The 52670-nt window shown below is 54.8% G+C and carries 64 protein-coding genes and 1 tRNA gene; 32 read left to right on the plus strand and 33 right to left on the minus strand.

Annotated elements, in window-relative coordinates; translation table 11 throughout:
• Positions 1–203 precede the first annotated feature (203 nt).
• Positions 204–1007 carry a tRNA pseudouridine(38-40) synthase TruA gene (gene truA / locus CS910_RS06130; protein ID WP_099210305.1) on the plus strand — a complete coding sequence of 268 codons (804 nt, stop codon included), beginning with the start codon at positions 204–206 and terminating at the stop codon, positions 1005–1007.
• On the opposite strand, the gene CS910_RS06135 is transcribed toward truA, so the two are convergent.
• A complete protein-coding gene (locus tag CS910_RS06135; protein WP_099210307.1) occupies positions 954–2342 on the minus strand; it encodes a DEAD/DEAH box helicase in 1389 nt (462 codons plus the stop codon). The genes truA and CS910_RS06135 overlap by 54 nt on opposite strands.
• A 73-nt stretch (positions 2343–2415) precedes the next feature.
• Between CS910_RS06135 and CS910_RS06140 the strand changes: the two genes are divergently transcribed.
• A complete protein-coding gene (locus CS910_RS06140; protein ID WP_099210309.1) occupies positions 2416–3681 on the plus strand; it encodes a UbiD family decarboxylase in 1266 nt (421 codons plus the stop codon).
• 3 nt (positions 3682–3684) lie between these two features.
• On the opposite strand, the gene CS910_RS06145 is transcribed toward CS910_RS06140, so the two are convergent.
• From CS910_RS06145 to CS910_RS06160, 4 genes are all read right to left on the minus strand, one after another.
• Positions 3685–4602, minus strand: a complete 918-nt coding sequence (locus CS910_RS06145; protein ID WP_099210311.1) for an ABC transporter ATP-binding protein — start codon at positions 4600–4602, stop codon at positions 3685–3687.
• 6 nt (positions 4603–4608) lie between these two features.
• Positions 4609–5469: an ABC transporter permease gene (locus CS910_RS06150; RefSeq protein ID WP_099210313.1), complete on the minus strand. Its 861-nt coding sequence runs from the start codon at positions 5467–5469 to the stop codon at positions 4609–4611.
• Positions 5470–5534: 65 nt separating this feature from the next.
• Entirely contained in the window at positions 5535–6323 is a 789-nt protein-coding gene (locus CS910_RS06155; protein ID WP_099210315.1) for an N-glycosylase/DNA lyase, read from the minus strand.
• Positions 6320–7288 carry a beta-ribofuranosylaminobenzene 5'-phosphate synthase family protein gene (locus CS910_RS06160; RefSeq protein ID WP_099210317.1) on the minus strand — a complete coding sequence of 323 codons (969 nt, stop codon included), beginning with the start codon at positions 7286–7288 and terminating at the stop codon, positions 6320–6322. Before CS910_RS06160 ends, CS910_RS06155 begins: the two co-directional genes overlap by 4 nt.
• 48 nt (positions 7289–7336) lie before the next feature.
• Between CS910_RS06160 and folP the strand changes: the two genes are divergently transcribed.
• Positions 7337–8155 carry a dihydropteroate synthase gene (gene folP, locus CS910_RS06165; RefSeq protein ID WP_099210319.1) on the plus strand — a complete coding sequence of 273 codons (819 nt, stop codon included), beginning with the start codon at positions 7337–7339 and terminating at the stop codon, positions 8153–8155.
• Here folP and CS910_RS06170 read toward each other — a convergent pair.
• The 3 genes from CS910_RS06170 to sppA are packed head-to-tail and all read right to left on the minus strand — an operon-like array spanning position 8133 to position 10597.
• Positions 8133–9137, minus strand: a complete 1005-nt coding sequence (locus CS910_RS06170) for an AI-2E family transporter (protein WP_099210321.1) — start codon at positions 9135–9137, stop codon at positions 8133–8135. The two genes, folP and CS910_RS06170, sit on opposite strands and share 23 nt — an antisense overlap.
• The gene (locus CS910_RS06175; protein ID WP_099210323.1) at positions 9127–9606 is read right to left on the minus strand and encodes a PH1570 family protein; all 480 of its coding nucleotides are present in this window, start codon (positions 9604–9606) and stop codon (positions 9127–9129) included. The genes CS910_RS06170 and CS910_RS06175 overlap by 11 nt, the downstream gene beginning before the upstream one ends.
• Before the next feature lie 4 nt (positions 9607–9610).
• On the minus strand, positions 9611–10597 hold the full coding sequence (gene sppA / locus CS910_RS06180; RefSeq protein WP_099210325.1) for a signal peptide peptidase SppA: 987 nt from the start codon (positions 10595–10597) through the stop codon (positions 9611–9613).
• A 93-nt stretch (positions 10598–10690) separates the two neighbouring features.
• Between sppA and CS910_RS06185 the strand changes: the two genes are divergently transcribed.
• The gene (locus CS910_RS06185; protein WP_099210327.1) at positions 10691–11497 is read left to right on the plus strand and encodes a sugar phosphate isomerase/epimerase family protein; all 807 of its coding nucleotides are present in this window, start codon (positions 10691–10693) and stop codon (positions 11495–11497) included.
• Here CS910_RS06185 and CS910_RS06190 read toward each other — a convergent pair.
• The 4 genes from CS910_RS06190 to CS910_RS06205 are packed head-to-tail and all read right to left on the minus strand — an operon-like array spanning position 11483 to position 13389.
• Positions 11483–11887, minus strand: a complete 405-nt coding sequence (locus tag CS910_RS06190; protein ID WP_099210329.1) for a ribonuclease III family protein — start codon at positions 11885–11887, stop codon at positions 11483–11485. The two genes, CS910_RS06185 and CS910_RS06190, sit on opposite strands and share 15 nt — an antisense overlap.
• A 5-nt stretch (positions 11888–11892) precedes the next feature.
• Positions 11893–12180: a DNA-directed RNA polymerase subunit L gene (locus tag CS910_RS06195; protein WP_099210331.1), complete on the minus strand. Its 288-nt coding sequence runs from the start codon at positions 12178–12180 to the stop codon at positions 11893–11895.
• Complete coding sequence (locus tag CS910_RS06200) at positions 12170–12799, minus strand: DUF2067 family protein (protein WP_099210333.1); 630 nt, start codon at positions 12797–12799, stop codon at positions 12170–12172. Before CS910_RS06200 ends, CS910_RS06195 begins: the two co-directional genes overlap by 11 nt.
• Positions 12796–13389 (minus strand): exosome complex RNA-binding protein Csl4, encoded by a 594-nt coding sequence (locus CS910_RS06205; RefSeq protein ID WP_099210335.1) that lies wholly within the window; start codon positions 13387–13389, stop codon positions 12796–12798. The genes CS910_RS06200 and CS910_RS06205 overlap by 4 nt, the downstream gene beginning before the upstream one ends.
• Positions 13390–13500: 111 nt before the next feature.
• Here CS910_RS06205 and CS910_RS06210 point away from each other — a divergent pair, with 111 nt between their 5' ends.
• Positions 13501–15381, plus strand: a complete 1881-nt coding sequence (locus CS910_RS06210; protein ID WP_099210337.1) for a threonine--tRNA ligase — start codon at positions 13501–13503, stop codon at positions 15379–15381.
• On the opposite strand, the gene CS910_RS06215 is transcribed toward CS910_RS06210, so the two are convergent.
• From CS910_RS06215 to CS910_RS06230, 4 genes are read right to left on the minus strand one after another with little or no spacing between them, the layout of a single operon-like run.
• Positions 15340–16104, minus strand: coding sequence for a hypothetical protein (locus CS910_RS06215; RefSeq protein ID WP_099210339.1), 765 nt, complete (start codon positions 16102–16104; stop codon positions 15340–15342). The genes CS910_RS06210 and CS910_RS06215 overlap by 42 nt on opposite strands.
• Before the next feature lie 3 nt (positions 16105–16107).
• Complete coding sequence (locus tag CS910_RS06220; protein WP_099210341.1) at positions 16108–16782, minus strand: TBP-interacting protein; 675 nt, start codon at positions 16780–16782, stop codon at positions 16108–16110.
• A 60-nt stretch (positions 16783–16842) separates the two neighbouring features.
• Entirely contained in the window at positions 16843–17637 is a 795-nt protein-coding gene (uppS, locus tag CS910_RS06225; protein ID WP_099210343.1) for a polyprenyl diphosphate synthase, read from the minus strand.
• Between the two features lie 5 nt (positions 17638–17642).
• On the minus strand, positions 17643–18167 hold the full coding sequence (locus tag CS910_RS06230) for a gamma carbonic anhydrase family protein (RefSeq protein ID WP_099210345.1): 525 nt from the start codon (positions 18165–18167) through the stop codon (positions 17643–17645).
• A gap of 71 nt (positions 18168–18238) precedes the next feature.
• On the opposite strand from CS910_RS06230, the gene hjc reads away from it, so the two are divergent.
• From hjc to CS910_RS06260, 6 genes are all read left to right on the plus strand, one after another.
• Positions 18239–18637, plus strand: coding sequence for a Holliday junction resolvase Hjc (gene hjc / locus CS910_RS06235; RefSeq protein WP_099210347.1), 399 nt, complete (start codon positions 18239–18241; stop codon positions 18635–18637).
• Positions 18627–20186, plus strand: coding sequence for an Ig-like domain-containing protein (locus tag CS910_RS06240; protein WP_099210349.1), 1560 nt, complete (start codon positions 18627–18629; stop codon positions 20184–20186). The genes hjc and CS910_RS06240 overlap by 11 nt, the downstream gene beginning before the upstream one ends.
• 76 nt (positions 20187–20262) lie before the next feature.
• On the plus strand, positions 20263–21303 hold the full coding sequence (locus tag CS910_RS06245; protein WP_099210351.1) for a lysyl aminopeptidase: 1041 nt from the start codon (positions 20263–20265) through the stop codon (positions 21301–21303).
• Between the two features lie 60 nt (positions 21304–21363).
• Positions 21364–21927 (plus strand): archaemetzincin family Zn-dependent metalloprotease, encoded by a 564-nt coding sequence (locus CS910_RS06250; RefSeq protein ID WP_099210353.1) that lies wholly within the window; start codon positions 21364–21366, stop codon positions 21925–21927.
• Positions 21924–22460, plus strand: a complete 537-nt coding sequence (gene cyaB, locus CS910_RS06255; protein WP_099210355.1) for a class IV adenylate cyclase — start codon at positions 21924–21926, stop codon at positions 22458–22460. Before CS910_RS06250 ends, cyaB begins: the two co-directional genes overlap by 4 nt.
• Positions 22461–23309, plus strand: a complete 849-nt coding sequence (locus tag CS910_RS06260) for a hypothetical protein (protein ID WP_099210357.1) — start codon at positions 22461–22463, stop codon at positions 23307–23309.
• On the opposite strand, the gene CS910_RS06265 is transcribed toward CS910_RS06260, so the two are convergent.
• Both CS910_RS06265 and CS910_RS06270 read right to left on the minus strand, forming a co-directional pair.
• Complete coding sequence (locus tag CS910_RS06265) at positions 23212–24045, minus strand: energy-coupling factor ABC transporter ATP-binding protein (RefSeq protein WP_099210359.1); 834 nt, start codon at positions 24043–24045, stop codon at positions 23212–23214. The two genes, CS910_RS06260 and CS910_RS06265, sit on opposite strands and share 98 nt — an antisense overlap.
• Complete coding sequence (locus tag CS910_RS06270) at positions 24042–25520, minus strand: TrkH family potassium uptake protein (RefSeq protein WP_099210361.1); 1479 nt, start codon at positions 25518–25520, stop codon at positions 24042–24044. The genes CS910_RS06265 and CS910_RS06270 overlap by 4 nt, the downstream gene beginning before the upstream one ends.
• 90 nt (positions 25521–25610) lie before the next feature.
• Between CS910_RS06270 and map the strand changes: the two genes are divergently transcribed.
• The 3 genes from map to CS910_RS06285 all read left to right on the plus strand — a co-directional run bounded on the left by map (position 25611) and on the right by CS910_RS06285 (position 27396).
• On the plus strand, positions 25611–26498 hold the full coding sequence (map, locus tag CS910_RS06275) for a type II methionyl aminopeptidase (RefSeq protein WP_099210363.1): 888 nt from the start codon (positions 25611–25613) through the stop codon (positions 26496–26498).
• Positions 26499–26623: 125 nt separating this feature from the next.
• The gene (locus CS910_RS06280) at positions 26624–26926 is read left to right on the plus strand and encodes a hypothetical protein (protein ID WP_099210365.1); all 303 of its coding nucleotides are present in this window, start codon (positions 26624–26626) and stop codon (positions 26924–26926) included.
• Positions 26881–27396: a putative toxin-antitoxin system toxin component, PIN family gene (locus tag CS910_RS06285; protein WP_099210367.1), complete on the plus strand. Its 516-nt coding sequence runs from the start codon at positions 26881–26883 to the stop codon at positions 27394–27396. Before CS910_RS06280 ends, CS910_RS06285 begins: the two co-directional genes overlap by 46 nt.
• Before the next feature lie 95 nt (positions 27397–27491).
• Here the strand turns inward: CS910_RS06285 and CS910_RS06290 are convergent.
• Positions 27492–27578: transfer RNA gene (locus tag CS910_RS06290), tRNA-Ser, on the minus strand.
• Between the two features lie 136 nt (positions 27579–27714).
• On the opposite strand from CS910_RS06290, the gene CS910_RS06295 reads away from it, so the two are divergent.
• Positions 27715–28890, plus strand: coding sequence for a CBS domain-containing protein (locus tag CS910_RS06295; RefSeq protein ID WP_099210369.1), 1176 nt, complete (start codon positions 27715–27717; stop codon positions 28888–28890).
• Here CS910_RS06295 and CS910_RS06300 read toward each other — a convergent pair.
• From CS910_RS06300 to CS910_RS06310, 3 genes are read right to left on the minus strand one after another with little or no spacing between them, the layout of a single operon-like run.
• Positions 28883–29998 carry a DUF835 domain-containing protein gene (locus CS910_RS06300; protein ID WP_099210371.1) on the minus strand — a complete coding sequence of 372 codons (1116 nt, stop codon included), beginning with the start codon at positions 29996–29998 and terminating at the stop codon, positions 28883–28885. The genes CS910_RS06295 and CS910_RS06300 overlap by 8 nt on opposite strands.
• A complete protein-coding gene (gene glmU, locus CS910_RS06305; RefSeq protein WP_099210373.1) occupies positions 29995–31251 on the minus strand; it encodes a bifunctional sugar-1-phosphate nucleotidylyltransferase/acetyltransferase in 1257 nt (418 codons plus the stop codon). The genes CS910_RS06300 and glmU overlap by 4 nt, the downstream gene beginning before the upstream one ends.
• Positions 31248–32018 carry an undecaprenyl-diphosphate phosphatase gene (locus CS910_RS06310; protein WP_099210375.1) on the minus strand — a complete coding sequence of 257 codons (771 nt, stop codon included), beginning with the start codon at positions 32016–32018 and terminating at the stop codon, positions 31248–31250. Before CS910_RS06310 ends, glmU begins: the two co-directional genes overlap by 4 nt.
• 55 nt (positions 32019–32073) lie before the next feature.
• Here CS910_RS06310 and CS910_RS06315 point away from each other — a divergent pair, with 55 nt between their 5' ends.
• The 3 genes from CS910_RS06315 (at position 32074) to CS910_RS06325 (ending at position 34273) form a co-directional block, all read left to right on the plus strand.
• The gene (locus tag CS910_RS06315; protein ID WP_099210377.1) at positions 32074–32868 is read left to right on the plus strand and encodes an MBL fold metallo-hydrolase; all 795 of its coding nucleotides are present in this window, start codon (positions 32074–32076) and stop codon (positions 32866–32868) included.
• A 63-nt stretch (positions 32869–32931) separates the two neighbouring features.
• A complete protein-coding gene (locus CS910_RS06320) occupies positions 32932–33141 on the plus strand; it encodes a hypothetical protein (RefSeq protein ID WP_099210379.1) in 210 nt (69 codons plus the stop codon).
• Positions 33142–33199: 58 nt separating this feature from the next.
• The gene (locus CS910_RS06325; protein ID WP_099210381.1) at positions 33200–34273 is read left to right on the plus strand and encodes an NOG1 family protein; all 1074 of its coding nucleotides are present in this window, start codon (positions 33200–33202) and stop codon (positions 34271–34273) included.
• Between the two features lie 84 nt (positions 34274–34357).
• On the opposite strand, the gene CS910_RS06330 is transcribed toward CS910_RS06325, so the two are convergent.
• Positions 34358–34750 (minus strand): 30S ribosomal protein S8e, encoded by a 393-nt coding sequence (locus CS910_RS06330; protein WP_014123394.1) that lies wholly within the window; start codon positions 34748–34750, stop codon positions 34358–34360.
• A gap of 108 nt (positions 34751–34858) precedes the next feature.
• On the opposite strand from CS910_RS06330, the gene CS910_RS06335 reads away from it, so the two are divergent.
• Positions 34859–35701, plus strand: a complete 843-nt coding sequence (locus CS910_RS06335) for a hypothetical protein (RefSeq protein WP_145955372.1) — start codon at positions 34859–34861, stop codon at positions 35699–35701.
• Here the strand turns inward: CS910_RS06335 and pyrG are convergent.
• The 3 genes from pyrG to CS910_RS06350 all read right to left on the minus strand — a co-directional run bounded on the left by pyrG (position 35695) and on the right by CS910_RS06350 (position 38031).
• Positions 35695–37293 (minus strand): glutamine hydrolyzing CTP synthase, encoded by a 1599-nt coding sequence (gene pyrG, locus CS910_RS06340; protein ID WP_099210385.1) that lies wholly within the window; start codon positions 37291–37293, stop codon positions 35695–35697. The two genes, CS910_RS06335 and pyrG, sit on opposite strands and share 7 nt — an antisense overlap.
• 62 nt (positions 37294–37355) lie before the next feature.
• On the minus strand, positions 37356–37733 hold the full coding sequence (locus CS910_RS06345; RefSeq protein WP_042689311.1) for a DUF555 domain-containing protein: 378 nt from the start codon (positions 37731–37733) through the stop codon (positions 37356–37358).
• Between the two features lie 10 nt (positions 37734–37743).
• Entirely contained in the window at positions 37744–38031 is a 288-nt protein-coding gene (locus tag CS910_RS06350; protein WP_099210387.1) for a DUF357 domain-containing protein, read from the minus strand.
• A gap of 1307 nt (positions 38032–39338) precedes the next feature.
• Between CS910_RS06350 and CS910_RS06355 the strand changes: the two genes are divergently transcribed.
• On the plus strand, positions 39339–39839 hold the full coding sequence (locus tag CS910_RS06355) for a hypothetical protein (RefSeq protein ID WP_042689317.1): 501 nt from the start codon (positions 39339–39341) through the stop codon (positions 39837–39839).
• Between the two features lie 69 nt (positions 39840–39908).
• Positions 39909–40160, plus strand: coding sequence for a hypothetical protein (locus tag CS910_RS06360; protein ID WP_099210389.1), 252 nt, complete (start codon positions 39909–39911; stop codon positions 40158–40160).
• On the opposite strand, the gene CS910_RS06365 is transcribed toward CS910_RS06360, so the two are convergent.
• Positions 40141–41367: a hypothetical protein gene (locus CS910_RS06365; RefSeq protein WP_099210391.1), complete on the minus strand. Its 1227-nt coding sequence runs from the start codon at positions 41365–41367 to the stop codon at positions 40141–40143. The genes CS910_RS06360 and CS910_RS06365 overlap by 20 nt on opposite strands.
• Before the next feature lie 55 nt (positions 41368–41422).
• Here CS910_RS06365 and CS910_RS06370 point away from each other — a divergent pair, with 55 nt between their 5' ends.
• The 7 genes from CS910_RS06370 to CS910_RS06400 all read left to right on the plus strand — a co-directional run bounded on the left by CS910_RS06370 (position 41423) and on the right by CS910_RS06400 (position 45807).
• Positions 41423–42184 (plus strand): 7-carboxy-7-deazaguanine synthase QueE, encoded by a 762-nt coding sequence (locus CS910_RS06370; protein ID WP_099210393.1) that lies wholly within the window; start codon positions 41423–41425, stop codon positions 42182–42184.
• Positions 42185–42193: 9 nt separating this feature from the next.
• Complete coding sequence (locus CS910_RS06375; RefSeq protein WP_099210395.1) at positions 42194–42586, plus strand: hypothetical protein; 393 nt, start codon at positions 42194–42196, stop codon at positions 42584–42586.
• A gap of 243 nt (positions 42587–42829) precedes the next feature.
• Positions 42830–44104 (plus strand): RuvB-like domain-containing protein, encoded by a 1275-nt coding sequence (locus CS910_RS06380; RefSeq protein WP_394346616.1) that lies wholly within the window; start codon positions 42830–42832, stop codon positions 44102–44104.
• 70 nt (positions 44105–44174) lie between these two features.
• Complete coding sequence (locus CS910_RS06385; RefSeq protein ID WP_099210399.1) at positions 44175–44855, plus strand: hypothetical protein; 681 nt, start codon at positions 44175–44177, stop codon at positions 44853–44855.
• Positions 44856–44859: 4 nt separating this feature from the next.
• Entirely contained in the window at positions 44860–45123 is a 264-nt protein-coding gene (locus CS910_RS06390; protein ID WP_099210401.1) for a hypothetical protein, read from the plus strand.
• Between the two features lie 89 nt (positions 45124–45212).
• Positions 45213–45485, plus strand: a complete 273-nt coding sequence (locus tag CS910_RS06395; RefSeq protein WP_099210403.1) for a hypothetical protein — start codon at positions 45213–45215, stop codon at positions 45483–45485.
• Positions 45460–45807: a toxin-antitoxin system TumE family protein gene (locus CS910_RS06400; protein ID WP_099210405.1), complete on the plus strand. Its 348-nt coding sequence runs from the start codon at positions 45460–45462 to the stop codon at positions 45805–45807. The genes CS910_RS06395 and CS910_RS06400 overlap by 26 nt, the downstream gene beginning before the upstream one ends.
• 27 nt (positions 45808–45834) lie before the next feature.
• On the opposite strand, the gene CS910_RS06405 is transcribed toward CS910_RS06400, so the two are convergent.
• From CS910_RS06405 to CS910_RS06415, 3 genes are read right to left on the minus strand one after another with little or no spacing between them, the layout of a single operon-like run.
• Entirely contained in the window at positions 45835–46833 is a 999-nt protein-coding gene (locus CS910_RS06405) for a PIN domain-containing protein (protein ID WP_394346617.1), read from the minus strand.
• On the minus strand, positions 46820–47317 hold the full coding sequence (locus CS910_RS06410) for a hypothetical protein (RefSeq protein WP_317450598.1): 498 nt from the start codon (positions 47315–47317) through the stop codon (positions 46820–46822). The genes CS910_RS06405 and CS910_RS06410 overlap by 14 nt, the downstream gene beginning before the upstream one ends.
• Positions 47317–47778 (minus strand): DUF2284 domain-containing protein, encoded by a 462-nt coding sequence (locus CS910_RS06415; RefSeq protein WP_099210409.1) that lies wholly within the window; start codon positions 47776–47778, stop codon positions 47317–47319. The genes CS910_RS06410 and CS910_RS06415 overlap by 1 nt, the downstream gene beginning before the upstream one ends.
• A 71-nt stretch (positions 47779–47849) precedes the next feature.
• On the opposite strand from CS910_RS06415, the gene CS910_RS06420 reads away from it, so the two are divergent.
• Positions 47850–48401 (plus strand): YbhB/YbcL family Raf kinase inhibitor-like protein, encoded by a 552-nt coding sequence (locus CS910_RS06420; RefSeq protein ID WP_099210411.1) that lies wholly within the window; start codon positions 47850–47852, stop codon positions 48399–48401.
• On the opposite strand, the gene CS910_RS06425 is transcribed toward CS910_RS06420, so the two are convergent.
• Together CS910_RS06425 and CS910_RS06430 are read right to left on the minus strand one after the other, a co-directional pair.
• Entirely contained in the window at positions 48398–48658 is a 261-nt protein-coding gene (locus CS910_RS06425) for a hypothetical protein (protein WP_099210413.1), read from the minus strand. The two genes, CS910_RS06420 and CS910_RS06425, sit on opposite strands and share 4 nt — an antisense overlap.
• A 99-nt stretch (positions 48659–48757) precedes the next feature.
• Positions 48758–49231: a hypothetical protein gene (locus CS910_RS06430; RefSeq protein WP_317450599.1), complete on the minus strand. Its 474-nt coding sequence runs from the start codon at positions 49229–49231 to the stop codon at positions 48758–48760.
• A 75-nt stretch (positions 49232–49306) separates the two neighbouring features.
• Between CS910_RS06430 and CS910_RS06435 the strand changes: the two genes are divergently transcribed.
• Complete coding sequence (locus CS910_RS06435; protein ID WP_099210417.1) at positions 49307–49936, plus strand: glutaredoxin; 630 nt, start codon at positions 49307–49309, stop codon at positions 49934–49936.
• A gap of 61 nt (positions 49937–49997) precedes the next feature.
• Positions 49998–50729 carry a cytochrome C biogenesis protein CcdA gene (locus tag CS910_RS06440; protein ID WP_099210419.1) on the plus strand — a complete coding sequence of 244 codons (732 nt, stop codon included), beginning with the start codon at positions 49998–50000 and terminating at the stop codon, positions 50727–50729.
• A gap of 9 nt (positions 50730–50738) precedes the next feature.
• Here CS910_RS06440 and CS910_RS06445 read toward each other — a convergent pair whose 3' ends face one another.
• The gene (locus tag CS910_RS06445) at positions 50739–51125 is read right to left on the minus strand and encodes a transcriptional regulator (protein ID WP_099210421.1); all 387 of its coding nucleotides are present in this window, start codon (positions 51123–51125) and stop codon (positions 50739–50741) included.
• A gap of 168 nt (positions 51126–51293) precedes the next feature.
• On the opposite strand from CS910_RS06445, the gene hcp reads away from it, so the two are divergent.
• Positions 51294–52667 (plus strand): hydroxylamine reductase, encoded by a 1374-nt coding sequence (hcp, locus tag CS910_RS06450; RefSeq protein WP_223211936.1) that lies wholly within the window; start codon positions 51294–51296, stop codon positions 52665–52667.
• The last annotated feature ends 3 nt before the right edge of the window (positions 52668–52670 follow it).

Raw genomic sequence — 52670 nt, forward strand, 5'->3', positions numbered from 1 at the left:
GAGCTCGAAGTTTGTAACGCTTATGAGTACCTCAACGTCAAAGACTTCCTCCATTCTCTCACCTCGATTTTAGGTTCTCGTGCCTCTTTATCAAGTTTGCTGGAATTTTTTCGTATTTCATTCGAATTTTGAGTTTACAAAAGTCAAAAAACTTGGAGGATTTTCAGGGAAGGCTTTTTATACCCTCCGCTAAAGCGCCAACCATGAAGCTGGCTCTCCGCGTGGCCTACGACGGAACTGCATTTTACGGCTTTCAGAGACAACCCGGAGTGAGGACGGTAGAGGGAGAACTAATCCGTGTTTTAACCAAACTAAAAATAATCGAAAGCCCGGAAGAGAACGACTTTAAAGGTGCCTCGCGGACGGACCGCGGAGTTTCCGCGTTCTTCAACGTGGCTTCGTTCGTCCCCGGCGAAAGGGGTGACCTGGCGAGGCCAGAGGTGCTGAACCACCATCTCCGCGACGTCTGGGTTCTCGGCGTTGCCGAGGTTCCCGCTGACTTCCACCCGAGGTTCTGGGCGACCTCGAAGACCTACCGCTACTACCTCGTCGATGAGGGCTTCGACCTTGAGAAAATTCGTGAATGCGCCAAGCTCTTCGAGGGAACCCATGACTTCTCGGCTTTTGCGAAGCTTGAGCCGGGCAGGGACCCGATTAGGGAGATAACGCGCATCAGCATCGTTCCAAGACACGGCTACTACGTGGTTGAAATCACGGGTAAAAGCTTCCTCTGGGAGATGGTGCGGAGAATCGTCAACGCGCTCCGCTTCTGCGGACTCGGTCTCCTCGAGCAGGAGGACGTTAGGGCCATGCTCGCGGGGACTTACAGGAAGAAGGTTCCGCCCGCTCCTCCAGAGAACCTCGTTCTGTGGCACATAGAATATCCGGGCGTTGACTTCAAAACCGACGAGAAGGGCCTTGCCAAAGTTAAACGCGACCTCTTTGAGCGCTACTCAAGAGCCTTGACGAGAGCGGCGCTTTTTGGGGACTGCCTCGTTGAGCTTTGATTCCTTGTCGTAGTACTTCCCGTAGTACTGCTTGAGCGCTTTCTGTCTCTCGATGAAGTGCGTGTAGAGGAGCGGGTCGTCGTCGGCGACGTCAACTATAACTGCCCTCATGCCCTTCTTCGGTCTTAAGGCCCTCCCTATGGTCTGTATCGTCATGATGTCGCTCTTTCCTCCCCCGGCGAGGATTATCGCGGAAATCTCAGGTATATCAACCCCTTCCTTGAGCAGGGTCGAGATTAAAACCGGAATCTCGCCGTTCTTGAAGGCCTCAAGGACCTCCCAGCGGTTCTGGCTCTTGGAGCTGAGAAACTCGGCCTTTACGCCCTCCTTTTCAAGCATCTCCTTCAGGATTTTGCCGTGCTCTATGCGCTTTACGTCGATGAGGACGCGGTGGCCCTTCCTGACGAGCTCCTTGGCTTTAGCCACTATCGCCCTGTTCCTCTCGTCGTTGTTCATAACGACGTCCTCGTAGAGCTCCTTATAGCGCTCACTGAAGGATGGCATGCTCGACTCGTAGGTTATGACTTCAAAGCGGGGCTTGGCCAAGAAGCCCTCCCTTATCAGGTCCTCGGCCTTTACCTCATAGATTATCGGGCCGACAACGGCCTCAATCTTTATCTCTTCGCCCCTAACGCGTCTCCAAGGCGTTGCCGAGAGCCCGAAGCGATAAACCTGCGGGAGGCTTATTCCCAGCTGGTAAAATTTCTCGGCGGCGGAGGTCCTGTGACACTCGTCGAACATGACTATCGCGTAGTCGTTCTTCAGCTTGTCAACGCCCCTCGAAAGGAGGGTCTGTATCATGGCCACTGTTACGTTCTCCTCGTTCCACTTGTTGTCGCCGACGATTCCGGCTTTAACGCCGAGGAGCTCTTCAACCTTCTCAGCCCACTGGTAGAGGAGTTCCTTCGTATGGACGACGATGAGCGTCGAAAGGTCGAGCTCGTGAATGATTCTCAGTCCGACAACCGTCTTTCCACTTCCAACCGGCAGAGCCAGAACGCCCATCTTCTCTTTCAGGGCTTTCCTAACGGCCCGTTGCTGATAGCGCCTCAGGGAGTAGTCCTCGTTCCATGTTGAGTTGAGTTTAACCCCGCGAACCTGCCGTTCGTCTTTGATTCTAACGCGGTATCCCTTGCTGTTGAGGAACTTCTTGACCCTCGGAAGCAGACCGACGGGGAATGTCTTCTCGTAGGGGTCGTAGAGGCTCTCGGGTTTCTCCCACTTACCGTAGTCCTTCTTGTAAGTGAGCAGGTCATAGATTTTGAAGTAGACGCTCGGCTCCGCCTTCTCGACCTTAACCAGTGCTGAACCGTCTGGAATCCTGAGGACAACCATGGGCATGGCCAATCAAAGCGAGTCTGGAAAAAGCCTTTATAGACCTTTTGGAACAAAGGTCTAAGGTGGTAGTATGCTGAGGGAAATTCTTCAAACCTTCGACGACCTGATTGTCATAAAGGAACCCGTGAGCAAGGAACTCGAGGTAACGCGCTACCTGCTGAAGTACCGCGACAGGCCGGTCCTCTTCGAGGACGTTGACGGCTGGAAAGTCGCCGGAAACATCTGGAGCACCCGTGAGAGGATAGCCCGCTTCCTGAACACGAGCAGGGAACGCCTGATGCACGTCGTGGCGGACGCGATGGAGAATCCCTCCCCCTACAAAACCGTTAAAAGCGCCCCGTTCCTGAAGAACTCGACGGAGGACTTTTCCCTTCTTGAACTGCCTGTTCCGAAGTACTATCCCAAGGACGGCGGGCCATACTTCACCTCGGCGATGGTCATCGCAAAGGACGATAACGGCTTTGTCAACGTGTCCTTCCACAGGATGATGGTCAGGGACGAGAAGACCGTTGCGATAAGGCTCGTCCCTAGGCACCTCTACGCGATGTGGAAGGACAAAGCCGAGCACGGAGAAGAGCTGGACGTTAGAATCGTCGTGGGAAACCCAATTCACCTGCTCCTCGCCGGGGCTACGAGCACAGCCTACGGAATCAGCGAGCTCGAGATAGCATCGAAGCTGAGCGAGCTCGCCTTCGGGAAGCCGGTTGAGGTCGTTGAGCTGGGCGGAATTCCTGTGCCGGTCGAAAGCGAGTTCGTCTTCGAGGCGAAGATAACTCCCGAGCTGGTCGACGAAGGCCCGTTCGTGGACATAACGGGAACCTACGACTACGTGAGGAAGCAGCCGCTGGTCGTCTTTGAGAAGATGTACCACGTTGACGACCCGATTTTCCACGCCCTTCTCCCGGGAGGATACGAGCACTTCATGCTCATGGGCCTTCCAAAGGAGCCTCAAATATACGCGAGCGTCAAGCGCGTGGTTCCAAAGGTTCACGGGGTAAGGCTGACGGAAGGAGGTGCCATGTGGCTCCACGCCGTTGTTTCGATAACCAAACAGCACGACGGCGACGGCAAGAACGCTATTTTGGCGGCCTTCACCGGCCATCCGAGCCTTAAACATGTGGTTGTCGTTGACGAGGACATAGACATCTACGATGACCGCGACGTGGAGTGGGCGATAGCGACGCGCTTCCAGGCAGGTAAGGGCCTCGTGATAGTCCCCAACGCCCGCGGTAGCTCCCTCGACCCCTCTGCGGAGAAGAGCTTAACCGCCAAGTGGGGCATAGACGCGACGAAACCCCTCGACAGAAAGGAAGAATTCGAGAGGGCTAAGCTTTAGCCCTCATTTCACTATGTTTAGGAAGATTTCTTCGAGGCTTGGCTCCTTCACCTGCATTGTCAGAATCTTCGCTCCCTGGGAAGCCACGTAATCGTGAAGCTCCTCGCGAATGTCCTCGGGCGAAACCACCCGATACTTGTTCTCCCCAAGGGGAGTGACGTTCCATCCTGCGGAGCTCCAGTCAACGGGCCTGTTCGTCTCGATGATGATTGTGTAACCGGCCTTCCTTAAGAACTCGCGCTTAATGTTCTCAATGCTGTCCTCAAGTATTAACTTACCCTTGACGATGACACCAACCGTGTCGCATACCTCCTCAACGTGGGCCAGGATATGGCTTGAGAAGAAGACAGTCTTTCCAGCCTTCCTCTGCTCTCTGATAATTTCCTTGAACTCGGCGATGCCACTCGGGTCGAGGCCAGTCATTGGCTCGTCGAGGATGAGCAGTTCGGGGTCGTTTATCAGGGCCTGAGCGAGGAGAAGCCTTTGACGCATTCCCTTCGAGAACTTTCCGACCTTCTTGTTCCTGACCTCCCAAAGGTTGACGAGTTTGAGAATCTCTTCAGCACGCTTCTCCCTCTCCGGTTTGGGCATGTTGAACGCCTTGCCAATCACATCGAGGGTTTGAAGCGGCGTTAGGAAGCCCCATAGGGTGGCATGCTCCGGCATGTAGCCGATTCTGGCTTTTGCCTTAACGAGTTTACCCTCATCGAACTTCCCGTCCCTGAAGACCTCTTCGTCGAAGAGGCTTATCCTCCCCTCCTGGGGGAACACAAGGCCGAGAAGGCTTAGTATTGTGGTGCTCTTTCCGGCACCGTTTGGCCCAAGGAAGCCGTAAACTACCCCGTTGGGAACTTTGAGGTTGAGTCCGTCCAAAGCCCTAACATCCTTGTAAACCTTAACCAAATTCTCAACCACAATCATTAGACATCACCTCAAATCCATTCTGAGGAAGCGCCAGGTTGCGACGCCGAGGTAAGCCAAGGTCATGATTATGATTAGGGCGAAGTTGACCGAGCGCTCTCTGATTGCACTACTCAGCCCAGCGTACTCGTACTTGGTCTCCCAGCCGTTTTCCGTTGATTTGTTGACCTCCTTAACGGTCTTGTCCATGATTACCTTCAGCTGTGCGGCGGGGGAGAAGAATAGGTACTTTGTGTAGTAATCATCGTGGAGTTTCTGGAGCTCTGAGGAGGAAAGGCCCTCGTGAGAGTACACCTTGTAGTCAACGTACGCGGGTATGACGAGGTAGATTATGAAGAACACCGCGAGCGCTACCCCCAGGGAGGTTCCCGACGACCTGATGAAGAGCGAGATTATGTAGCCCATCGCTATGAACTCAAGCATCACGAGGAGCAGGAGGACGTTGAGGAGCAGTACGTCGCCGAATATCTTTTTGATTCCGATTCCAATCCACGCGAGGCCGCCGAGGGTCACGACGCTCGTGAGGAGGAGTGCGAACAGAAAGACTGCCCCTTGGGCCGTGAACTTGCCGAAGAAGTACCCGATTCTGGTAACGCTCTTGCTGAGAGCTATCCTTATCGTCCCGTCTTCGATTTCCTTGTTTATGGCCCCGGAACCGAAGATTATCGCAAGAATTCCGAGGAAGAATAGGGCCATTCCGCTCACGTAGTTTATGATTATCGCTATGGCGTCGATGTCCGATGTAACGTTCCCCTGCTTCATGAGGTAGAGCACGGGGACGTAGAAGATTAGCATGACCCCCACTATCGCCCACAGCTTCTTCGTCCTGATTCCCTTCATGAACTCAACATCGAATCCCCAGAACATCACCTCACCTCCGGGAAAACTAAGGCTTGGAGTATAAAAATTTTGCTCTTAAAATAGGAATGAAATTAGAGTCCCCTAAGTTCAAGGACCAGCTCTGCCCGTGGGCAGTGCTTCCTTAGCCTTTCCAGAACTTCCTCCCTGCCTCCGAGAACTGGCCAGAGGATTGAGTCTATGTGGAGCGGTGGAATCTCGGTTTTCTCTGCAATCCTGTTCCAGAAGCTAACCGGCGGTTCGCCCGTGAAGCGCTTGGTGTAGGCATTTATCCTCACGTCGTCCGGAATCTCGAGGGTCATCGGGTACGGAACGAAGGCATTAAAGGCAATCCTCCCGGCGTAGCCGAACATCTTTACGGCGAAGACTATCGTTTTCGCGCTCCGTTTGGCCTTCATAACCCTTGTGAGGTCATCTCTAAGCCTCTCCATGCCGTTGAAGTAGTAGTCCCTCAGCTCGTCCATCGAGAGAGACTCTAAGAATGGCTCGACCCTCTCGATTCTCTTGAGCTTCCCGGCAACGAGGCGCCTGTTGGTCTTCGAGTTGGGGAGAAACTGGGTGTAGGCTTCCGCTATATTTCCGGGTGGATTCTCCGAGAAATACCTTGAGAACTCCCACCACCAGTCCTCGCCTTTCCCGCTCAGCTGGTAGCTGACGAGCGCGTTGGCCACAACGAGTTTGATGAAGAGTTCGTCGTCCTTCAGATTCTCCCGAAGGTTTTTGAGGGCATCGAACTGCAAATCAACCTTCTCCTCAATGGTTTTCGCACAGTCGAGGCCGAGCTCTTGCAGTATTTTCACGAGCCTGTTAACTTTCTCGTTGTCCTCCCGGTATTTTATCCTCACGAAGCGGTCGAGCGTCATTGCGCCACGCTCCTTATCAACCTTTCCAGAAAGGCGTTCTCGCTCACAACCTCTGCCCCGGTGTTCCTCGGAAGGCCGAGCTCGACCTTAGCCCTTATCCCGTGCTCCTTAAGGTGGTCGTTAAGCTCGGCAGAAAGCCTCTGGAACTCCGACTTCAGGATTAGGCCGTAAACGGTCGGCCCCCAACTGCTCTGGCCTGCGCCATAGGTTTTCTCGCCCAGCCAGTCAAGGATTAACTTGACATCCTCCCTGAACTCACCCCCCTGAAACTCCGCGAAGTGCCTGCCGACGAGCCTCTGTATCGCCGAGAGGTGCTCACCGAATGCCCTGACGTTCCTCTCCTTTAGCGCGGGAAGGAGACCGAGTAAAATGCGGTGGCTTATCTCCATGGCCGAGTTTACGTCCCCGAAGTTTCCGCCCATTATCGGTTTCTCTTCCTCTTCATCGAGGCCCGGTTTGACCTCAGGAATCACGAGCAAGAAGGCCCACTCCGTGGGGAACTCCTCGCGGAGTATCAGCGGGGGTATTCCTTCTTTAACTCCTCCATCGAGGACAAAGCCCCCGTGAGCAAAGGCGTAAATCCCAGCCCCGCTGTTCTTTCCCCTTCCGAGAACCTCGGCGAGTTTCTCAACCGAAACGTCCAGGTTGTTGAGCCTCGCTATTGCAGTTCCAACAGCTAAGCTCAGCTGAGTAGTCGAGCCGAGGCCGACATGCCTTGGAATTGCCTTCCGCACCTCGATTAGGTAGCCGGTTCCCGTTCCAAAGGTCGAGTTCATTCTCCCGACGGCCTTTTTTATCGTCTCCACGTCCTCGCCTTCGGCCTTTACCTCAAGCCGTTCAGCCGGTAGAACCTTTACCTCGTAGCCACCTTCGAGCGCCACTCCAAGGCTCCCGAAGCGCCTTCCGAGCGAGCCCGTTGGGTCTATCAGGCCGAGGTGAAGCCTCTTCGGTGTCCGAATTATCATGCCCATCACCCTTTTATTGACTCCCGAGAATCCTCTGCGGTGGTACTAATGAAGTTTGCGGGAGTTAATCTTGACGAGCCGAGGGTAATGGGAGTGATAAACGTCTCGCCGGAGAGCTTCTACAAGGGGAGTGTGAGGAACGACGAGAAGGCCCTTGCCGAGACCGCCGTTAGAATGGTCGAGGAGGGCGTGAGCTTCATAGACATAGGCGCGAAGTCAACAGCTCCCTACCTCGAGACCCAGATTCCACTTGAAGAGGAAATCAGAAGGGCAGTTTGGGCTGTTAAGGTCGTCAAGGACGCGGTTGATGTTCCGGTGAGCATAGACACCACGAGCGCGAGGGTTGCTGAGGAAGCCCTGAAGGCCGGCGCCGACATCATAAACGACGTAACCGGCTTCAAGGGCGACCCGGAGATGGTAAGAGTTGCCTCTGAATACGGTGTTCCGGCCGTTCTCTGTGCCCACGGAAATGTTGAGGACTTCTCGGACCCGGTCAGGACTGTCATTGAGTTCCTTGAGGAGAGCCTGACGATAGCGGAGGAGCACGGGGTTGAAGATGTTGCCGTCGACCCCGCCATCGGCTTTCTGCGTCCGGAGTGGCCGCCGTGGTACGAGTGGGACTCGAAGGTAATAGCGAACCTCAACATGCTCAAGCTCCTCGGAAGGCCAATTCTCGTCGGCATCTCGCGGAAGTCCTTCATAGGCGCGATAACGGGCAGGAAGGACCCCTCTGAAAGGCTCGCCGGCAGTCTGTCGGCAACTGCCATAGCGGTTTTCAGGGGTGCGGACATCGTGAGGGCCCACGACGTGAGGGAAACGCTCGACGCGGTTAAGGTTGCCGAGTTCATCGGGCGGTTTTCGTCTTAGAGTTCTTCGCCCTCTTCCATTCTTCGAGGAGCGTTATCAGAAGCGACAGCGAGACGGGCCCGATGATGATTCCGACGAAGCCGAATGCGATGTAGCCCCCAAAGATTCCCACGAGGCTTACGAGCGCGTTAACGCCCCACTGCCTCCTGCCAAGTCTTTTGGATAGTACTATGTCAGGTAGGGGCGAGATGAGGGTGAAGCCGAGAACCCCAATCGTGAATGCCTTTCCGTAGAGTCCAGACTTAAAGAGGTACACTGCACCTGCACCCCAGACGACCCACCCGCCAACGACCGGAAGGAGCTCGAGGACGACCGTTAATATTCCGGCCGCTATCGAACCGCCGGCATCGGAGATTCCAATGAGGTAAAAGAAGAACGCGAGCACGGCGCCTTTGCCAACGCTGACGAGAAGCCATCCGCGCAGAAGGTAGTGAAGGGTTTCCGTTGCGCTGTTTATGAGCTTTCTTGCGAGCTCTTCCCTGCTTGGAGGCAGAAGGGCGTATATTTCGTCCCTTATGGCTTTTGCATTTACGAGGACACCGTAAAAGGCAAAAACTGCAACGATAACCTGAAGGGATAGCTTGGGCAGGGAGTAAGTGTAACCTAAAACATACGCGTTGAATCGTTCGGATATTGCCCCGGAGAGCCTGTGAAGGAGGTCGTACATTCCCTGAGGAAGGTTTAGACCGAGTAGCCACTTGAAAAACGTATCAACGTAGTCCGTCAGAGAGTACTTGATATCGTTCATCCAGAGGGCAAAGCCGAGGATGAAAAGGAATGAGAAGACGGTGAGAAGCCCTGTGAGGAGCAGAGCTGACCAGCGGTTGCCTATTCTGACGCTGAGTCTCTCGTGAAGGGGATAGAGGATGTAAGCGAGGGTAACGGCCACGATAAGGGGAGAAAGAACGGGACTAACCGTCTGCCACGTGAGGTAGAGGACCCCCAGTGAGACGCCAATCCAAACTGCCGTTTCAAGCTCCATCCAGCATCCCCAGGTATTTTAGGATTAGCTCCCTCGCGCTCGGCTTGCTGAAGACTATCAAATAGCCTCTCTCATCGAGGATGAAGTCCTTCCCGAGCGCGAGTAAAGTCTTCTTGAGCTTCACGATTTCGGCCCTCTCGAGGTCCACCCGCTCCTTGACTTCCTCTGGGGCATCTATCTCCTTCAAAGCCTTCTCAAGCCTGTTGAGGACGCTCCTGTTGACGAACTTGACCGGGCTGAAGTCCGGCTCCTCCGCGACAATCTCACTTGGGTCAAGGTAGATGCCCCAGTGCTCCTTGGCGCACTCAAAGGGGTATACGTAGTCCTCCCCGTAGTCAGGGAGGTAGAGCTCCCTTATCACCGCGAGGAGAAGCCTTCTGGCGTCTTTTCCGTAGAACTCAATCCTGAGCTTGAACTTCCCGTCGTCGAAACCGTTCTCGAAGACCTCAAGCTTCTCCTCGCAGAGCATGTCCTCACCCCCGCAGATACGGTTCGAGATAGCTCGGGTCGAGATAAAGGGCCTTGCTCCCGGCAATTCCAAAGTCGCTCGGGGTTTCAAGGTTCTTGTATATCACAACCCTTGCGCTCGTAACGTTCATTAATTTTTCGAGGGCTGCTATTGCAGTGTCCATTCCACCGGTCTCGTCCACGAGCGTTCCTGTAACGTTCTCAGCGAACCATGTCCTTCCTGTGGCGAACTTCTTGACCTCCGAGACGCTCATGTTCCTGCCCTCGCTCACCGCCCGAAGGAACGCTTGGAAGTAAGTGTTGACCATGTTGGCGATTATCTTTTTCTCCTCGGGCGTTAGGTCACGCCACTCGGCTCCCATATCTTTGTAGGGGCCCGTTTTGAATACCTCGACTTTGATTCCGTTCATCTGGTAGTTCTTCTGAAGGTCATAGTGAACGTAGATGACGCCGATGCTCCCCACCTCCGCGAGGGGACTCGCGACTATCTTGTCGGCCCCGTTGGCTATGTAGTAGCCGCCGGAAGCCATTATTCCGCCGGAATAGGCAACCACAGGCTTGACGAGGGCGAGTTTCTTGACTGCGGAGTAGATGTCCATAACAGGGCCAACGTCACCGCCGGGACTCTCAATCCACAGGAGGACCCCTCCGATTGAGTCGTTGCTTGCGATTTCCCTCAACAGGGGGACGACTTCAAGGGCAGTATAGTCGGTTATTATTCCAAAAATCGGGACTACGGCTATCGTTTTTCCTCCGGTTCCGTTGATGAGCGAGCGAAGGTAAGCGACCTCATCCTTCAGCTGGCTGAGCTGGTAGCTTGACGTCCCGTTGCAGGTGACGTTCAGCGGGTTTTCTATCACCGCTGGGGCCGTTGCATTTGGTGGAACCCCTATCGGCGAAGTCGCCTGGTAGAGCACCGCTATTGCCACCACCGAGAGGGCGAGCAGAAGAGCGAGGACGGCCGAGATATACTTCCATATGTTCTCCCTCATCCTCTCACCTTAGACCCCTTGTCGGGCCAACTTTTAAACCTACCCTCGCTAAGCTTTTTATATTCCCCCGAGAAATTCGGGGCAGGTGATTGCATGGAGATTGGGGTGACAATATATCCCCATTTCGTTACAAAGGACAAGAGCCTCGCGTCAATCCTGGCGGACGTCAAGATTAAGGACTACGACTTCGTTTCAATATTCCCGCACACGCTCGGACTAATCAAGAACGGCATCGTCGTCGAGAAGAAGCTCAGGAACATAGAGACGACCCTCAGGGGAGTCGGGATAAGCTACATCGTTAGGATGCCAACATCGGTCAACCTGCGCGACCACATCTACTACACGAGGCACTTCCGCGTCGCCAAGGCCGTCGCCGATGTTGCAATCAAGCTCGGCGCCAAGGTCATAGTCATGCAGAGCGGTAGAACCGGAAGGCTCGACCTCGAAATTGAGGCCATACAGCAGTTGGCAGATATGGTCGGGCCCTTCGGCATAAAAATAGCCCTCGAGAACACCTTCAGCGTCAAGGACACGCTCTACGTCGTTGAGAACGTTGAGAGGGACAACGTTGGCTTTGCCCTCGACGTTGCCCACGCCTTCCTCAGCGCCCAGGGCAACGAGGAGAAGCTTTTGGAGGATGTGAAGCTCGGCACCGACAAGACAGTAATCCTGATGATACACGACAACTTCGGAAAGCTCTTCCCGCAGGTCGAGCCAGAAGATGCTCTCGCCTACGGCGTCGGCGACCTCCACCTGCTCCCGGGCGAGGGCAAGATACCCTTCGGTAAGGTTCTTAAACTCTTTGGGGACGTCCCCCTGCTCCTGAAGGTTAAGGACCCCGAGAAGTTCTCCAAGATACCGAGCAAGCAGGGGCTCATAGAGCTGCTAACGAGCCTCTAATCTCAACCTTTTTCCGATTTCCCTGTAGAGAACCGCGAGGGCCCTTCCTATCGCCTCTTTCTTCCTTGTGAAGTGGGTAACGTCGTCGCTCAGGTTCTCGCGGATTAGCTTGACGGCTTCCTCAATCGTTATCAGCCCTTCGAGCCAAGCGTAGGCGAATATGGCCTCTGCAACGTCGCCCCTCGTGTGTTTGTCGCTCCTCGGCGGGGCGAGCCTTCTTAGACCTGACATCTCAAGGGCTATGCTCAAAGAAGCGTTCGGAACCCTCTCCCCGGTCGGCCTTCCGAGGTACTCGCTCAATGCCAGAGAAAAGACGAAGTTGAGGAGAGAATCGCCGAATTTGGCGAGCCCCTTGTCGGTGAAGTCCTTGGGATAGGGAAAAGAGGCCAAGGGCTTCACCCTTCGAGGGCCTTCTTCCAAGCCTCGAGAAGAACCCTCGCGCGGTCGAATATCTTCTGCGCGGCCTCCTCGAGGGCTTCCTCAGGCTTGACCTTGCCGTCAGTAACGACCTTGAAGCGGGGCTTTCTGGCCATCAGAACGGGGTGCTCGATGGTGTAGCCGGCGAACTTGACGTGCTCGTTCTCGTGGAGCACCTCGTTGAGCAGGTTGGCGAAGGTGTGGTCCTCTCCCTCAAGGTAGAACTCAATGAGGTTCTCCTCGCGCTTTATAACCTCAATCCTCATCAGCATCACCCGATAAAGCTTTCAACAGCTCCTCTAAGGCCTGCTCCTTGTTCTTGACCAGTTCGTATTTAAACTTATCCTCCTTCCATTCCGCCAGGCCGAGCTCAACAAGCTTTTCTATCACCTCGTCGGGCTCAATGTTGAAGGCGACGCTGACGGGGATTACGACCTCTCTAATCTGTCTCGTCGTCTGGAGGGCTATCTCGGATAAGGCCTCGCCGAGCTTTCTCACGAGTTCAACTGCCTCGCCCCAGGGGAGGGAAGTTACGAGCTCGTCCTCCCTCAGCTCTGCCGTTTCGCCGAGGAGCTCAAGGGTTCTCATGATTATCGGCGTTGATACGCTCGTCCCTGCCTCGCGCAGGAGGTCGTCTATCGTGTAGTGGTATAGCCCGCGCCTGTCCGGGTAGAGCTTGGCCCTTACGCGGTTATGAATCTCGCGTATCTTCCTTATGGCTTCTCTAATGTCGTCCTTCGTTCCCTGGACGTTTATCTTCAGCGAGTCGAGCTTGCCGTGGACGTAGATGAAAGCGGGTAAGCGGAGCCTCTGGAGCTCCTTCATGAACTCCTCCTTTTCCACGTCGCTCTTGACGTGAATCGTTATTACCTTCTTGGCCCTCATAGAGACACCTTCAGCTTTCTGTAGTAGGGGGAGAGCTTTCTCGTCTCGACGTTTCCACAGCGCGGACAGATTAGCTTGTCCCCGCGCCTGATGAGGGGCGTTCTGCAACGGGAGCAGAGGGCGTAAACGACGCCGAGGTCCTTTCCACGGGTGGTGAGCTGTATCGGGCTCTTCTCGTTGGCTATAACCTTAGCCCTGACCACGTCACCAATCTTGAACTCCTTCGTTATGTCCTCAACAAAACCTTCCTTGACCTGCGAGATGTGGATTCCGGCGAGCTTTGAGGTCGCTATCTCCCTGTCGTTCTCGCGACCCTCTATCTGGAGGAGCTGAACTATAACGGCCTGTGGCTTGACCTCTATGACCCTCGCGAGGACTATGTCCCCGACCTGCGGAAGGGGCGGGGTGTCGGTCACAGGTTCGACGCTTATCTCCATCTTCTCCGGGTTGATTCTAACCTTGCCCGCTCTGGTTGCGTAGAGTTCGCCGTTCTCCTCTCTAACCCCCTCGCCGGGCATGAACTCCTCTATGACCCCGAGGTAATCTCCGGGGAGGACGAGGTCACCGTTTTTAACCTTCCTGTCTTCCATCCCCTCACCTCCGAAGATTTTCCGACGCCTTCTTTTTAAGCGTTCCCCAACGTTTATAGGCCGAAGGAAAAAGTTTTAGTAATTCGAAACGATGGAAGGGTGGTGGTAGGAATGAGAATGCTTCTGATACACGCCGACCACCTCGAGTACGAGGTCAGGGATAAAGCCTTGAAGAACCCCGAGCCCATAAGCGACGAGCAGAAGAAGGGCAGGCTCGACGAGGTGCTGGCGGTTTTCATAAGCGTCGAGAAGGTTGATGAGACCAACCCTGACTACGTCGTCGAAAAGGCCATCGAGGAGATAGAAGAGGTCGCGAAGCAGGTCAAGGCCGAGAGGATATTCGTTTACCCCTTCGCCCACCTCAGCAGTGAGCTGGCGAAGCCGGGCGTCGCCCTTGAGATACTCAAGAAGATAGAGGAGAAGCTGAAGGAGAATGGCTATGAGGTCAAGCGCGCTCCCTTCGGCTACTACAAGGCCTTCAAGCTGAGCTGTAAGGGACACCCGCTGGCCGAGCTCAGCAGGACCATAGTCCCTGAGGAGGGCGTTTCAAAGGAGGAGCGCAACATAGCGCTGGAGAAGGAGGAAAAGGAGCTCGTCAGCTACTGGTACATCCTCACCCCAGAGGGAGAGCTCATCGAGGTTGACAAGTTCGACTTCACCGGCCACGAGAACCTGAAGAAGTTCGTCAACTACGAGATAGCCAAGAACAGGATAGCCGACAGGGAACCACCGCACGTCAAGCTCATGCTCGAGCACGAGCTCGTTGACTACGAGCCGGGAAGCGACGGCGGAAACCTCCGCTACTACCCGAAGGGACGCCTTATAAAGGGCCTCCTCGAGCAGTACGTCACCGAGAAGGTCGTCGAGTACGGAGCGATGGAAGTGGAAACTCCGATTATGTACGACTTCGAGCACCCAGCGTTGGAGAAGTACCTCAACCGCTTCCCCGCGAGGCAGTACATCGTCAAGAGCGGTGACAAGAAGTTCTTCCTCCGCTTCGCGGCCTGTTTCGGCCAGTTCCTCATCAAGAAGGACGCGATAATCAGCTACCGCAACCTTCCGCTCAGGATGTACGAGCTCACCCGCTACTCCTTCAGGCGCGAGAAGAGCGGTGAGCTCTCGGGCCTCAGACGCCTCAGGGCCTTCACGATGCCCGATATGCACACCGTGGCAAAGGACCTCAAGCAGGCGATGGACGAGTTCAAGAAGCAGTACAAGCTCAGCATGGAGGTTCTCAGGGGCGTTGGGCTCACGCCGGAGGACTACGAGGTTGCCATAAGGTTCACCCGTGACTTCTGGGAGGAGAACAGGGACTTCATCGTCGAGCTGGCGAGGATAATCGGCAAGCCTGTCTTGATAGAGATGTGGGACCAGAGGTTCTTCTACTTCATCCTCAAGTTCGAGTTCAACTTCGTTGACAACCTCGACAAGGCGGCCGCTCTGAGCACCGTCCAGATTGACGTTGAGAACGCCGAAAGGTTCGGCATAACCTACTACGACGAAGAAGGCAAGGAGCGCTACCCGCTCATACTCCACTGCTCGCCGAGCGGAGCCATCGAGCGCGTTATGTACGCAATCCTTGAGAAGCAGGCTAAACTGCAGGCCCAGGGCAAGAAGCCGATGTTCCCACTCTGGCTCAGCCCGATACAGGTTAGAGTGATTCCGGTCAGCGACGACGTCATGGACTACGCGCTCTACGTCGCCGGCAAGCTCGAAGGCGCGAAGATTCGCGTTGACGTTGACGACACCAACGACAGGCTCAACAAGAAGATAAGGAAGGCCGAGAAGGAGTGGATACCCTACATCATCGTCGTCGGCAAGAACGAGAAGGAGCAGAATACCGTGACGGTTAGGAGAAGGGAGGACGGCAAGCAGGTTGAGATGCAGTTGGAAGACCTCATCAGGGAAATCAGACAGAAGACTGAGGGCTTCCCCTACAAGCCGAGGCCCCTACCGCTTCTCCTCAGCAGAAGGCCCAAGTTCAGGGGCTGAAAGCTTTTTCAATCGTATTTTTCTCCTTCCACTTTTAACCCTGAGCGAGTACACAGCGGGTTCGAAGTCCGCGTACGGTGCCTTCAGGAAGTAGAGGAGCTCCTTTATGTGGTCCTCGCGAATCCAGGACTTAGCGAGGAGAACGTAGTCGCTGACGTTTGAAACCCACGCGACGAAGCGCCGTGAGACCATGTCGGCGTTTATGGGTAGCAACAGAATCGATTCCGGAAAGCGAACGCTTTTGTCGGCCACCGTCTGGTTTAGAAGCTTCAGCGTCTGGTCCTCCCCGAGCATGAGGGATGCCCCGTCGAGTGTATATATCAGTCTTAGGACCTTTCCCGAGCGAACCCGCTCGCGAAGGGGACCGCAGTAAATTCTGTCTATTTTTGGGTTTATCGTCTCGGGCTCAACCCTGTCGAGGTAGAATACGTTGTTGATATTGTCCTCAAGGTGGGTGTAGCGGGAGCCGAAAACGTCTATCACCGCCATGTCCCCCCGTTCGAGGACCTTAATCGGATTGAAACCGACGCTCTTACACCTTCTGAAGAAGCTCCGGAGGGGGACGCTGTAATTGGAGACCACCGCGAAGTAGCCGTCTTCAACGGCTCTTCTGAGAAAAAGGAGGAGAATCTGCCAGGCGGAGGAATAAGCGTCGTAAATAACGGTAACGGTCGAACCCCTCACGTGTTCCGGTGGGAACACTTCCAGCACGTCAACGTCCATCAATCACCCTCCCGGGGGTGCTCCCGAGAAGGCTTCCCTGAGGAATTCTTTGGCTTCCTCGCTGAACTGGTCGAGCTTGACCTCCTTGCCAAACTTGTCGTAGACCTTGCCGTCCCTGAAGTTGAGCTCGAATATCTCGTAGTGCTCCTCGCTCTTCTCGTGGAGCTTTATTCCGTGGCCCTTCAGGTGGTTCTCGAGGTTCTCGATGTCCACGTATTTGCCACACTCCTCGCACTTATAGAACTGCCAGAAGATGTAGTCCTGACCCGCTAAAACGTTGGCCTTTATGTGGTTTATCAACGCACCGCCGAGGTACTCGTAGACGTCCTCTTGAACGAGCTTGCCGTTGTCGTCAACGACCTTGAAGCCGGCCCAGACTATGTGGTCGTTTATGTCGGCGAGGGTAGCCTTAAGGTAGCGATAGGTAAGCACGAACGTGCCGTTCTTAACGTAGAAAACTCCCTTGTCGGGGATGGCCACGATGTGGATTCCCTTAACGTCCTTCCCGGCGAGCGAATCAGCCTCATCCTTGTTCTTGGCCACATCGATGAAGACCTCGACGTTGCTCTTCTTGTGGGTTCCGATTATGGTGCTTCCCTCTATCCGCCAGTGGTAGTCGTCGAGGTAGCGGACCTGCGTGTACACCTTCTTAACGCCGGGACTCAGTTGACTGTACATGCTCACCACCTGAGAAGGTTCTCGCGGGCCTTAATAAGCTTTAGCGGAAAAGCTTAAAAACTACCGCCCAAAGCGCCTCTGCCTCTTCTGGAACTCGCGGATGATTCTGAGGAAGTCAATCTTCCTGAACTCCGGGAAGTAGACGTCCACGAAGAAGAGCTCGCTGTAGGCTATCTGGTAGAGGAGGAAGTTGCTTATCCTTACCTCGCCGCCGGTCCTGATGACTATGTCGGGGTCAGTCATGTTCGGGTAGTACAGGTAGCGCTTTATCAGGTCCTCATCTATTTCCTCGGGCTTTAGTTTTCCTGCTAAAACATCGCTCACTATATCCTTCACCGCATCGGCGATTTCACTCCTCCCGCCGTAGGCCAGGGCTATGTTGAGGGTGTAGTTGCCGTACTTCCTGGTAACCCTCTCGGCTTCTTCTGCCGCCTTCCTGACGTTCTCGGGGAGCATCTCCTTTCGGCCCAGAACGTTCACCCTTATCCCGTACCTGTGAACCCTCTCGTCCTTCACGAGCTCCTTAAACTTCTCCTCGAAGAGGTTCATGAGGGCGTTTACCTCCTCTTTGGAGCGCTTGAAGTTCTCGGTCGAGAAAGCGTAAACTGTTAGTGTCCTTATTCCAAGCTCCCTGCACCACTCGAGGATTTCTTCGAGCTTTTTGGAGCCGAAGAAGTGACCGTACCACGGGGGCTTCTCGAGCTTTCGAGCCCACCGTCGGTTCCCGTCCATTATGATTGCCACGTGCCTCGGAATGTTCCCCGATTTAACCTTCTCCAGGAGATAGCGCTCGTAGAGGTCGTAGGCTGGCTTGAAAATAATGTGGGGGATGTGGGAGAGGAGCCTGTAAATCATGGCCCTCACTCAAGCCTCTTCCTTGATTTGAGGTGCTTCTCGGCGAGCTCCATGTAGATTTCCGCGTTCTTCTTCGTCCACTCGATTTCCTCCTCGGTGAGCTGTCTCACGACCTTGCCCGGGACGCCGAGGACGAGGCTGTAGTCGGGAATCTCCTTGCCCGGCGGGACGAGAGCCCCGGCGCCGATGACGACGTGCTTCCCTATCTTCGCGCCATCGAGGATTACGGAGCCCATGCCGATGATGACGTAGTCGCCTATCTCCGCCCCGTGAACGACGGCGTTGTGGCCTATGGTGACGTACTTTCCGATAATCGTTGGCTGGTTGTGGGAGGTGTGTATGCTCACATTGTCCTGAACGTTTGAGCAACAGCCAATGTAAATCTGCTCGATGTCGCCCCTGAGAACCGCCGAAGGCCAGACGCTCGTCTTCTCCTCCAGAACAACGTCCCCAATGACGGAGGCGCTCTCGTCAAGGAAAGCGGTCGGGTGAATCTTCGGCTTCTTTCCGTTGAACTCGTAAATCGCCATTTTTCATCACCGGGTTATAGTCCCGGGGAGAACTTATAAAGATAACCGGCCAACTTAACCGGGGAAAGGCCATGAGGTACAGGAGAGGTGCCAGCGCCGAACGGGAGCTGATACGACTCCTTGAAGGGGCGGGGTTTGCGGTCCTCCGCTCGGCGGGGAGCCACAGGATTGACCTCGTCGCGGGCAACGGAAGGGACTACTTGTGCATCGAGGTCAAGAGCACCCGCTCAAAGAGGCTCTACATATCATCTGAGGACGTTGAGAAGCTCGTTTCATTTGCCGAGAGCTTCGGCGGGAAGCCGGTCTTGGCCGTCAAGTTCATAAACGTGGGCTGGCGCTTCTACTTCCCCGACGAGCTCAGGAAAAGCGGTAAGAACTACCGCGTTGAAGTTAGTGACGCTTTCCACACCCTCGAAGAGCTCGTCGGGAAGCAGAGAACCCTTGATGGGGTGATTGGCGATGAGGTTTAAATTGTGCGCCCTCCTGATTGTCATGCTCCTGCTGGTTCACATACCAGCCGTTTCGTCCGAGGGCTCATCCCTTCTGAGCGTCACGGTTCTCAACGACACCATTCCCGCACTTCCGGGGAGCACCATTGTCGTTCCGTTCTCGATAACCAACCTTGGAAACGAGACGATAAACAACGTTACCGTTTACGTTACCGGGCCTGCTCAGGGCTTTCAGTACAGTGTTAAGGTGATAAGGACCCCCATCGAGCCCGGAAAGAGCGTGAACGACACGATAACGGTCAAAGTTCTGAATACGGAACCAGGTCCCTACCTCCTCACCCTTGTCGCGAGGGTGGGGAGTGTCTACGCGAGCTCAAAGTTCGTTGTTCGCGTTAGGAGCGTTATCGACTACACGCCTTCAATCGTGACGGATAGAAAATACGTGTACGGCCACGGCGTCAACGTAACCCTTAGGGTGTACTCGACCTCAAACACGGTGATAACGGGAAAAATCGGGTACGTAATCGAGAGGAACGGCGTTCCCCTCGTTAATGAAACGTTGATAACCTTTGTCAGGCCAGACTCGTTCTGGATAAAAAGGCTTTCCTGGAAGACCCTTCCGGTCGGCAACTACACAGTACTTCTCTGGGCCAACCTCAGTGGGGTCTACAAGTCAGCAACTGCCTCCTTTGAGGTTTACCAACGAAACCTCCACTACAGGGTCTACTTCTGGGACGGGGCGATACATGTTAGGGTTTACAACTCAACGGGGGGCGTTCCGGGCATTCCTGTTGAGATAAACGGTCTGAAGTTCACGACGGGTCCTGACGGCACGTTCACGTATGCGGTACCCTCACCCGGGCTCTACAACGTTGTTCTGAACCTCGACGGCAGGATAGCCGTCGTTCCGGTTACCGTTGAGAAGCTCTCGATAAGCACCGCCCAGAGCGGAAACGTCCTGACCGTTAGGGTGACCGCCAACAACACCCCAGTCCCCAACGTAACGGTAACCGTTCTCGGTCCTGCTTCAACCGCCTACGGCGTGACAAACGCCAGCGGAGAGGCAGTTTTCAACCTCACGGACATAGGTTACGGCACCATCGTGGTACGTGCTCAGAGCGACCGTTATCTTCCCAGTGAAACCGTGATTGCGGTTTCAAGGCCATCCCAAACCACGACTTCAAATCCAAGCCCAACTCGGACATCATCCACCACGTCAACGCCCTCGAACACAACGTTTCCAGTTCCAACAGAGACATCGAAAGCCACATCAACCAGCCCGAGTCACGTTGGGATAATCCTAATCCTCGCCGGGCTCATCCTCGCGGGAACCTCCTACCTCGCCTTTGCCGTTCCAGTAATCCACGAGGAGACCCTCGACCGCTACTACTTCCTCAAGGTTCGTGCGCCGAAACTCCGCCCGCTGAAGAACTACCGCGTTGAGCGGGCAGTTAATGCCGTCGAGGTGCGCGTGACAAGGGGCAACGCGAAACTCGAGAACGGAAAACTCGTCTGGGAGCTCGACCTTGAGCCGGGTGAGGAGGCCTATCTCCAGGCCGTTCTAGGCTGACCTTTTCTTTTCCATTAGTAAACCTTATTAAGCCGGCCGAATACATTCAGATGACAGTCTAAAGGAGGCGAAAGCCATGGTGAACCTCGAACTGCTGAAGAAAATCGTCGAGGCCCCGGGCGTTTCTGGATTCGAGTTCCTGGGAATCAGGGACGTCGTTATAGAGGAGCTCAAGCCCTACGTTGACGAGATTAAGGTTGACAAGCTCGGAAACGTCATAGCGCACAAGAAGGGAAGCGGTCCAAAGGTCATGATTGCGGCTCACATGGACAAGATAGGCGTCATGGTCAACCACATAGACAAGGAGGGCTACCTTCACATCGTTCCCGTCGGTGGAGTTGACCCGAGGACGCTCGTTGCCCAGAGGATAAGGTTCTTCACCGAGGAGGGCGAGCGCTACGGAGTCGTTGGCCACATTCCGCCCCACCTCCAGAAGCCCGAGGACAGAAAGAAGGCCGCTGACTGGGATACGATAGTCGTTGACGTCGGCGCCGACAGCAAGGAGGAAGCCGAGGAAATGGGCTTCCGCGTTGGAACCGTCGGCGAGTTCGCCCCGGCATTCACCCAGCTCAGCGAGAACAGGATTGCGACTCCGTACCTCGATGACAGAGTTTGCCTCTACGCCATGATAGAGGCCGCCAAGGCCCTCGAGAGCCACGAGGCGGACATCTACTTCGTTGCGAGCGTTCAGGAGGAGGTTGGCCTTCGCGGTGCCAGGGTTGCGAGCTACGCGATTGACCCGGAGATAGGCATAGCGATGGACGTCACCTTCGCCAAGCAGGTCGGCGACAAGGGCAAGATTGTGCCCAAGCTCGGTGGCGGACCGGTCATGGACGCCGTTGGTCCGAACATCCACCCCAAGGTCCGCGCCTTCGCCGAGGAGGTCGCCAAGAAGTACGACATTCCGCTCCAGGCCGAGGCCAGCCCGAGGCCGACCGGAACCGACGCCAACATAATGCAGATTAACAGGGAGGGCGTCGCGACAGCTGTGCTGAGCATACCGATACGCTACATGCACAGCCAGGTCGAGACCGCGGACATAAGGGACATCGACCTTACCATAAAGCTCGCCAAGCACCTCCTTGAGGAGCTCAGGCCGATGGACCTCACTCCGTGATAGAGTTCCGCGATGGAAAGGTTTATTGGCTTTTCTTCCCTTCTTATACTCGGTGACCCGATGATAGCGGTCGTTTCAATTGGCCCCATCGAGCGGTCGCTCGTTGAGGGCGTCGTTGACTTCGTAAGGAATTACTACTCACGCTTCGGGATTAGTGTCGAGTTCACGGGCGTGATTCCGGCCGAGCCCTTCTCGGTTGCCTTCAACGCCAGGAGAAACCAGTACCTCGGGAGAATTTTCCTGCCGACGCTCTCCGCCCTTCGGGAGAAGCTTGGGGCAGTAGCTATTCTCGGCATCACGGAACTTGACCTCTACGAGGAGGGGCTGAACTTCATATTCGGCCTGGCAAACCCCTCCCTGAGGAGCGCCATCGTCTCGGTTCACAGGCTCAGAAACGAGTTCTACGGTCTTGAGCCCGACGACACGCTCCTTCTTGAGCGGACCGTCAAGGAGGCTATGCACGAGCTCGGCCACGTTTTCGGTTTGTCCCACTGTCCGAACCCGAGGTGCGTTATGCACTTCTCGAATTCCCTCCTCGACACCGACGCCAAGGGGCCCCTCTACTGCCCGAGGTGCGAGGAGAAGCTTGAGGAAAACCTTAGGAGACTGGGGGTGTTGTCGTGATTGAGGTTGAGGTCAAGGGCTACGCCGACGATAGGGTCTTTGAGCGCGTTAGGGAGAGCTTCCGGCTCATAAGGAAGGAGTACCATGAGGATACCTACTACCAGCACCCGTGCAGGGACTTTTCGAAGACGGACGAGGCCCTGAGGATTCGCGTGAGGCGCTTCAACGGCCACTTCGAGGCCTTCTTGACCTACAAGGGGCCTAAGCTTGACTCTGTCTCGAAGACGAGGGAGGAGATAGAGGTTCCCATCGAGGACCCCGATGCCCACGCGAGGATTCTTGAGGCTCTCGGCTTCCGCGAGGTTCTGACCGTCGAGAAGGTTCGCGAGAAGTACTACGTCGAGAAGGGCATCACCCTGACCCTCGACGAGGTTGAAGGCGTCGGGAAGTTCGTGGAGATTGAGGCTCTGACCGACGACAGGGAGAAGGTCCCCGAACTGGTTGAGAAGCTGAGGGGAATACTCATGGAGCTCGGCGTTACCCGCTTCGAGAGGCGTTCCTACCTCGAGCTACTGCTCGGGAAGGGGGGCTGAATGGGAAAGCTGGACGAACTGTTCGGTGCAATCAAGGGGAAGCGGCCTGATACGGAAGTGCTCACCGAGATAGAGGACAGACTGCTCGTTGACGACGTTCCCGGGGCTATAGCTCTCCTAGAAGAGCTCGAGAAGGAGCAGAACGTCGTAATAGCGGTCAGGATGATTCTTCGAAAGATTCTCCGCATGAAGGAGTCCGAGGAAACGGAAGTTCGGCTCGTCCCACTTCTCAAGCAGCTCGTCCCCTACATCAACGGGGTGAAAAACGAGCGCTACCGTGCGCTTCTCCTCGGTGAGCTGGCGATGGGCTTCTACATCATCGGGGCCGAGCTCGAGGGGGACTTTGCTCTCAAGGCCTCGATAAACCTTGCCCTTAACCACCCGGACATACTGCGGGACATAATAATGGGTCTGATTGACGCGGGCCTCTTTCCAAAGGCAGGATACGCCATGAAGTTCGTCAAGGACAAGGAAAAGCTCGACGTTGTTCTCGTTCACCTTGCCGAGGTTCTCTACGAGAGGGGCGAGGCCGAGAAGGCTTTGGCGGTGATAGGTCACATAACGAGCAACTTCCATCGGGCCGTTGCGTTACTTCACCTGGCCCAGTTTGAGAAGGAGCGGGATAGGGAGAAGGCCCTTCAGTTCGTTGACTGGGCAATAAAGCTCGCCGAGAGGATAGAAGACCCCGACGCGAGGTTCGAGCTGATGCTCAAGCTCTACGACCTGAGGCACGAAATAGTGGGTGAGCCGCTCAGCCTCTCCGAGCTACTCGCGAGGGAAACTCCTGAGGAGACAGAGCAGGCGGAAGACCAAGGGCCCTCGACAGGAGGAGGGAGTGGGGGACCTTAACCCCTACCTCTATGAGCTCTTCAACCCGTTCTGCAACCTCTCGGGGGTTTCCCTGGAGGATTACTCTCCCACCGTTTAAAACCACGAGTCTGTCAGCTTTTCTGAAGAGGAAGCGCGAATCGTGCTCGACCATAACGACCGTTGTTCCTGCCCTGTTGAGCTCCTCAACGACTCTCAAGACTTCCCGCTTCCCCTTCGGGTCGAGCTGGGACGTCGGCTCATCCAGAACAAGGTGGCTCGGCTTCATCGCTATTACGGACGCTATAGCTAACCTCTGCTTCTCCCCTCCACTGAGGTTAGGGGGAAACTCGTTTTCGAGGCCCTCGAGACCGACCACCTTAAGGGCCCACTCAACCCGCTCCGCTATCTCCTCCCGTGGAAGGCCGAGGTTTTCAAGGGCGAAGGCAACCTCATCCTCGACGGTCATGTTGAACAGCTGGCTCTCCGGGTTCTGAAGGACGAGACCAACGAGCGTTGAGAGCTTTGAAACCGGCGTTTCCGTCGTTTTGAAAGTTTCCCCAGTTTTCTGGTCCCTAACGATGACTTCCCCCGAGAACGCTCCCCTAATCGAGCTGGGTATTATCCCGTTCAGCGTTAGTGCGAGCGTTGACTTCCCGCTCCCGCTCGGGCCAAGGATTCCTACGAACTCGCCGTCCTCTATTTTTAGGCTCACATCCATTAGGGCCGGCCTTTTCGAGCGGGGGTATCTGAAGGTAACTTTCCTGACTTCAATCATCTCCTCGTCACCCTCGGGAAGATGAAGGCAACGCTCAGTATGAACACCAGCGTCGAGAATATCTCCAGCCTGCCAATCCACATCAGGAGGATGTAGAGAACCTTGAGGTCAACGGGCATGTGGGGGGAAGTTATGCCAACGCTCAGCCCGACGTTGCCCTGGGCAGATGCCACCTCGAAAAGCGCGTTCGCGAGGCTCGTCTTGACACGGAGCATCGTGTAGACGGTCCCGACGAGGAGGAACGCGAGGTAGGTCATTGTGAAGCTCATGACTTCCTGTATGTCCTCCTCGCTGAAAACGTAGTTGCCGACCTTCCTCTTTATGACTGCCCCCCTCGGGAGGATTGCGCTCTCTATGGTCCACTTCAGGCTCTCGTACATCAGGGTAACGCGGATTAGCTTGATTCCACCGGCAGTGCTTCCTGCACCGCCACCGATGACCATGAGAATCGCAATTATGAACTTCGCAACCTCCGGATAGTTGGAGAGGCTCGTTATCTGGAACCCGGTACAGCTGATGGCCGAGACCGCGTGGAATATCGCTCCCTGCAGGGCCTGGCCGACCGGGTCACCCACCTGGTAGAGGCTGTAGGCGATTATCGCGATTGCGGGAATCAGGAATATAAACATGTAACGAACCTGAATGTCCTCAAAGAATGGCTTTAGAGACTTGCTCTTGAACACCCGGTAGTGAACGGTGAAGTTGACGGCGCCCATTATCATTAGGAAGATGGTGACGGCGTTTATCGCGGGGCTGTGGAAGAAGCCTATGCTCTGGTCGTGGGTGCTCATACCACCGGTTCCAAGGCCCGTCATCGCGTGGGTGAGGGCGTCGAACGGGTTCATCCCGTTTATGTAGTACAGGTAAGCGCCGACGAGCGTGAGGGCAAGGTAAATCTCGAAGATGACCTTTGAGGTGTTGACGAGGTTGGGGAGTATTCTCTCGCTCCTCGCCTCGGCCCGGTATAGCCTTGCCGCCGCGACACCAGGCCTTATCAGAATCGAAAGGGCCACGAGGACTATCCCAATTCCACCGAGCCACTGCATCCACGCGCGCCAGAATAAGAGTATCTTCGGATAGCTGGAGAGATGACTCATCATGGTAAGTCCCGTTCCCGTCCACGCGCTCATGCTCTCGAAGTAGGAATCCACGAAGCTCATGTTGGCTATCTTCATGAAGGGGACGACGCTCACAAAGGACGCGAAGAGCCACGTGAAAGCGGCCGCAATCATGGCCTGCCTCAGGTTGACGTCCTCAACCTTGCTTGAGTGTCTGCTCAGCCATGCCCCAAAGAGAATGCATGCCATTCCGGGGATTGCAAAATAGGGGACGTATTTAACTTGGTCCGGATAGAACCAGATGAGGAGTACTGGGAAGAGATAGGCGAGGCCTACTCCTTGAAGGATTGAGCCTATGAGGTTCTTAACGACGAAGAGGTCGGCCGAGACGTTGATGCGCTTCCTGAATTCGAGCATCGCCTCACCGTCTCGCCTAAGGGTGGCGAGAATAAAAGGTTTTTCGTAAGGTTTAAGGGGAGCCTAACACCACTTGGGTCGGTGGTAGAAGTGGACGAACGGGAAGCGCTGATTAGGGCAGGGGAGATTGCAAGGAAGGTTAAGGAAGAGGTCGTTGACCTAATCAAACCGGGTACGAAGCTCTATGACATAGCGGAGTTCGTGGAAAGACGCATAGTCGAACTCGGCGGAAAACCGGCTTTTCCCTGCAACCTCTCGCTCAACGAGGTGGCGGCGCACTACACCCCCTACCGGGGGGATGATACCGCCCTCAAGGAAGGTGACTACCTCAAGCTCGACCTCGGCGTTCACGTTGATGGCTACATAGCGGACACCGCGGTAACGTTCCGCGTCGGAATGGAGGAAGACGAGCTCATGGAAGCGGCGAGGGAAGCCCTTGAGAACGCCATAGCGACCGTCAGGGCCGGAGTGATGGTCAGGGACGTTGCGAAGGCCATTGAGGAGACGATACGCGGTAAGGGCTTCAACCCGATAGTTAATCTCAGCGGCCACAAGGTCGAGCGCTACAAGCTCCACGCTGGAGTCAGCATTCCGAATGTTTACAGGCAGGCCGATACCTACGTTCTCCAGGAGGGAGACGTCTTCGCGATAGAGCCCTTCGCGACGACCGGCGCGGGGCAGGTGATAGAGGTCCCGCCGGCGCTGATTTTCATGTACGTCCGCGACAGACCGGCCAGGATGCTCCAGGCGAGAAGGTTGCTCATGCACATCAAGCGCGAGTACAAGACCCTGCCTTTCGCGTACCGCTGGCTCCAGGGCTTTATGCCGGAGGGACAGCTCAAGATGGCACTCTCACAGCTGGACAAGGCCGGTGCGATATACAGCTACCCGATACTGCGCGAGGTCAGGGGTGGCATGGTGGCCCAGTTCGAGCACACGGTCATAGTCGAGAAGGACGGGGCGCACATAACGACGTGAGATGCCCCCTATATTCCCAATTCTTTCAAAACCATCGCTCTCCTCGTGCTTCTACCGTTATACCGTATGAGAAAAGGGAGAAAAGGTTAATAACATCCATCTCCAAAGTCCATTAGGTGTGGGTTATGGCCATTAGCGTGAAGAACTCCGAGGGGGTTCGGCTCCTCATCGAGGAGGTTGCCAAGGCCGTTGGTGTTTCTCCCGGAGAGCTCTTAGAGTACTACGAGTGGAAGGCCACATTGGAGAAGCTCAAAAGGGCCACGACAAAAAAGATGACGAATGAAGAGGCAATAACGTTTCTGCAATCTCAAATGGGGAAACGGAAAATCAGCGAAGAGAAAGCCGTTGAGCTTTACTACGAGGCCCGGGAGGAGATAAAGAGATGGGAGCAAATAGAGAGAAGACTAAAACAGTTAGGCCTCGAGTAGTGATAGACACTTCGGTTCTGTTCTCAGCCGTCATCTCAACTAAAGGTTATGCTTTTGAAGTCTTAGAGCTTTTGGCGCGGGGTGGCATAATCAATTGCGTTTCTTCCCAGACCTTGGACGAGTACTACCGCAAACTCACTTCAAGGAAAGCACTCAAGTACATTTCTCTTGAGGAGGCCATCGGGTACTTAACCCTCGTGGAGAGTTTATCTGAGATGGTAGTCATAAAGCACTCTTTCCAAAACTCGGAGGACGTTCTTGAGAAAGTTCGAGACCCGGAAGACATTCCTTTCCTCGATGTGGTTTATAACGCTGAAGCCGAGTTTTTGATAACGTACGATAGGAGGCACTTGGTAAAGATTCGAGATGAAGATACGAAAAAGTTCAAGCTGAGGGGTCATGAGTTCTACATCTTGACGCCGGATGAGTTTATCCACACCTACCGCAGAAGAAAGTACCTAAAGTCCTAGACCTTTTGGTCATTGTGATGGGAACAAACTTTACATGTCCCTACGGAATTTGGAGAAGTGTGGGAAGGGAACCCCCACGGGCTCGGCAGTTTGTTTGGCGCCGGGGCAGGGATTTGAACCCTGGTGGGCGGACGCCCACGGGATCTCGAGTCCCGCGCCTTCCCAGGCTAGGCTACCCCGGCGCGGTCTTTGGTTTGCCAACCGGTTTTATAAATCTTTCCGCGAAAACTTTATTAACCTAAGTTAACTAAAATGTCGCCGGTTGCAAAGGTTTAAATCCCAGGAGAACCAATATATAAATTGCAGGAGGTGGCAGAAATGGTCGGAATTCAGGTGCAGGAGGTAATGACCGACAGGTTCCAGAAGATAGACATCGACGCCCCCCTTTCTGATGCCATAGGAATCTTCGAGAAGGAGGACCCCGACCTCATTCTGGTGTTCGATGGAAACCTGTACAAAGGCGTTCTGACCCAGGACTTGATTATTCGCTCCCACCTCAAGTGGGACCCCACGAAGGCCAAGGTTAGGGACGCTTACAAGCCTGCCCCGGTTATAAAGCCCGACGAGGATTTGAGCAAGGCCGCAAAGCTTATGATGGAGGTTGACCTCCGCTCCCTCCCGGTGGGGGAGAGCAAGGCTGAAATCATCGGTGTTATAAACGATATAGCCGTCCTTGATAGGGTTTCTGAGACCGAGTTTGGTAAAAGAAAGGTAGAAGAGTTCATGACCAAGGACGTTATAACCCTCAAGCCCGACGATACCGTCGCCAAGGCCCTTGCAACGATGCGCGACCACGCGATATCGAGGATTCCAATAGTTAATGAGGAGGGCAAGCTCGAAGGTCTCGTCACGCTCCACGACCTCATAGTGAGGTTCATTAAGCCCCGCTTCAGGGCCAAGGCAGGAGAACTGGCCGGCGAGAAGATACCGCCCTTCAGCATGCCCCTCCGCGACGTGATGATTAGGGGAGTCATAACGATTCTCCCGGACGCGAAGGTCAGGGAAGCGGTCGCCACGATGAAGGACAACGACATAGACGGCCTCGTCGTCGTCAACGAGAACAACAAAGTCGTTGGAATACTCACCGTCAAGGACCTGCTCCTGCCCATCTCGAAGATGACCGAGAAGGAGGCGAGGTTCTACCTCCAGCTCGGCGGTGACGCCTCGATACTCAGCGACTTCACGAGGGAAAGGATAATCGAGGACATCAAGCGCTTCGTCGACGGCTACGAAGATTTACTCGGCCAGGAGGGCATAATATACCTCTACATCAGGCGCTTCCCCGAGAAGTTCAGGGGAGTTCACCTCTACCAGGCCAGGATGAGGGTCGTCACCGACAGGGGCGTCTTCGTTGCCACCGGCGAAACCTGGGGAGCGATACAGGCGGTTCACGACGCTTTGAGGGCCATCGAGAGACAGCTCCTTCAGAAGGCAGAATTGGAAAAGGACACGCGCTACGCCAAGAGGTTCCTCGAGAAGCTCGGCCTCAGCTGAGCTCCTCGAACTCCCTCTCTATTATTCTCTTCTGACGCTCCTCAAGGGCCTCTGGATTTATAACTAGAACCAGTGTTCCTCCATCTGACACTACCCTGTCCTTAAGGTTCAGAAGGAACTTAACGGCGTTTTCAAAGCCGTTCTCAAGCATCAGGTACTCGAAGGCCTCGACGTATATTGTCTTGTACCCTTGGGCGAGTGCGCGCGCGATTAAATCAGTAAGGATTTCAATCTTCGTCGGACTTATTGCATAAATCTGGGGTTTCTCCTCCAGCTTGCCCTCCTTCGCGCGCGTGACCCAGAACACGAGGGTCTCAGAGTTAAGGGAGCTTTTCAGGGTTCTCAAATCTTCCCTTGTTATAACAACGGTTCCCGGCATTGACCAAAGCTTGCCGAGCTTTCTAAAAGCCTCCCCTCTGGAGCGGAACAAAAAAACGCCTTTCTGAGGTGGATGTTTCCCTTCGGTTTTAACGGGGGTCACAGGATAGAACACGAACTTGACTGCACCGACTGCGGCCATCAGACGGAATATTCCGCCAAGAAAGAACCCTATAGGCGCAAACCAGTTTATGAAACGTGTGACCGGGTAGGTAAGGTTGAGGGTCCCCAAGAGAATTAATCCCCAGGGAAAGAGCGCCTCTGGCGTTCCCCGTGAGATGACGTATTTATCCAGGACCCACCCGAGGTAAACGAGCGACCCTCCGAGAACAAGAGAAGGAAGGATGGACCTTTCAGTGGGACTCTTAAAGACGTCGGTTGCGAGAAGAAAGAGCCAGATGTACGAGGCAACAGCTAGAATGGAGATGTAAACCGTGTGCCTGAAATCGGTCTTCCCGTACTTCAGATGGAACGCCCCCCAGATTATCAGAATTCCAAAGAAGAAGTTTGGAATCTTGGCGGCTATAACGTAAGCCTGGGGATTTATGTGGACACCCAAGGGGGCCAGAATGTAATCTTCGATTCCAATTGCGTCTATGAAGAACGCGGTGCTAATCAAAACCCACCCCTTATCCCTAGTTTCGTGGGCTTTGTAAGCAACGGCAACGAAAAGTACCCACCTTGAAATAAAGTTGAGGTAGGGTATGAGGTTGCTTCTAGGGATGCTCATTTCTCCATCACCAACTTCTCCTGCCTCACTACCACGAGGCTGTTTGGCGGGACGTTGCGGTCAACGATAACACCTGGCCCTATAAAAGCGTTGCTCCCAATCTTTCTGCCAGGATAGATGCTGACGTTGATACCAACCTTTACGTTGTGCCCGATTATTGCCCCGAGCTTGTGCCTGCCGCTGTCCTCGAGCTTCCCCTTGATTTCAACCTTGACGTTGCCCCTGTCGTGCCTCAGGTTTGCCGTTATCGTCCCCGCGCCGAGGTTCGTGTTCTCGCCGATTATCGAGTCGCCGACGTAGTTGAGGTGCGGTGCGTTGCTGTTGTCCATTATGATGGAGTTCTTGACTTCAACCGCGTTGCCGATGTGGCAGTTGTCGCCTATGCTCGTGTGGGGCCTTATGAAGCAGTTCGGCCCTATCCGGGAGTCCCTGCCAATCTTCACCGGCCCGATTATGTAGGCCCCGCTTCTTACCACCGTCCCCTCGCCGATTTCAACGGGGGGAACTACCACCGCCCCTTCCTCGACCGTTCCCCTAATCTCGTGCCTGAGCTTGTTCTTGAGCAGGTATTCGTTGAGCTCAAGTAAATTCCACGGCCTTCCAACGTCGTTCCAGTAGCCATCGTAGGGAACCGCCACAACCTTAAGCCCGGCGTCAATCATGAGGTTAATCGTGTCGGTTATCTCATACTCCCCGCGCTCGCTCAGGCCGGTCTTCTCTATGAAGTCAAAGACGCTCGAACGGAAGGTGTAGATGCCGAGGTTGGCGTAACCAGCTATTTTACCCGGCTTTTCTGCTATGCGCGTTACCCTTGAGCCTTCAACCTCGACCTTGCCGAAGTGGCTCAAATCCTTGAAGTGTTTCACAACAAGGGCGACGTCCGCTTTCTCCCTCCTGAAGGCCGAGACGAGCTCTCTAACCGCTTCCTCCTCGAAGTAGATGTCACCGTTTGCAACTATGAACTCATCCTCGACGCTCTCCCTGGCGCTCTCTATGGCCTTTGCCGTTCCCTCCCCCGGCAGCTGTTCCACGTAGGTTATCGGCTTGCCCCCGAACTCGTCCCCGAGGGTCTTCTTTATCCACTCGCTCTTGTATCTAACCACAATCACGAACTCGTCAACGAACGGGTACAGGTTCTCGAGGACGTACTCGATTATCGGCCGGTTGGCGACCTTGAGAACCACCTTTGGCCTGTCGTCCGTGAGAGGGCGGAGCCTTTCACCCTTTCCAGCCGCGAGGATTACACCCTTCACATTATCACCTCCAGAGTGTAAACGATTATCGCTATCAGCCCGAAGGCGAGGAGAAACTTTCTATCGTGAGACCCGGCGAGGCGCTCAAGCAGGGAGATGCCGAGCAGGGTAACGAAGAAGGCCGCGAGGAATGCGGAAAACGGAATCCACACCGGCCCGTCCGGTCTCCACGTCCCCATGAGGAAGAGCCTGAGGACGAAGTACGCCGGGGAAGCCATGAAGCCCCACTGAATGGCCTTTCTGGCGCTGTGACCCGGCAAAACGAGGCCGAGCGTGACGAGACCGGTCCTGCTGAGGGGACCTAAAAAGGACAGTCCCTGAAGGACCCCGCTCGAGAGGGAGTCGAGTATGCTCGGCTGTTCCGGCAGTCTCTCGTCTAGACCCCTGAGGAGCGCCAGCTTCGGCCACGAAAGGGCGACGGCGAGCAGGAAAATCCCGACGATGAGGTTAATAACACCTGCCTCAAGCTGGGAAACCCTGCAGGCCAGCTTCGAGACCGAGAACCCGAGGAGCACGGTGAAGACGGCCACGAAGAAGAGGTACTTGAGCTCGGCCTCGTAGATTCCGCGCATAGCCTGAAGTGAGAGGCGGGAGTAGGTTTCCCGGTACCTGAAGAAGACGGCGAAAGTCACCCCTAGGTAAGCGGGCACGAGGAAAGCCGAGTAACCAGGAATCAGGGACGACAGGCTCCCCTCCGGACTGAGGGGTAGCACCGAAGCAACCGCAACCAAGACCCCCGAGAGGAGAGCCTCCACGAGTCCAACCATGGTCACCACACAGCAAGTTTTAAGCCACAAACATAAACTTTTCGCGGTGATGCATATGAAGGTTACGATAATTTACGAAAACCACTCGGGTTTCCGGAAGGGTCTCCTTGGTGGGCACGGCTTCTCGGCCCTCGTGGAGCGCGGAGGCGTTAGGGTGCTCGTCGATACCGGCACGGACGGGAGGGTCCTCCTCAACAACATGGAAGCTCTGGGAATCGAGCCGGACTCGATAGATTACCTCTTCATAACCCACGGCCACTATGACCACACTGGGGGCTTGAAGGCGCTTTTGGAGGCACGCTCGAAGCCTCTGAAGGTAATCGCCCACCCCGGAATCTTCCAGAGGAGGATTGCCCTGAAGCCGAGGAGGAGGGAGATTGGGATTCCCTTCACGCGGGAGGAGCTTGAGGGGCTCGGCGCCGAGTTCGTTCTGAGAGAAGGGCCGTTTGAGTTCGCCGAGGGCTTCATGAGCTCCGGCGAGATTGAAAGGCTGACTTGGGACAGGGCCGTCGGCTACTTCCCAGATGGAACGAAGGACCCTGTGAAAGACGATATGGCGCTCATCCTCGACCTCGACGATTCAACGGCCGTAATCACGGGCTGTGGCCATTCGGGAGTGATTAACATCGTCAGGCACGCCGAGAAGGTCAGCGGAAAGCCAGTGAAGGCCCTAATCGGCGGACTGCACCTGATTGGCGCGAAGGAGGAACTGCTTGAAGACGTCCTCAAAAACGTCAAAGCCAGGCTCTACGCGGGCCACTGCACGGGGCTTGAGAGCTTCGCCTACCTCCGCTGCCGGCTCGGGGAACGGGTCGAACCCCTGCACGTGGGCAAGGTCATCGAGCTTTAGCGATATGTTTTTATATTTTCGCACCATTTTGGTTTTTAGAACACACCGAAGGAGGGTGGAAATATGGGACTTGGAGCGATAGTTGACAAACTTAATAGGTACGAAGGCCTCTTCGAAAAACTCGGCCTTCTCCTTGTCGCGGTGTTCTTCCTGATGGTGATAGCCGGCTTCACCGACTCGTCGCACGTCGGGAAGCTGATGAGCCTCGTGTTGCTGTTCCTCGTTGCCCTTGCGTCGCTGATTGGGGTAATCATCTACCGCTCGCTCGATTGAATACCTTTTTAAGGCCCCTCCCCAACCTTTTCTCCGCGAGATTGAGGGAGGGGTGAGAATGAAGAATCCGTTTGAGAAGATGCCGACGGTTCTTACCGCTGACGAGCTCATCGACAAGGCCTTCAGGAGGGCCGAGAGAGCTGCATCTGCCTACAACCCGCCCGGCGGGAAGGTCGCGAAGGCGAGGCAGAGGGAAGAGCTCAGAGTTAGAACCGTCTCGAACGTAGTTCGCGACAACCTCAGGAAGATACTCGACAGAACGCCCGGTGTCTCGACGCTCCCGAGGTTCTATCAGGAGTTAGTTGACACGCTCGTCGACCGCGACCAATTCCACCGCTCGCTGGCCAGGGTGAACTGGGCGATAAAGACCATCAGGAATCTCGAGCAACGCTACGTGGAGAAGATACGCTACGAGCGCGACCCGAAGGAGATAGCCAAGCTTAGGAGGGCCTTCTACGGCCGAGTCGCGGACATACTCCACGAGATTGACGACGATTTGCGCTATCTAAATCAGGCCAGAAACGTTCTCAAGGAGTTGCCAGTCGTCGATTTGGAGCTCCCGACGGTTGTCATAGCAGGCCACCCGAACGTTGGCAAGAGCACACTCTTGAGAGCTCTTACCAACGCGAAGCCAGAGGTGGCGAGTTATCCCTTCACAACAAAGGGCATAAACGTCGGCCAGTTCGAGGAGCACTACCTCCGCTACCAGGTTATAGACACGCCCGGTTTACTCGACAGACCGCTCAGCGAGAGGAACGAGGTTGAGAAGCAGGCGATTTTAGCGTTGAAGCACCTCGGAGACGTCATCGTCTACATCTTCGACCCGAGCGAGTACTGTGGGTTCCCAATTGAGGAGCAGATGCACCTCTTCGAGGAGATACTGAACGAGTTCGGCGAGTTCCCGTTCATAGTCGCAATAAACAAGGTGGACATCGCGGACGAGGAGAAGACAAAAGCCATCGAGGAGTTCGTTAAGGCGAAGGGGCTTGAGTCCGTTAAGATTTCCGCCCGGACGGGTGAGGGCCTTGAGGAGCTCAAGAAGAGGATAATAGCGGTCGTCGAGCCGAAGGCGAGGGAGCTGGCGAAGAGGATTATGGAAAAGGAGCTTTCGAAGTTCAGAGAGGGAATTTAATTTTCTGACGATACTCTTCTTCTATTGTTCTTTGTTCTCTGAAAATCTCCGCCGGACTCTATCAAAGGCAAATTAGAAAAGGGTTCAGGCGTTCTCCTCCTTGAGGAGAACCGCGTTGACGACTCCGTCCTGGCCGGGCCTGCTGGTGACGACGGCCTTACCAATCTCGGTCTCGATTATCGCTCCCTTGGTGATGATGTTCCTCCTCGCGTACTGCCTGTTGGCCGGGTTCTCAACGACGTTGAGTATCTTGACCTTCTTGCCCTTTCCACCCTCGAAGACGTTCGCGTAGAGGGCTTCAACGAGGCGAACCTTCCTGTTACCGCCGTAGGTCCTGATTATTTTCCTCTTCTCCCTCTCCTCGGCGACCCTGGTGTTGGCGGGCTCTCTTCCGAGCTCCCTCTTCCTCTTCTTCCTCGCGAGGACAATCCTTCCACCTGAGGGCTTCTTGAGTGACCTTCCCTGCCAGATAGCCATTTATCTCACCTCGATTAGCCTGATGAACCCATCGCCACTTTCGGGGGTTCATTTATAAGCTTTTCTTAGGGACAACGCTTTTAAATCCTCCCATCGTTACTAACTCCGGTGGTGTATGTGGGAGCGCTTGACGCATTTTCAAAGGCCTTCTCTCTTGTCGCGGAGAACAAGAGAGTTTACGTTCTCGTTCTCGTGGTGTTCATCGCGATATCTTTCCTGGGCTTCCTATTCCCTGCCCAGACCAGTGGGCTTCCCCTAAAGGAGCATCTTTCCTCAGACGTTATCTTCGAGGAGTACGGCACCACATCCAGGACCGCCCTTGTTCATGACCTTGAACTATCGCTGTTAAAGCTGTTTATCACGATTCTTGCCCTCTCCCTTGTCGAGTACAGCGCCGTTAAGGCCTACTTTTTATCAGCAGACGAGGAAGAATACTCCCTCAAAGAGCTCATCACAGAGGCATTACCAAAGATTCCAGGGGTGATAATAGTAAACATCCTCGCGTACCTCACAGCCCTGCTCGTTGCGGTGGTTCCCGTCGGGATAATCATCCTCGGTGCCGTTTTCCTCAGCGCAGGCGTTGCCCTCCTAGGCGTCTTCCTGCTCTTTGCAATGATTCCAGTTCTCCTGACGTTCTTTGCTATCGTCGTCCCGGCGTACGTTGAGACGGGAGACATTGGGGCGTTCGTGGAGGCGTTGGGACTTACGTTTAGACGGCTCCCAAGCAGTTTTGGTTATGGCGTCCTCATAATACTCCTTGGTTTTGCCGTCGCTATAGCAATGACGCCCATTATACTTCCCCTCACAATGACCACCGTGAACCCGGTGATAATTGACCTCGCAGGTGCCCCCTTCGATGCGTTCCTCGTGTGCTTCCTCTGGGCGGGAGGGGTTCTCCTCTACAGGGACTTCAAGGGGATTAAGGGAAGAAAAGAGGAGTTCCTTTACTGATACCTCTTCTTTTTCGCGGCCTCGACGAGTCCCCTGAAGACCGGCGCCGGGTTCATGGGCCTCGACTTGAACTCCGGATGGAACTGGGTCGCTATGAAGTAGCTGTGCTCCGGCAACTCAAGTATCTCCATCCTCCTCTCGTCGTCGCCCGCTATTCCGCTGAAGACGAGGCCTGCTTCCTCAAACTTCTCGATGTAGTCAGGGTTGACCTCCCAGCGGTGCCTGTGCCTCTCGTAGACTATCTCCCTGCCGTATAGCCTCTTCGCGAGGGTGTTCGGCTTTATGTGAACCGGGTAAGCGCCGAGCCTCATCGTCCCGCCGAGCCTGTCCAAATCCCTCTGCTCCGGCATCAGGTCAACGACCGGATACGGTGTCTGTGGGTCTATCTCGGTCGAGTGCGCCCCCTTGAGCCCGAGGACGTTCCTCGCGAACTCCACAACCGTCAGCTGGAAGCCGAAGCAGATTCCGAGGAAAGGAATATCGTTCTCCCTCGCGTAGCGTATCGCCATCATCTTACCCTCGCTTCCCCTCGCTCCAAAGCCCCCGGGGACGATTATACCGTCAACGCCCTCAAGGAGCTTAACACCTTCCCTCTCGACGTCCTCGGCCTCTATCCACCTGATTTTGACCTTGACGTCGTTGGCGACGCTCGAGTGCTTCAGGGCTTCTTTTATGCTCAGGTAGGAGTCGGATAGCTTGACGTACTTTCCTACGATTGCAATCTCGACTTCCTTATCAAGGCCCTTGTACTTATCCACCATCTCGCGCCACTTCTCGAGCTCCGGCTCCCTTTCGGGAAGGTCGAGTCTCTTGACGAGGTATCTCGCAAGTCCCTCCCTCTCGAGCATCAGCGGGACCTCGTAGGTGTCCTCGACGTCGTAGGCACTGATTACCGCCTCCTCGGGGACGTTGGTGAAGAGGCTTATCTTTCTCCTCGCGCTCTCCTCAAGGGGCTCCTCGGAGCGAGCGACTATTGCATCGGGCTGAATTCCGAGGGAGCGCAGTTCCTTGACGCTGTGCTGGGTGGGTTTGGTCTTCTGCTCACCGACCACCTTGAGCTTGGGGACATACGTAACGTGGACGAAGGCGACGTTCTCTCTCCCTTCCTCAAGTTGCATCTGTCTCGCGGCTTCGAGGAAGGGCATTCCCTCAATGTCTCCAACCGTTCCGCCGATTTCAACGATAACGACGTCGTAGTCCCTCGCGATTCTCCTTATGCGCTCCTTTATCTCGTTGGTGATGTGTGGAATAACCTGAACCGTCGCGCCGAGGTATTCGCCCTTCCGCTCCTTCTCGATGACGGCCGAGTAGACCTTTCCTGTGGTTATATTGTGGTCGAAGCTCAGACTCGTGTCGAGAAAGCGCTCGTAGTTGCCGAGGTCGAGGTCAACCTCACCGCCGTCGTCGAGGACGAAGACCTCGCCGTGCTGGTAGGGGTTCATGGTTCCGGCGTCGTAGTTGAGGTAGGGGTCAATCTTGATGTTCGTCGTTCTAAAGCCCCTTGCCTTCATGAGCATGCCGAGAGAAGCGCTGGTGATTCCTTTCCCGAGACCGCTGACGACACCACCCGTAACAAAGATGAACTTCGTCATGGCAAAACCTCCAGAGGTTATGTGGGGCTTTGATGGAAGGGTGTTTAAAAAATTAACTTAACTCAGAGCTCGGCCTCGATGCCGTCTTCCTCGTCCTCCTCGAGCTCCCGAATCTCGTAGACTTTGAGGGGGACTTTCTTGAGGGCCTTGCCAACAACAGCCTTGGCTATCCTCTCGGCGTGCTCTATCGTCTGGGCGTTGTAGACCTTGAGCGTTAGATACATGCCGACGAGCCCTACGTTTCCGATTACGAAGGCGCTCTCGAAGTGCGCCCCGCAGACGGGACACTGGGAATAGCCGAGCTCAACGCGGACGAAGTCAAGCTTCTCCCTGTTGAGTGCTTTCGTTACCTTGCTCACCGCCACGTTTATCGCGTCCTCGCTCGTCTCAACGTCCCTCACGATGATAGGCGCCTCGAGAACCACCAGATAGTCTCCCATCTCGCTCACCTCACCCGAATGCGAAAAGCCTGTCGTCTTCACCCTTAAACACGCCAAGCCTCACGCCGGCATCTATGAAGCCGTGCGCGTAGTTCAGAGCGGCGAAGGCGGTAACGTAGTCGCCCTTCTCGTAGTAGTACCTTGCGTCCTCAAAATAGCTCTTTGCCATCGTCAGGAAATCCATTGCGACCGCGTGGAGAAGGCTCTTCTCGTGAACGGCTACCTCAAGTCGCTTGAGGGCCTCTTCGGTGATTCTAAAATACTTCTGGAGCTTCTCATCGGTTACCTCGCGCTCCACACCGCTCGCCTCGGTCGTGCTTTGAAAGTCCTCTTATAAACCTTACCTCAGAAACTTTGCCTGCGCAAAGTTTCATCAAAGTTGGTAGCTCCTTCTGAAAGGCTAAATTTCAAGTGATTTCTCTATCAATTGGCCCTTTTGAATTTGAGAACTTCTCAAGTTGCTTCTTTGTTTTGGTTTAATTGTAAAATTGACGCCCAAAGGGCGTCAGGGAAGGATAAACCCTTTTGTATGGCTTGTTTTAGCAGGTTCTCCTTTTGGAAAGCACGATTTACGGGCAAAATCTATTCATTTGGACCTTTGGCGAGGAGCTACTAACTTTTGGTGAAGCTTTTGCCCACAGCCTTTGGGAAATGCTGGTTAAAAGAACGCCCGTCTTACCCAAAGAAGAAAAAATCAGTCATGCACTAACTAAGGGGAACTCGGTGGGGATTTAACTTCAAATCAAGCTCTTCTGATAGTTTTAACTTACCATCGGCACCCAAAGGGCGCCTTCTTAGAGAGAAACTCTCCCCTAAGAGCACATGAAAGAGAAACCAACTCGCAAATGAACACTTAGAATTAGCACAATACATTCCGCCAGCGCTGAAGCTTTTGGAAAAAGCTTCACCAAGGAAACTTTGCCCGGCAAAGTTTCATCAAAGTTTGTGATTCTTTTTGTAGGGGCTCCGTTGAGAGTGTTTGCGCGTTTAATGGACTCGTGTAAAATGCGAATTCTTAGATTTTGGAAGCTTTCTCACTTGGGTTTGCTTTTTTTCTTGCGCTCCGAAGGAGCATCTCTTAGAGAAACCCCTCCCTAATGGCTCCTTTGAAAAGAATTCTCTGAGAGTACTGCCATTTAAGAGTGCAAACTCCTTAGAATTGCCCCTTAGTGGAATCACGAACCTTGGTCAAACTTCGCGCAGGCGAACAAACTTTGCAAAGCAAAGTTTGACCAAAGGAATGCCCTTCTTACCCATAGCAAAAAGTCAGTCGTGCACTATCGAGTTGAATAGTTCAACGCGAGTTTAAAATTAAAGGGACTTAGTGAAACAGTTTCAACGTATTTTTGGAGTCCTTCGGACGCCGTTTGGAGGGGTGAAACACTCTTGAAAGAGCAAGTCAAAAAGAAACTCTCTCACAATTGCCAAATTTCAAAAAAGCACCTAACCTTCCGCCAGCGCTTGCGGAGCAAGGGCTGTAAGGGGGGCAGTAGGGGCTGTCGCCCCCCTGGGGGTCCCGACGTCATCGCAACCCCATACTCGTCGGGCAAAGGGAGTGGGGCAAAGGTCTTATAACCTTCACCCCAACCGAGAACGGTGCGAAATATGGGTGGAACAGTGAGCAAGATAATCCGCTTCCGCGACGAGGAGGAGTTCATAGAGGATATAGACTTCGCCTTGGAGCGCTTCTCGTATCTGGCGAGCAAGTACGGCCACAACCCGGTTGGCGGAATCGTCCTCTGGGACAGCATAGCGGTTAGAGACGACGAAGGGATAAAGCTCTTCCGCGTCGGTGAGTTCCCCTACTTTGAGGGGACTCTAAGGCTCGACCTCGAAACGCTCCGCGTCATGGAGCGCTACTTTGACGAGCTTGAGAGCAGGTGGGACGAGCTCACCGTTGAGGAGATAAACTACTTCGTTGAGATGCTTAACGAGGCTTTAGGTGAGGAGAGGGTTTACTACGACGCCTACTCGCTCGGCCTCGACAGGAACACGGCTTATATAATCCTCGATTTGGTTGCACTCAACTACCTTGAGAGTGTTCTTGACGGGAAGGACAGGGAAATCTTCGAGGAGGCCGTTGAGGTCCTGCTCAAGTACATCTAAACGGTTAATGAATTGTTTAATCGCAGAATTACATAATCCATTGATTGAACAATCGCGGGGGTGATATCGATGCTCTTCAAGAAGAAAGGCATCTTCACTGAGGAAGACGCGCGGAAGGTAATCGAGGAGATGAGCAAACATCCGGAAGAGAAGGAGCTCATAGTGATGGCCGAAGCTGTTACGGCCGAGGCGAAAAGGCGCCTCTGGGACTACGCGAGGGCAGTAAAGCTGATGGCCGACATGACGGGCGAGGAGAGGGAGGTTCGCGTTGAAATCCTCGAGGGCTACGTGAGCGAGAAGGTTAAGGGGATTGAGCTTTAGGTCCAACGGGAACCTCGTACACGTATCCCCTCCATTTTTTGAAGTCGTTAATTGCCAGAATAAGGTTGTCTCCCCAGCACGCCCCCCGAACGTGCGACATATAGTCTGTGGGGGGCCTACCCTCTGCATTGAATATCCCGTGGATTTCATCGGCTGTGAGCAGGTAGATGTGGGTTTCCCATGAGGAATCCGAGTACTCAATGACGGTTAACGCCAAACTCTGACCGCACCTGAAAAACGTCCCGGGCCCCGAAACAAAACCCGGAAAGTGCAAACTCCGAAGGAGGGTCCCGTTGAGGTTGTAAACCTTAACGAAGCTGTTCGCCGTTTCGGAGACGTAAATCTTCTCCTCCCAGATGGTAACGTCCCACGGACAGCCGGAGGAAGGCCTGTGCCAGACGATTGAGCCGTTTCTAATGAGGTAGATTCCCTTCTCACAGTCCGCGTAGGCAACGTAGGTCCCGTTAGACGTTTTGAAAACGGCCAGACCTCTGGGCGCGCTCCAGCTGGAGGCATTGGGAACGACAACAGTCCAGCCGTTTCCTTCGAAGGGAACCTCCATTATACGGGTCGTTCCATGCTCGTCCTCCACCGCCATGTATAGAGCCGAGCCGGTGGTTCGTACAATGACCCCAAGGGGCGATGAGTTCATCTCAAGATAACGCACGGGACTTCCGTTTGTCGAGAAAACCCAGACTCTGAGGCTTTCACCCCATGTGTAAGCGACCACGTGCTTGGAGTCTGGGGTGAAGAGAACGCGGGAGTAGGAATCCTCGGACTGATTGAGAGGGACCTTCCACAGGAGTTTTCTTGATGGATTGTATAGCCTCAGGTTCCTGTCGGTCAGGACTGCAATGTACCTCCCGTTCGGTGCAGCAGAAACCCCTTCGACCGACTCATATACCACGAGAAAGTCAGGAGTTCCGAACTTCAACGTCCACAGTCTTTGACCGTCCGCTGAGTAGACGGCCAGAAAACCTGTGGGAGAAGCGTATTTGGGCACTTCAACAACGGTGACGCTCCCGTTCGGAAAGGCTGAGACGTCCCCCACCGTGTCGTTGAGGCTCAGAAACGGCTTGGATGTGCTGGGAAACAGCTGGGAGTAGGCATCAATCGCGATGAAAACGGCGAAGGCAACTATCACCACAACGAAGGGGGAGGCCAGCCTCCTCATTTCCAATCCCTTCTCAATGAAGTAGTATAACACTTTTCATTTAAAAGAGTTTCCAAACCCTTAAAACCCCGTGCGGGTATTTCACCCCATGAAACTCATAATGGCCGAGGTCTTCAACAGCTGGCAGGGCGAAGGGGGGAGCGTTCCGGGAAGCGCCTTTGGGAGAAGGCAGATTTTCGTCCGCTTCGCCGGCTGCGACCTCCACTGTGCCTGGTGCGACTCAAGGGAGTTCATTGACGCATCTCGCGTTTCGCGGTGGCGCTACGAGGTTGAACCGTTCACCGGAAGGTTCGAGTACAAGCCGAATCCCGCGGAGCTTGATGAGGTCGTTGAAGCCATTACTCGCCTCGACACTGGGGATATACACTCGATAAGCTACACCGGTGGAGAACCCACCCTTCAGGTGAAACCCCTGAAGGCCCTCATGGGGAAGATGAAGGAGCTCGGCTTCGACAACTTCCTCGAAACCCACGGCGGGCTCCCGGAGCTCATAAGAGAGGTCGCCCCTCTAACCGATTACGCGAGCGTTGACATAAAGGACGAGACCGCTAAAGCGACCGAGGACTGGCGCTCCCTGGTTCTCCGCGAGGTTGAGAGCATTAGGATTCTGAAGGAAGCAGGAGTCAAAGTTTACGCCAAGCTCGTGGTCACTTCGGAGACAAAGGTTGAGAACGTCCGGTGGTACGCCGAGCTTCTGAAGGGCCTTGCTCCCCTTGTAATCCAGCCGAGGGAGCCGATTGATATCAGCCAGGCGAGGCTGATGGAACTTTACCGCGAAGCTTCACTCATCATGGGGCGGAAGAACGTTGGACTGAGCTTCCAGGTTCACAAGTACCTCAACGTTTTGTGAGGTGATAGCGTGAGAGGAGCCGTTTTAATCGCTCTGTCCTTCACCCTCATTGCAATTTCAACTTATCTTGGGAACTCAAGTGGTACCCCTTCGAAGGGTCTCTTCGTCCTCTCGCTCCTTCTGCTCTTCGCTGGAGTCCACTTCATCAACCGCTTGGGGAGGGTACGGGCTCAGGGGCTTCACCTCTCGCTCGGCGTCCTCCTGCCGGTCCTCCTGTTCCTTAACTACCGCAATCTTCTCTATCTGTTTGCCGTCCCGTTCCTTCTCGTCCCGCTCGTCTCAAAGTCTGAGAAGGCCTTTTTGGCGCTAGTTCCAGCCGGGCTTATACTCGTGTTTTGGCCTTTGGGGAGAGTTCCTTCGTGGCAAAATTCGTGGGTGCGTTTGTGCTGGCGGTTTCGCTAATTCTCGGCATTTCATCCCTCTACTTCTGGCTTGAGCTGAGGTGAGCTTTTAAGGATGCCCTCCAACTGAAGAACGGCGATGATGATATTGGCCTTTGGGGTAACCGATGCCCGGAAAACCCACCTGAGCCGTCCGTCAAATTTTTAAATCCCCTCTTTTAGTTACCTTCGGAAAGATTAAGGGGGTGAGACCTTGCCGGCGGTCATAGAGGAGGTCGCCAAGGTTTCATTCGAGAGGGTTGGAATGCACTCCCACATAAAGGGCCTCGGCCTCGATGAGAACGGAAGGGCCAAGTTCATCGCCGACGGCATGGTCGGTCAGGTTAAGGCGAGGGAAGCGGCCGGAATAGCGGTCGAGCTCATAAAGCGCGGGAAGCTCGCCGGCAAGGGAATCCTCCTCGTCGGCCCGACCGGGAGCGGTAAAACGGCGATAGCGATGGGCATAGCGAGGGAGCTCGGCGAGGACGTTCCCTTCGTCCAGATAGCGGGAAGCGAGATTTATTCCGCTGAAGTCAACAAGACGGAGTTCTTAAAGCAGGCAATGAGGCGGGCGATAGGCGTTAGAATCAGCGAGGAGAGGAAGGTCTACGAGGGCGAGGTCAAGAAGATTGAGATAAGGCGCACGAGGCACCCGTTCAACCCCTACGCCGAGATTCCGGAGAGCGTTATCATAACCCTCCGCACGAGGGACGACGAGAAGACGATAAGGGCCGGCCGGGAGATAGCCTACCAGCTCATGGAGCTCGGCGTTGAGGAAGGCGACGTCATACAGATTGACGCCGAAACGGGCAAGGTCTCGAAGGTCGGAACGACGAAGGAGGAAGAGGGGCTCTTCTTCAAGCGCAAGGTCAGCCTTCCGAGCGGGCCCGTGCTCAAGATAAAGGAGTTCACCTACACCGTCACGCTCCACGACCTTGACGTTGCCAACGCCCGCGGAAACATCTTCGGCCTGCTCTTCAGCACAGGGGCGGAGATAAGCGACGACGTCAGGAGGCGCGTTGACGAGACGGTTAAGGGCTGGATTGAGGAGGGAAGGGCGACGCTCGTTCCGGGGGTGCTCTTCATAGACGAGGTTCACATGCTCGACATCGAGGCCTTCTCGTTCCTTGCGAGGGCCATGGAGAGCGAGCTCGCGCCGATTCTCATCCTGGCCACCAACAGGGGAAGGACGAAGATAAGGGGCACCGACATCGAGGCCCCGCACGGAATTCCGGTTGACATGCTCGACAGACTGCTGATAATCAACACCGAGCCCTACAGGAAGGAGGAAATCAGGGAGATAGTCAAGATTCGCGCGAGGGAGGAGAAGATTGAGGTGAGCGAGGGGGCCATAGAGTACCTCGCGGAGCTCGGCGAGAAGACCAGCCTGCGCTACGCGGTTCAGCTCCTCGCCCCGGCGAGCGTCCTTGCCAAGGGCGGAAGGGTCGAGAGGGAGCACGTTGAAAAGGCGAAGGAGTACTTCGCCGACCTCAGGAGGAGCATCGAGTTCGTCGAGAAGCTCGAGGGAATGCTGAGCTGATTTTCTCCTTTCTTTGGTTTCCTCAAGTGACACTTTTAAGCTTTAATTCTTTAACACTTATGGTGGGAGTATGGACAAAGCAAACGCCCTCGTTCTTGTCCTGATTCTCCTCGGGGCCCTCGTTAGCGGGTGCATCTCGACCCCGGGAATAACCCAAACTCAGACCTACAGTGCCGGAAACGTCTCAACCTCTCCCTCCAGAACTCAAACCGGCGGAAGCTCGTCCTTCACGAGCGCCGTTGGGAGCGCGGGGATAAACGGGACCTTCTCCGGCTGGCTGACGGCTCCGATGGCATACTTCGACGAGATTGAGCGCTTTCTGAACTCGACCAACGTCACCCTCTACGCGTTCACAGCTGAAGTTGAGGGAAACATGAACGCGAGCATAACGGTTTACATCCTAAAGCTCGTTCCAGCGTTCGTTCCGAAGGACGTCAACGTAAGCATCAACGGGCGGGAAATCAAAGGGGCTACGTGCGTTGCCTACTCTGACCCCCTTCCGGTTTCAATCTCAAGAAAAGAAGGAAACGGGCTCGTCGGAACGACGGCTTATCTAAAGGTTCACCCCTCGGGAAACGTTACCCTCACGGCGAGGGTCAGCGTTGATGAGCTGAACAACGTCACCGAAAGGACCCTGCTCCGGGCAGGAGAGATGAAGTTCGTGGTCAGGGTCGTCAAACCCAATGACTATGTCTTCACGGTTCTCTGCAACGGCACGAACGTCTCTTCAGGCAGACTGACGTTGGGGTGAGGGTATGAGAAGGGTTCTCTACGCCCTCCCATTTCTCCTCATCGGCCTCGGAGTTCTTATGGTGGAACTAACGGTTTACAGGCTACTCGTCGTCGGGTTGAACTGGCTGACGTTCCTCATCGAATACAGGTGCGGGGGAGAAGGCAGGGGAGGAGAGCTCGTCGCCATCGGCATCGCAACTTCCCTCGCGTTGTCCCTGTGTCACCGGCGATTTCAAATGTACTGGCGGTCTTCACTCTCCTCCTCGTCCTCGGCGGAAACTACATGAAAGCGCTCTGCGTCAGCCAATGACCCTTGTCACTGTCCATTCACAAAAGGTATTTATTCGAAAGTGGATATGCTTAATCAGTGGTGAAAATGAGCGAGGTCATAGTTTCGAAGAGAGACATACTCCTTCATGAGAAGCTCAGGATACTCTCTGAGATTGCTCCAATAAAGGAGAAACTCCGGCTGTTTGAAGAGAAATACGGAATGACGCTCGAGGAGTTTGAGCGGAGGTTGAAGAGCTCGGAGGAGTCCTTTGAGGAGTGGGACGACTACATCGAGTGGAAGGCATACATGAAGAAACTAAAGGAGCTCGAAAGCAGACTAAAGGAGATTGAAAATGCTCAGAGAATTAGAGTTGCTTGAGGGTAGCCCGGTCGTCAGGGAGTACGAGGTTCTCGATTACAAGGAAGGTAGGGATTTCTATTTCCTGAAAATCAAAGCGGAATTAACGGACGGAAGCGCTCTTTACATCAGAGAGTTCGTTTCCGAGAACGAGTACAGCTATTCTTTTCAGTGGCAGAAAAACGGAAATCTGCTAATTCGCTGGGATAACGCACCGCATCACAGGCACCTTGAGACCTTCCCACATCATAAGCACGTCGGGTCCAAGGACAACGTTCAGCCCTCGAATGAGGTGTCACTTGAAGACGTCCTAAAAACCATTGAGGAAAAATTGAAAGCATAGCCGAATTGGGCCAACTATTCACGCGGTTCACCCCATAATCTTCACCAGCTCCCTGCTCAGCTTGAGGTGAAACATAAACTCGTTGTAAACCCTGTCCTCCCGCTCGAAGACGAGCTTGAGCTCGTCAAGGTTCGCCTTGCCCCCGAACTCGCCGAAGACGAGGATTCCGTTGAGCTCTATCACACCGAAGACGGCCGATAGGTTAAAGAGGAGTGTCCTGAGCTGATAAGCCGAAACCTCGTGTTTTCCGAGTTCCTCCCTCGGATATTTGAAGAGGAAGTACTCGAGCCCCTCCATCTCCGCCACGTCGGTTATCGCTATGTCCGCCGTCAGGAAGACGAGCAGGGTGGGCGTCATTCTGTCGTACCTCTTGAGGGACTTGACGATAATCTCGTCGTTGTTGTGGGCCGGCTCGCTCACGCTCTCGGTGATGATTATCCTCGGCTTCAGCCTCTCGAACTCCTTGAGGGCTATGTAAGCCGCTTTCCGGCTCCTCTTCGTCCGCCTGTTGCTGAACTCCCTCAGGAGGTGGGCGTTGAGAACCTCGCGTGAAATCTCCTCAAGCTGTTTGTGCCTGTACTTGTAGTTCATCGCGTCCTCGATTTCCTTCTTGACGCCCTCTGCGACGACTATTTGATAACCCTCGAGCGGTCTGTAGGAGGAGATGAAGCGGTGGTAGAAGAGGTTCGTATCGGGCGCGAATGCAACGCCTTTCTTCAGCCTCTCGTAGAGCTCCAGCGTCCTTTCAAACTCGTCGAGGTTGTCGTAGCGGAGGATTCCGGCGGAGATGAAGCACTCGTAGAAGTCGCTCCACGTCGGCAGTTCTGAGGAGAGCCTCGGCGGAACGCGGGCGTTGAAGGTCTTCTTGTCCGCCAGGACTTCAAGGTTATAACCCCTCTCGCTCGGCTCTGCCCGGAGGAGCGGAAGGCCGTAGAGCGGGTAGCTCACCCGTAGCTCGCCCCTCTCGGCGAGGACGTTCATGAGGACCTGCAGTTCTGGCTTCACTATGACCTCAGCGGGCTTCATCTCCATCCCCCAGGAAGTTCTTGATGGGTTGCATGTGGGTTGGAATCATCATATAGGGCCTGTCCGGAAAGTCCATGTCGAGCAGGCCCATGTAAACTATGAACGACACCGGGAACTCCCGAATCTGGACTATCGCCGCCGCGACTAAGGCTTTCCTGCCGGAGGTTATGTCGAGGCCTATCCTGTAACCCTCACTTTCGAGCTTCGAGAAGAGCTCCTTGAACTTCCTGTCGGCTTCGAAGAAGCCGTAGTCCTTGATTACAACGGTCTCAATCCTTGGCCTGAGGTTGTAGGCTTTGGATATGGCCTCTATGGCCCTCACCACCTTCGGAAGGAGGTTCCTGTAGCGCTCCTCAGTGAATACGTAGACCCGCCGGATTTCCCGCTTTCCCTTGCCCTCCTTCAGGATTTTGTAGTAGGTGTTCACGACCGCCCAGGGCGAGCGGCCGAGCAGGGTAACGTACGCTATGGGTGCCATGTTCATCACTCCACCAGTATCATTCCGTAAAGGGCGCTCTCTGAAAAGTCTATTTGAACCAGCGAGCTGATTTCAATCCCGATGGCGTCGAGGCTCGGCCGGACTTTCGTTGGAAGCCTGCAGGGCTCACCGCGCTCGAAGGGACAGTCCGGGCAGAGGTTGCAGTTTCCCGGGAAGAGGGCCATCGCGTAGAGCTTTCCCTCCTTAAAGAGCTCCCCCTCGCGCTTGAGCAGGTATAGGATTGCCTCCCGTTTCTCCTCCTCGAAGCGCTTCATGTCCACCTCGAACTTTATGAGAATGGCCCTGCTGAAGTGGCTCACCCACTCCTTTGCCTCCCTCCAGTCGGGGACGTGGGGAGGACAGCTCGGCCTCTTCCCGTACATCGGGCAGGTTCGACACTTCCAGACCGGCCTTGGCGAGACGACGATTTTCCCGGCCGGTATCTCCTTCTCCCAGAGCACGCGCATGGTATGTTAAACGTCGGCGGAGTATTTAACGTTGGCGCAATCCTTTTACGGATGAAGACGTAGGTTCCTACATGCGGGGATGGGTGCCTTTGCTAATAATCGCGCTTCTAATCGGGTCGGGCTGTATAAGCGGGGGAGGTGAGAAAACGACCGCACCGAAAACCCTTGAGGTTGGTTCCGTCTTCCACAACGGGAGCTACATTCCCGTTAAGTTCACCTGCGACGGCGAGGACATAAACCCGCCAATATTCATAGGGAACATAAGCGAGAAGGCGAAGAGCCTCGTCATCATAGTTGACGACCCCGATGCTCCCGCGGGAACCTTCACTCACTGGATTGCCTGGAACATTCCGCCGGTGGGCGAGATTCCCGAGGCGGTTCCGAAGGTCGGCGAGGTTGAGAAGCCGATTCCGATGGTTCAGGGAAGGAACGACTTCGGGAGGATAGGCTACGGTGGCCCCTGCCCGCCGAGGGGGAGCGTTCATCACTACCACTTCAAGGTCTATGCCCTCGACACGACGCTGAATCTTCCGCCGGGGGCCACGAGAAAAGAACTGGAAAAGGCCATGGAAGGCCACGTTATCCAGTGGGGAGAGCTCGTTGGGCTCTACAGGCGGAGTTAGGCGCTTTTCTTTTCCGTCAACTTCACCACGAGGTTTATCGCACTCTGCAACGCCGCGAGGAAGTTCAGGGCGAAGAATATCCAGTCCCCGATTATGTAGGAGTATATCGTCAGCAGGGTCGAGGCGGTCACGTAGATTATTATGAACTGCATGTTCAGGGGACACTTTCTCGTCCTTATGGTCTCCAGGGTCTGAGGAACCCAAGCGCTCACGAGGAGCAACATTCCGAGCAGTCCGATTATCTCTCCGCCGTTCATGGTCTCACCCGGGATAAAAACGGGCTCCCCTAAAAAAGGGTTGTGGTGGGATTTCTGTCAAAAACGACAGATAAAACGGCTGGTTTTAACTTCCTCGCGCTAAAGCTCGCTCGCGAGCATTGAGGTTGCCCACGTTTTGACGTCCTCGTCAAGAATGTCCTCTATGAGCTTCATCGCTCTATCGAGTTCACCCTTCCTCGCGAGCCTGAGCGCGACCTCCGCCTGCACCTTCGACCTGTTGGCGAGGTCGGTTATATGCTCCGCTATGTAGAGGGCGTCGTCGAACTTCCCCATCTCAAGGAACTCAAAGGCCAGCCCCATCAGGTTCTTCGTCGGGTTCTTTGTTGATAGTGCCGTCTCTATCGCCCCCTCAAGGGCATCCCTGTAGTCCTCTCCCTCCTTCGCCATCTCCACGACTACTCCGTTGACGGCCTTGGAACGGACGCTCCCGTCAGGTATTCCCCCGGCGAGCTTCATGGCCTCGTCGAATTTCCCTGCCTTCACGAGCTTCATGACTGCATCGTAAAGGGCCCGCGAGCGGTACCATGCCTGCATGAAAACCCCCATACTCATAGGGATAACTCCGATTTAAGGCTTCCGGCGTGAAACTTTATAACGTCCCAGCAGACATTAATTCCAGGTGGTACGATGAAAAAAGCGGGGCTTGTAATCATGGTCCTCCTGCTGGTCGGCTTTGCCGCCGGCTGTATCGGAAGCAACGGCACGGGTTCAACGACCTCAAGCGGTTCCCCTCAGAAAACCACTACATCGACTCCCTCAAAGCCTGCCTACGTTGACGTCAACGGCACGAGGATTTACTTTGACGCCATTCACTTCTATATGTACGGCATGAAGACCTGTCCCCATTGCCGGCACATGCACGAGTGGATTCCCAAAGTCTACGGCAAGGATGCGCTCACCTACTACGAGCTCGTTAACAACCAGACCAACATGAAGCTCTTTGGGGAGCTCGCACAGCTCACCGGCATAACCGGCGTCCCGGCAATAGCGATTACCTACAACGGAACCCTCTACGCTGTGATAGACGGCGAGTACAACGTTACGGCTACTCCGCAGATTCTGGCGGCGGCCATAAACAACGACGGCGTTCTGTTCTTCAACGGAAAGACCTACCTGTTCCCGTACAAGAACCCCAAGGCGAAGCTCGTCATAGACGCTCTCTACAAGATATTCGTGAAGCACGAGTCCGTTGATGTTCAGAAGATACTCGACGAGCTGAAGACCAACTCAACCTCCACCGGAAACTCGACCGGCTGACCTTTCGTTTTCAACCTTTCGTTTTGGAAAGGGTGAAAAGTCCTTTTGAGTAGTCTCCATCATGAAGAGCGAAATCAAGGCCCTCGCGATAATCCTGCTGGCTTCTTTTGGGTTAAGCGCCCTTGTTCTCTACCTCCTGGGCATTCCGGGCTTTATCCCCAAGTTCTACGCCCTGGCGATGAGCGACTCGATAAACCCCTGCACCTTCGTGATTTACACCATGCTCCTCATCGCGATATCCGTGAGGGAAGTGTCGCGGAGGAGGCTTTACATAATCGGTTCGGCCTTTATTCTGGCCGTTTACTTCTCGTACTACCTATTTGGCCTTGGCCTGCTCTTCCTCGGTCACTACATCCCCCTCTGGGCGGCTGGAGTTTTCGCGATAGGCTTCGGAGTCTACACAATAGTTACGGGGATAATGGAGCGCTCGAGGATAGGCGACAAGGGAAAGATAAGGAAGAAGATATTCAGCGCCGACGCGACCTTCGCCGGTTCGTTTGCCCTTGGGGTGGTGGTCTCAACGACGCTCCTGCCCTGTTCCGCCGGCAGTTACCTCGTCTACACAACGATAATAGCGCACGGAAATCGGGCCCTTGCGTTGCTCCTGCTGGCCCTCTACAACGTCATCTTCGTGCTCCCCCTCGTCGTGATACTCCTCGCCATGGGAGGCGTGAGCGAGAGCAAGCGCTTCTCACAGGCGATGGTTAGGCACAGCATGGAGCTCTCCGTCATCGCGGGAATTCTGCTCATCGCGATAGGCGTTTGGGTGTTACTGACCGGTGGAGGCACGTAATTTTGTTCTTTAGCCGAACAGCTCTATGCAGACCCTGCACTCGGCTGGGTTCACCTCGGGGTCTATTTTGGCGTGGAAGGAGCAGACATAGCCCCTACCGAGCATCTTGAGAGCTACCCCGATGAGCCTCATGTGGATGTCGTACTCGCTCGGCCGGAATTCAACTATCTCGTCCGCAAGGTTCTTGAGGTCCTCGTCAATCTCCCTGAACTTTGAAACGTCTATGAGTGCACCTCTGTCCATGTTGAGGTAGCGCGAAACCGCCGACTGGGTGACGTGGAGGAGCTCCGCTATCTCGGTCTGCTTCAGCCCCTTCTCCCGGAGGTGCTCCACGAGGCGTCTTCTGAGGGAGGGGTAAACGTAGCGGGATGCAACCTCAAAGGCGCTGACCTTCATATGCAAAACATGACCCGCGGAATACTTAAGGCTTTTGGTATTTTTGAAAACTTAGTCGGCCTATCCTTGTTGATTTGTAAACCGGGAGCTGGCCTTGTTCTGGATAAAAAATTTAAATCACTTACCATAACATTCATATGACAAGTGTCATAATAAGGAGGTGGAAAGATGGCCGTGAAGGTTCCGAGCAGTGGAAAGGAAGCTGGCGTTCTGATGAGGTGCGACCAGTGTTCGATGAGCCTGCCGGGAGGATGTACCTTCAGAGGAATCTGCGGCAAGGACCCCGACCTGAACTCCCTTCAGGAGGCCCTCATCTACGGAATGAAGGGAACGGCAGCCTACTATTACCACGCCTACGAGCTCGGCTACAATGACGACGAGATCGGCTTCTTCCTGGCTAAAGGCCTCTACTCGACTCTCACCAACGTGAACTTCGACAAGAACCGCTTCCTCGAGCTCATCCTCGAGAACGGCCGTATTCACCTCAAGGCTATGGAGCTCCTAGATAAGGCCTACACCGAGACCTACGGAAAGCCCGAGCCGGTCAAGGTTCCGACCGGAACCGACGAGGGGCACGGAATTCTCGTCACCGGCCACACCTACAGGGCGCTCTACGAACTCCTTAAGCAGATTAGGGAGATGGGCCTCGAGGACCGGATTAGGGTCTACACCCACTCCGAGATGCTCCCGGCCCATTCCTACCCGGAGTTCAGGAAGTTCAAGTCCCTCTACGGCAACTGGGGCGGTTCGTGGGTCTACCAGAGGAAGGAGTTCACCGAGTTCCCCGGGGCAATCCTTGGAACCAGCAACTGCGTCCAGCAACCACCGAAGAGCTACGCCGACAGGATGTTCACCACCGACATAGCGGGCCTTGAGGGCGTTCCCCACCTTGAGAACGACTACGAGCCCCTCATCAAGCGCGCGCTCGAGACGCCGAAGATGGAAAAGAGGGACGACGGCTACATCGTCACCGGTTTCCACCACACCAACGTGCTCCCGCTCATGGACAAGCTTATTGAGCTGATAAACGAGGGCAAGATAAGGCACGTCTTCGTCATAGGTGGCTGTGACGTCCCCAACCCGAAGATGAGCTACTACGAGAAGCTCACCGCGATGGTGCCCGAAGATGCCATAATCCTCTCGGCCGCGTGTGGTAAGTTCCGCTACAACAGGCGCGACTACGGCGAAATCGAGGGAATACCGCGCTTCATGGACTTCGGCCAGTGCAACAACGTCTACTCGATAATCCAGATTGCCGGGGCGCTCGCGAAGGAGCTGGACGTCGGCCTCAACGAGCTCCCGGTCAGCATAGTCCTCAGCTGGATGGAGCAGAAGGCCATCGGAATCCTCTACAGCCTGCTCTACCTCGGAATCAAGGGCATCTACATCGGACCCAAGGCTCCTGAGTTCTTCACGCCGAACGTCTTCGAGACCCTCAGGAAGAAGTTCGACCTCAGGCTCATAAGCGAGCCCGAGGAGGACTTAAAGAGGATGCTCAACTCCACCACTGCTGTGAGCGAGGACTCGCCTCTGCTCGACTGATTT

This window comes from Thermococcus henrietii (assembly GCF_900198835.1).
GTDB classification, from domain to species: Archaea; Methanobacteriota_B; Thermococci; order Thermococcales; family Thermococcaceae; genus Thermococcus; species Thermococcus henrietii.

What these genes read in the sequence shown, in the direction of transcription:
- CS910_RS06380 (WP_394346616.1), top strand. Translation starts at nt 42,830, where the DNA reads ATGCACTCCCACATAAAGGGCCTCGGCCTCGATGAGAACGGAAGGGCC.
- CS910_RS06385 (WP_099210399.1), top strand. Translation starts at nt 44,175, where the DNA reads ATGGACAAAGCAAACGCCCTCGTTCTTGTCCTGATTCTCCTCGGGGCC.
- CS910_RS06405 (WP_394346617.1), bottom strand. Translation starts at nt 46,833, where the DNA reads ATGAAGCCCGCTGAGGTCATAGTGAAGCCAGAACTGCAGGTCCTCATG.
- sppA (WP_099210325.1), bottom strand. Translation starts at nt 10,597, where the DNA reads ATGAGGGAGAACATATGGAAGTATATCTCGGCCGTCCTCGCTCTTCTG.
- CS910_RS06205 (WP_099210335.1), bottom strand. Translation starts at nt 13,389, where the DNA reads ATGGAAGACAGGAAGGTTAAAAACGGTGACCTCGTCCTCCCCGGAGAT.
- truA (WP_099210305.1), top strand. Translation starts at nt 204, where the DNA reads ATGAAGCTGGCTCTCCGCGTGGCCTACGACGGAACTGCATTTTACGGC.
- CS910_RS06145 (WP_099210311.1), bottom strand. Translation starts at nt 4,602, where the DNA reads ATGATTGTGGTTGAGAATTTGGTTAAGGTTTACAAGGATGTTAGGGCT.
- CS910_RS06390 (WP_099210401.1), top strand. Translation starts at nt 44,860, where the DNA reads ATGAGAAGGGTTCTCTACGCCCTCCCATTTCTCCTCATCGGCCTCGGA.
- CS910_RS06240 (WP_099210349.1), top strand. Translation starts at nt 18,627, where the DNA reads ATGAGGTTTAAATTGTGCGCCCTCCTGATTGTCATGCTCCTGCTGGTT.
- CS910_RS06195 (WP_099210331.1), bottom strand. Translation starts at nt 12,180, where the DNA reads ATGAGGATTGAGGTTATAAAGCGCGAGGAGAACCTCATTGAGTTCTAC.
- CS910_RS06315 (WP_099210377.1), top strand. Translation starts at nt 32,074, where the DNA reads ATGAAGGTTACGATAATTTACGAAAACCACTCGGGTTTCCGGAAGGGT.
- CS910_RS06265 (WP_099210359.1), bottom strand. Translation starts at nt 24,045, where the DNA reads ATGATTGAAGTCAGGAAAGTTACCTTCAGATACCCCCGCTCGAAAAGG.
- CS910_RS06425 (WP_099210413.1), bottom strand. Translation starts at nt 48,658, where the DNA reads ATGAACGGCGGAGAGATAATCGGACTGCTCGGAATGTTGCTCCTCGTG.
- CS910_RS06230 (WP_099210345.1), bottom strand. Translation starts at nt 18,167, where the DNA reads ATGGCGATTTACGAGTTCAACGGAAAGAAGCCGAAGATTCACCCGACC.
- CS910_RS06395 (WP_099210403.1), top strand. Translation starts at nt 45,213, where the DNA reads ATGAGCGAGGTCATAGTTTCGAAGAGAGACATACTCCTTCATGAGAAG.
- pyrG (WP_099210385.1), bottom strand. Translation starts at nt 37,293, where the DNA reads ATGACGAAGTTCATCTTTGTTACGGGTGGTGTCGTCAGCGGTCTCGGG.
- CS910_RS06320 (WP_099210379.1), top strand. Translation starts at nt 32,932, where the DNA reads ATGGGACTTGGAGCGATAGTTGACAAACTTAATAGGTACGAAGGCCTC.
- CS910_RS06410 (WP_317450598.1), bottom strand. Translation starts at nt 47,317, where the DNA reads ATGAACATGGCACCCATAGCGTACGTTACCCTGCTCGGCCGCTCGCCC.
- CS910_RS06220 (WP_099210341.1), bottom strand. Translation starts at nt 16,782, where the DNA reads ATGTACAGTCAACTGAGTCCCGGCGTTAAGAAGGTGTACACGCAGGTC.
- folP (WP_099210319.1), top strand. Translation starts at nt 7,337, where the DNA reads ATGAAGTTTGCGGGAGTTAATCTTGACGAGCCGAGGGTAATGGGAGTG.
- CS910_RS06355 (WP_042689317.1), top strand. Translation starts at nt 39,339, where the DNA reads ATGGGTGGAACAGTGAGCAAGATAATCCGCTTCCGCGACGAGGAGGAG.
- CS910_RS06215 (WP_099210339.1), bottom strand. Translation starts at nt 16,104, where the DNA reads ATGGACGTTGACGTGCTGGAAGTGTTCCCACCGGAACACGTGAGGGGT.
- CS910_RS06345 (WP_042689311.1), bottom strand. Translation starts at nt 37,733, where the DNA reads ATGGGAGACTATCTGGTGGTTCTCGAGGCGCCTATCATCGTGAGGGAC.
- CS910_RS06360 (WP_099210389.1), top strand. Translation starts at nt 39,909, where the DNA reads ATGCTCTTCAAGAAGAAAGGCATCTTCACTGAGGAAGACGCGCGGAAG.
- CS910_RS06210 (WP_099210337.1), top strand. Translation starts at nt 13,501, where the DNA reads ATGAGAATGCTTCTGATACACGCCGACCACCTCGAGTACGAGGTCAGG.
- CS910_RS06440 (WP_099210419.1), top strand. Translation starts at nt 49,998, where the DNA reads ATGAAGAGCGAAATCAAGGCCCTCGCGATAATCCTGCTGGCTTCTTTT.
- CS910_RS06295 (WP_099210369.1), top strand. Translation starts at nt 27,715, where the DNA reads ATGGTCGGAATTCAGGTGCAGGAGGTAATGACCGACAGGTTCCAGAAG.
- CS910_RS06170 (WP_099210321.1), bottom strand. Translation starts at nt 9,137, where the DNA reads ATGGAGCTTGAAACGGCAGTTTGGATTGGCGTCTCACTGGGGGTCCTC.
- CS910_RS06280 (WP_099210365.1), top strand. Translation starts at nt 26,624, where the DNA reads ATGGCCATTAGCGTGAAGAACTCCGAGGGGGTTCGGCTCCTCATCGAG.
- CS910_RS06435 (WP_099210417.1), top strand. Translation starts at nt 49,307, where the DNA reads ATGAAAAAAGCGGGGCTTGTAATCATGGTCCTCCTGCTGGTCGGCTTT.
- CS910_RS06285 (WP_099210367.1), top strand. Translation starts at nt 26,881, where the DNA reads ATGGGAGCAAATAGAGAGAAGACTAAAACAGTTAGGCCTCGAGTAGTG.
- CS910_RS06400 (WP_099210405.1), top strand. Translation starts at nt 45,460, where the DNA reads ATGCTCAGAGAATTAGAGTTGCTTGAGGGTAGCCCGGTCGTCAGGGAG.
- CS910_RS06445 (WP_099210421.1), bottom strand. Translation starts at nt 51,125, where the DNA reads ATGAAGGTCAGCGCCTTTGAGGTTGCATCCCGCTACGTTTACCCCTCC.
- CS910_RS06325 (WP_099210381.1), top strand. Translation starts at nt 33,200, where the DNA reads ATGAAGAATCCGTTTGAGAAGATGCCGACGGTTCTTACCGCTGACGAG.
- CS910_RS06420 (WP_099210411.1), top strand. Translation starts at nt 47,850, where the DNA reads ATGCGGGGATGGGTGCCTTTGCTAATAATCGCGCTTCTAATCGGGTCG.
- CS910_RS06310 (WP_099210375.1), bottom strand. Translation starts at nt 32,018, where the DNA reads ATGGTTGGACTCGTGGAGGCTCTCCTCTCGGGGGTCTTGGTTGCGGTT.
- CS910_RS06150 (WP_099210313.1), bottom strand. Translation starts at nt 5,469, where the DNA reads ATGTTCTGGGGATTCGATGTTGAGTTCATGAAGGGAATCAGGACGAAG.
- CS910_RS06250 (WP_099210353.1), top strand. Translation starts at nt 21,364, where the DNA reads ATGATAGCGGTCGTTTCAATTGGCCCCATCGAGCGGTCGCTCGTTGAG.
- CS910_RS06300 (WP_099210371.1), bottom strand. Translation starts at nt 29,998, where the DNA reads ATGAGCATCCCTAGAAGCAACCTCATACCCTACCTCAACTTTATTTCA.
- CS910_RS06140 (WP_099210309.1), top strand. Translation starts at nt 2,416, where the DNA reads ATGCTGAGGGAAATTCTTCAAACCTTCGACGACCTGATTGTCATAAAG.
- CS910_RS06175 (WP_099210323.1), bottom strand. Translation starts at nt 9,606, where the DNA reads ATGCTCTGCGAGGAGAAGCTTGAGGTCTTCGAGAACGGTTTCGACGAC.
- CS910_RS06155 (WP_099210315.1), bottom strand. Translation starts at nt 6,323, where the DNA reads ATGACGCTCGACCGCTTCGTGAGGATAAAATACCGGGAGGACAACGAG.
- CS910_RS06185 (WP_099210327.1), top strand. Translation starts at nt 10,691, where the DNA reads ATGGAGATTGGGGTGACAATATATCCCCATTTCGTTACAAAGGACAAG.
- CS910_RS06270 (WP_099210361.1), bottom strand. Translation starts at nt 25,520, where the DNA reads ATGCTCGAATTCAGGAAGCGCATCAACGTCTCGGCCGACCTCTTCGTC.
- CS910_RS06430 (WP_317450599.1), bottom strand. Translation starts at nt 49,231, where the DNA reads ATGAGTATGGGGGTTTTCATGCAGGCATGGTACCGCTCGCGGGCCCTT.
- CS910_RS06330 (WP_014123394.1), bottom strand. Translation starts at nt 34,750, where the DNA reads ATGGCTATCTGGCAGGGAAGGTCACTCAAGAAGCCCTCAGGTGGAAGG.
- hjc (WP_099210347.1), top strand. Translation starts at nt 18,239, where the DNA reads ATGAGGTACAGGAGAGGTGCCAGCGCCGAACGGGAGCTGATACGACTC.
- CS910_RS06245 (WP_099210351.1), top strand. Translation starts at nt 20,263, where the DNA reads ATGGTGAACCTCGAACTGCTGAAGAAAATCGTCGAGGCCCCGGGCGTT.
- CS910_RS06370 (WP_099210393.1), top strand. Translation starts at nt 41,423, where the DNA reads ATGAAACTCATAATGGCCGAGGTCTTCAACAGCTGGCAGGGCGAAGGG.
- CS910_RS06160 (WP_099210317.1), bottom strand. Translation starts at nt 7,288, where the DNA reads ATGATAATTCGGACACCGAAGAGGCTTCACCTCGGCCTGATAGACCCA.
- CS910_RS06135 (WP_099210307.1), bottom strand. Translation starts at nt 2,342, where the DNA reads ATGGTTGTCCTCAGGATTCCAGACGGTTCAGCACTGGTTAAGGTCGAG.
- hcp (WP_223211936.1), top strand. Translation starts at nt 51,294, where the DNA reads ATGGCCGTGAAGGTTCCGAGCAGTGGAAAGGAAGCTGGCGTTCTGATG.
- uppS (WP_099210343.1), bottom strand. Translation starts at nt 17,637, where the DNA reads ATGATTTACAGGCTCCTCTCCCACATCCCCCACATTATTTTCAAGCCA.
- CS910_RS06200 (WP_099210333.1), bottom strand. Translation starts at nt 12,799, where the DNA reads ATGAGGGCCAAGAAGGTAATAACGATTCACGTCAAGAGCGACGTGGAA.
- CS910_RS06260 (WP_099210357.1), top strand. Translation starts at nt 22,461, where the DNA reads ATGGGAAAGCTGGACGAACTGTTCGGTGCAATCAAGGGGAAGCGGCCT.
- CS910_RS06415 (WP_099210409.1), bottom strand. Translation starts at nt 47,778, where the DNA reads ATGCGCGTGCTCTGGGAGAAGGAGATACCGGCCGGGAAAATCGTCGTC.